This is a genomic window from Sorangium sp. So ce295 (assembly GCF_051527405.1).
Lineage (GTDB): Bacteria > Myxococcota_A > Polyangia > Polyangiales > Polyangiaceae > Sorangium > Sorangium cellulosum_B.
This window is the reverse complement of sequence record NZ_CP150324.1, coordinates 5,955,343-6,013,013: the sequence shown is the minus strand read 5'-3', so window position 1 is coordinate 6,013,013 and position 57,671 is coordinate 5,955,343. Positions and strand designations below refer to the sequence as shown.

Annotated in this window: 44 protein-coding genes and 2 pseudogenes; 20 read left to right on the top strand and 26 right to left on the bottom strand. The window is 70.2% G+C overall.

What is annotated here, in order from left to right; translation table 11 throughout:
• The first annotated feature begins 33 nt into the window (after window positions 1-33).
• Window positions 34-171 (top strand): hypothetical protein, encoded by a 138-nt coding sequence (locus WMF11_RS22665; protein ID WP_437978880.1) that lies wholly within the window; start codon window positions 34-36, stop codon window positions 169-171.
• A gap of 350 nt (window positions 172-521) precedes the next feature.
• On the opposite strand, the gene WMF11_RS22660 is transcribed toward WMF11_RS22665, so the two are convergent.
• Complete coding sequence (locus WMF11_RS22660; RefSeq protein WP_437978879.1) at window positions 522-2,246, bottom strand: hypothetical protein; 1,725 nt, start codon at window positions 2,244-2,246, stop codon at window positions 522-524.
• Window positions 2,247-2,254: 8 nt separating this feature from the next.
• Window positions 2,255-3,115 (bottom strand): RHS repeat-associated core domain-containing protein, encoded by an 861-nt coding sequence (locus WMF11_RS22655; protein WP_437979331.1) that lies wholly within the window; start codon window positions 3,113-3,115, stop codon window positions 2,255-2,257.
• On the opposite strand from WMF11_RS22655, the gene WMF11_RS22650 reads away from it, so the two are divergent.
• Window positions 3,105-3,680 (top strand): hypothetical protein, encoded by a 576-nt coding sequence (locus tag WMF11_RS22650; protein ID WP_437979438.1) that lies wholly within the window; start codon window positions 3,105-3,107, stop codon window positions 3,678-3,680. The genes WMF11_RS22655 and WMF11_RS22650 overlap by 11 nt on opposite strands.
• Window positions 3,599-4,015, top strand: a complete 417-nt coding sequence (locus tag WMF11_RS22645; protein WP_061614382.1) for a nuclear transport factor 2 family protein — start codon at window positions 3,599-3,601, stop codon at window positions 4,013-4,015. The genes WMF11_RS22650 and WMF11_RS22645 overlap by 82 nt, the downstream gene beginning before the upstream one ends.
• A gap of 56 nt (window positions 4,016-4,071) precedes the next feature.
• Here the strand turns inward: WMF11_RS22645 and WMF11_RS22640 are convergent, their stop codons facing one another.
• The 4 genes from WMF11_RS22640 to WMF11_RS22625 form a co-directional block, all read right to left on the bottom strand.
• Window positions 4,072-8,262, bottom strand: a complete 4,191-nt coding sequence (locus WMF11_RS22640; RefSeq protein WP_437910563.1) for an ATP-binding protein — start codon at window positions 8,260-8,262, stop codon at window positions 4,072-4,074.
• A 143-nt stretch (window positions 8,263-8,405) separates the two neighbouring features.
• Window positions 8,406-8,807: a nuclear transport factor 2 family protein gene (locus WMF11_RS22635; RefSeq protein ID WP_437520054.1), complete on the bottom strand. Its 402-nt coding sequence runs from the start codon at window positions 8,805-8,807 to the stop codon at window positions 8,406-8,408.
• 112 nt (window positions 8,808-8,919) lie between these two features.
• Window positions 8,920-14,376, bottom strand: a complete 5,457-nt coding sequence (locus WMF11_RS22630; RefSeq protein ID WP_437978878.1) for an SDR family NAD(P)-dependent oxidoreductase — start codon at window positions 14,374-14,376, stop codon at window positions 8,920-8,922.
• Complete coding sequence (locus WMF11_RS22625; protein ID WP_437978877.1) at window positions 14,363-19,615, bottom strand: amino acid adenylation domain-containing protein; 5,253 nt, start codon at window positions 19,613-19,615, stop codon at window positions 14,363-14,365. The genes WMF11_RS22630 and WMF11_RS22625 overlap by 14 nt, the downstream gene beginning before the upstream one ends.
• Window positions 19,616-20,462: 847 nt before the next feature.
• Between WMF11_RS22625 and WMF11_RS22620 the strand changes: the two genes are divergently transcribed.
• The 6 genes from WMF11_RS22620 (at window position 20,463) to WMF11_RS22595 (ending at window position 25,530) form a co-directional block, all read left to right on the top strand.
• On the top strand, window positions 20,463-21,020 hold the full coding sequence (locus WMF11_RS22620; RefSeq protein ID WP_437978876.1) for a DUF922 domain-containing protein: 558 nt from the start codon (window positions 20,463-20,465) through the stop codon (window positions 21,018-21,020).
• A gap of 170 nt (window positions 21,021-21,190) precedes the next feature.
• On the top strand, window positions 21,191-22,477 hold the full coding sequence (locus tag WMF11_RS22615; RefSeq protein WP_437978875.1) for an RCC1 domain-containing protein: 1,287 nt from the start codon (window positions 21,191-21,193) through the stop codon (window positions 22,475-22,477).
• Window positions 22,478-22,802: 325 nt separating this feature from the next.
• On the top strand, window positions 22,803-23,057 hold the full coding sequence (locus tag WMF11_RS22610) for a transcriptional regulator (protein ID WP_437978874.1): 255 nt from the start codon (window positions 22,803-22,805) through the stop codon (window positions 23,055-23,057).
• The gene (locus WMF11_RS22605) at window positions 23,054-23,602 is read left to right on the top strand and encodes a sigma-70 family RNA polymerase sigma factor (RefSeq protein ID WP_437978873.1); all 549 of its coding nucleotides are present in this window, start codon (window positions 23,054-23,056) and stop codon (window positions 23,600-23,602) included. Before WMF11_RS22610 ends, WMF11_RS22605 begins: the two co-directional genes overlap by 4 nt.
• Before the next feature lie 466 nt (window positions 23,603-24,068).
• A complete protein-coding gene (locus WMF11_RS22600) occupies window positions 24,069-25,376 on the top strand; it encodes a hypothetical protein (RefSeq protein WP_437978872.1) in 1,308 nt (435 codons plus the stop codon).
• Window positions 25,345-25,530, top strand: coding sequence for a hypothetical protein (locus tag WMF11_RS22595; RefSeq protein WP_437978871.1), 186 nt, complete (start codon window positions 25,345-25,347; stop codon window positions 25,528-25,530). The genes WMF11_RS22600 and WMF11_RS22595 overlap by 32 nt, the downstream gene beginning before the upstream one ends.
• Window positions 25,531-25,561: 31 nt before the next feature.
• Here WMF11_RS22595 and WMF11_RS22590 read toward each other — a convergent pair.
• The 5 genes and pseudogenes from WMF11_RS22590 to istA form a co-directional block, all read right to left on the bottom strand.
• A pseudogene (locus tag WMF11_RS22590) lies at window positions 25,562-26,666 on the bottom strand (IS1 family transposase).
• Window positions 26,667-27,024: 358 nt separating this feature from the next.
• Window positions 27,025-27,468 carry an ATP-binding protein gene (locus WMF11_RS22585; protein ID WP_437979330.1) on the bottom strand — a complete coding sequence of 148 codons (444 nt, stop codon included), beginning with the start codon at window positions 27,466-27,468 and terminating at the stop codon, window positions 27,025-27,027.
• 201 nt (window positions 27,469-27,669) lie between these two features.
• Window positions 27,670-29,009 (bottom strand): annotated as a pseudogene (locus tag WMF11_RS22580) (IS3 family transposase); the annotation flags it as partial.
• A gap of 114 nt (window positions 29,010-29,123) precedes the next feature.
• Window positions 29,124-29,564, bottom strand: a complete 441-nt coding sequence (locus WMF11_RS22575) for an ATP-binding protein (RefSeq protein WP_437978870.1) — start codon at window positions 29,562-29,564, stop codon at window positions 29,124-29,126.
• Window positions 29,564-31,150 (bottom strand): IS21 family transposase, encoded by a 1,587-nt coding sequence (istA, locus tag WMF11_RS22570; protein WP_437902024.1) that lies wholly within the window; start codon window positions 31,148-31,150, stop codon window positions 29,564-29,566. The genes WMF11_RS22575 and istA overlap by 1 nt, the downstream gene beginning before the upstream one ends.
• A gap of 558 nt (window positions 31,151-31,708) precedes the next feature.
• Between istA and WMF11_RS22565 the strand changes: the two genes are divergently transcribed.
• Together WMF11_RS22565 and WMF11_RS22560 are read left to right on the top strand one after the other, a co-directional pair.
• The gene (locus tag WMF11_RS22565) at window positions 31,709-31,897 is read left to right on the top strand and encodes a hypothetical protein (protein WP_437978869.1); all 189 of its coding nucleotides are present in this window, start codon (window positions 31,709-31,711) and stop codon (window positions 31,895-31,897) included.
• 39 nt (window positions 31,898-31,936) lie between these two features.
• Window positions 31,937-32,092 (top strand): hypothetical protein, encoded by a 156-nt coding sequence (locus WMF11_RS22560; protein ID WP_437978868.1) that lies wholly within the window; start codon window positions 31,937-31,939, stop codon window positions 32,090-32,092.
• Window positions 32,093-32,118: 26 nt separating this feature from the next.
• On the opposite strand, the gene WMF11_RS22555 is transcribed toward WMF11_RS22560, so the two are convergent.
• Together WMF11_RS22555 and WMF11_RS22550 are read right to left on the bottom strand one after the other, a co-directional pair.
• Complete coding sequence (locus WMF11_RS22555; protein WP_437978867.1) at window positions 32,119-32,856, bottom strand: formylglycine-generating enzyme family protein; 738 nt, start codon at window positions 32,854-32,856, stop codon at window positions 32,119-32,121.
• Window positions 32,857-34,155: 1,299 nt separating this feature from the next.
• Window positions 34,156-35,760, bottom strand: a complete 1,605-nt coding sequence (locus tag WMF11_RS22550; RefSeq protein WP_437978866.1) for a hypothetical protein — start codon at window positions 35,758-35,760, stop codon at window positions 34,156-34,158.
• A gap of 286 nt (window positions 35,761-36,046) precedes the next feature.
• Between WMF11_RS22550 and WMF11_RS22545 the strand changes: the two genes are divergently transcribed.
• Entirely contained in the window at window positions 36,047-36,562 is a 516-nt protein-coding gene (locus WMF11_RS22545; protein ID WP_437978865.1) for a hypothetical protein, read from the top strand.
• Between the two features lie 99 nt (window positions 36,563-36,661).
• On the opposite strand, the gene WMF11_RS22540 is transcribed toward WMF11_RS22545, so the two are convergent.
• From WMF11_RS22540 to WMF11_RS22525, 4 genes are read right to left on the bottom strand one after another with little or no spacing between them, the layout of a single operon-like run.
• Window positions 36,662-37,522, bottom strand: a complete 861-nt coding sequence (locus WMF11_RS22540; protein WP_437978864.1) for a formylglycine-generating enzyme family protein — start codon at window positions 37,520-37,522, stop codon at window positions 36,662-36,664.
• The gene (locus WMF11_RS22535; RefSeq protein ID WP_437978863.1) at window positions 37,522-38,400 is read right to left on the bottom strand and encodes a hypothetical protein; all 879 of its coding nucleotides are present in this window, start codon (window positions 38,398-38,400) and stop codon (window positions 37,522-37,524) included. Before WMF11_RS22535 ends, WMF11_RS22540 begins: the two co-directional genes overlap by 1 nt.
• Before the next feature lie 4 nt (window positions 38,401-38,404).
• Window positions 38,405-40,156: a protein kinase domain-containing protein gene (locus WMF11_RS22530; protein ID WP_437910552.1), complete on the bottom strand. Its 1,752-nt coding sequence runs from the start codon at window positions 40,154-40,156 to the stop codon at window positions 38,405-38,407.
• 59 nt (window positions 40,157-40,215) lie between these two features.
• Window positions 40,216-40,611, bottom strand: a complete 396-nt coding sequence (locus tag WMF11_RS22525; protein ID WP_437910551.1) for a VOC family protein — start codon at window positions 40,609-40,611, stop codon at window positions 40,216-40,218.
• Between the two features lie 371 nt (window positions 40,612-40,982).
• Here WMF11_RS22525 and WMF11_RS22520 point away from each other — a divergent pair, with 371 nt between their 5' ends.
• The 3 genes from WMF11_RS22520 to WMF11_RS22510 all read left to right on the top strand — a co-directional run bounded on the left by WMF11_RS22520 (window position 40,983) and on the right by WMF11_RS22510 (window position 42,979).
• Window positions 40,983-41,516: a hypothetical protein gene (locus WMF11_RS22520; RefSeq protein WP_437910550.1), complete on the top strand. Its 534-nt coding sequence runs from the start codon at window positions 40,983-40,985 to the stop codon at window positions 41,514-41,516.
• Between the two features lie 566 nt (window positions 41,517-42,082).
• A complete protein-coding gene (locus tag WMF11_RS22515; protein ID WP_437910549.1) occupies window positions 42,083-42,409 on the top strand; it encodes a DUF6968 family protein in 327 nt (108 codons plus the stop codon).
• 294 nt (window positions 42,410-42,703) lie between these two features.
• Window positions 42,704-42,979 carry a hypothetical protein gene (locus WMF11_RS22510; protein WP_437910548.1) on the top strand — a complete coding sequence of 92 codons (276 nt, stop codon included), beginning with the start codon at window positions 42,704-42,706 and terminating at the stop codon, window positions 42,977-42,979.
• A 434-nt stretch (window positions 42,980-43,413) separates the two neighbouring features.
• Here the strand turns inward: WMF11_RS22510 and WMF11_RS22505 are convergent, their stop codons facing one another.
• Window positions 43,414-44,661 carry a hypothetical protein gene (locus WMF11_RS22505; protein WP_437978862.1) on the bottom strand — a complete coding sequence of 416 codons (1,248 nt, stop codon included), beginning with the start codon at window positions 44,659-44,661 and terminating at the stop codon, window positions 43,414-43,416.
• A 61-nt stretch (window positions 44,662-44,722) separates the two neighbouring features.
• Between WMF11_RS22505 and WMF11_RS22500 the strand changes: the two genes are divergently transcribed.
• The 3 genes from WMF11_RS22500 (at window position 44,723) to WMF11_RS22490 (ending at window position 47,350) form a co-directional block, all read left to right on the top strand.
• On the top strand, window positions 44,723-44,890 hold the full coding sequence (locus tag WMF11_RS22500) for a hypothetical protein (protein WP_437978861.1): 168 nt from the start codon (window positions 44,723-44,725) through the stop codon (window positions 44,888-44,890).
• 989 nt (window positions 44,891-45,879) lie between these two features.
• Complete coding sequence (locus WMF11_RS22495) at window positions 45,880-46,818, top strand: helix-turn-helix transcriptional regulator (protein WP_437978860.1); 939 nt, start codon at window positions 45,880-45,882, stop codon at window positions 46,816-46,818.
• A gap of 142 nt (window positions 46,819-46,960) precedes the next feature.
• Entirely contained in the window at window positions 46,961-47,350 is a 390-nt protein-coding gene (locus WMF11_RS22490; RefSeq protein ID WP_437554711.1) for a nuclear transport factor 2 family protein, read from the top strand.
• Between the two features lie 133 nt (window positions 47,351-47,483).
• Here WMF11_RS22490 and WMF11_RS22485 read toward each other — a convergent pair whose 3' ends face one another.
• Entirely contained in the window at window positions 47,484-48,422 is a 939-nt protein-coding gene (locus WMF11_RS22485; RefSeq protein WP_437978859.1) for a hypothetical protein, read from the bottom strand.
• Between the two features lie 94 nt (window positions 48,423-48,516).
• Here WMF11_RS22485 and WMF11_RS22480 point away from each other — a divergent pair, with 94 nt between their 5' ends.
• On the top strand, window positions 48,517-49,338 hold the full coding sequence (locus WMF11_RS22480) for a hypothetical protein (RefSeq protein WP_437978858.1): 822 nt from the start codon (window positions 48,517-48,519) through the stop codon (window positions 49,336-49,338).
• A 180-nt stretch (window positions 49,339-49,518) separates the two neighbouring features.
• Here the strand turns inward: WMF11_RS22480 and WMF11_RS22475 are convergent, their stop codons facing one another.
• Window positions 49,519-49,905, bottom strand: coding sequence for a hypothetical protein (locus WMF11_RS22475; protein WP_437910543.1), 387 nt, complete (start codon window positions 49,903-49,905; stop codon window positions 49,519-49,521).
• Between the two features lie 250 nt (window positions 49,906-50,155).
• Between WMF11_RS22475 and WMF11_RS22470 the strand changes: the two genes are divergently transcribed.
• Window positions 50,156-50,476 (top strand): hypothetical protein, encoded by a 321-nt coding sequence (locus WMF11_RS22470; protein WP_437978857.1) that lies wholly within the window; start codon window positions 50,156-50,158, stop codon window positions 50,474-50,476.
• Window positions 50,477-50,686: 210 nt separating this feature from the next.
• On the opposite strand, the gene WMF11_RS22465 is transcribed toward WMF11_RS22470, so the two are convergent.
• The 6 genes from WMF11_RS22465 to WMF11_RS22440 form a co-directional block, all read right to left on the bottom strand.
• On the bottom strand, window positions 50,687-51,562 hold the full coding sequence (locus tag WMF11_RS22465; RefSeq protein ID WP_437978856.1) for a hypothetical protein: 876 nt from the start codon (window positions 51,560-51,562) through the stop codon (window positions 50,687-50,689).
• A 293-nt stretch (window positions 51,563-51,855) separates the two neighbouring features.
• Window positions 51,856-52,800 carry a formylglycine-generating enzyme family protein gene (locus WMF11_RS22460; protein ID WP_437910540.1) on the bottom strand — a complete coding sequence of 315 codons (945 nt, stop codon included), beginning with the start codon at window positions 52,798-52,800 and terminating at the stop codon, window positions 51,856-51,858.
• 6 nt (window positions 52,801-52,806) lie between these two features.
• Window positions 52,807-53,349 carry a hypothetical protein gene (locus tag WMF11_RS22455; protein ID WP_437978855.1) on the bottom strand — a complete coding sequence of 181 codons (543 nt, stop codon included), beginning with the start codon at window positions 53,347-53,349 and terminating at the stop codon, window positions 52,807-52,809.
• 11 nt (window positions 53,350-53,360) lie between these two features.
• Window positions 53,361-55,553, bottom strand: a complete 2,193-nt coding sequence (locus WMF11_RS22450) for a hypothetical protein (protein ID WP_437978854.1) — start codon at window positions 55,551-55,553, stop codon at window positions 53,361-53,363.
• A gap of 37 nt (window positions 55,554-55,590) precedes the next feature.
• Complete coding sequence (locus WMF11_RS22445; protein ID WP_437978853.1) at window positions 55,591-56,208, bottom strand: 50S ribosomal protein L11 methyltransferase; 618 nt, start codon at window positions 56,206-56,208, stop codon at window positions 55,591-55,593.
• Window positions 56,209-56,340: 132 nt separating this feature from the next.
• Window positions 56,341-57,195, bottom strand: coding sequence for a fibrinogen-like YCDxxxxGGGW domain-containing protein (locus WMF11_RS22440; protein ID WP_437554695.1), 855 nt, complete (start codon window positions 57,193-57,195; stop codon window positions 56,341-56,343).
• Window positions 57,196-57,671: the final 476 nt, after the last annotated feature.

The window sequence follows — 57,671 nt, the reverse complement described above, 5'->3', positions numbered from 1 at the left end:
GGCGGTAGGCCTCACCTCCGAGCGCGAGCGCGCTTGCGCTTCCGGAACCGCCGGCAGGCCGAGCAGCCGACCGATCGCCTCGTGCACGACCCGAGCGGCCACGTCATCCCCGAGGGCGACGGCGCGGTTCAGGGTGCTGGCAAGCTCGGCAACCAAGGCGGCCCGGGGTGATGGCTTGGCCGGCGCAAGTTCCCGAAGCTTGAGGCTCGCCGGCTGGGCCCGCGTTGGGCCCACGCCTTCCGAGGGGGGGCGATCCGTCGTCACGCCTCCCCGAAACCCCAGGGGATCCGACGGATCGCACCGGTTCGCCCCCGCGGAATCGTCCCGCCAGAAAAAACGGTCGATGACGAGCGGTCGCTGGAAACAGTAGCGATGTTCATAGTCTCCGCCTGTCTCCCCGTCGAGGGCAGCTCCGATGTGGCCCAACGGGGCGCCCTCCGCCGCCGCGTCGTCAACGGGGCGGCGTTCATTCCACAGTCTGCGGCGGCAGGAACAGGATGCGCCACCGTGCCGGCGCTCGATCAGCGCGTGGCCTCGCTCCGCTCGATGCTCAGCTCAGGGTGGTTCGCCTGGATCCATGCGAGCGCCTGCTCGATCACCGCAGGTTCGTCCGCGTAGAGGATACAGGGGGACACGCAGAACTCGAGGTAGGCGGGCGTCGACCAGATCACCAGGTCGTCGCTCGTCCAGAACGACTGCGTCTGGTCGCTGAGCTCGGGTGCGCGCGGGACGCCGAGAGCCCGCGCCAGCGCCTCGCCCACGTCCTCGGAGAGGCTCGCGCGATGGCGGGCCGGCCACTCCGGGATCACGTCCGGAGCCTCGTGCCCCAGGGCGAACCGCTCCAGGAAGATGCGCCACGAATCGGCGAAGACGAAGCGCTCCACCACCCCGTCGTCGGCGAGGATCGCGCCGTCGGCGGCCATGAAGTACAGGCCCCTGGAGAAGGCGCCGATCGGCACCAACCCGTTGCGGGGCAGGACGCCGCCCTCGATCTCGAGCGCGGGGCCCAGCCAGGTGTGCTCTCCGTGGTCGCGGGAGACACAGAGGCCGCCCGCGTGCTGCTCGAACGCGAACAGTGGTTCGCTGGCCGCGACGCCGTGAGGTGCGAGCAGCTCCTCGAGGCGGGCGCGCGAGGCGGCGCGCTGCGGATCCCGGAGTACCCCCCGCGCGCGCAGGGCGTTTACCGCGCGGTCGGTGAGCACGCCCCGGAACCCCTCGGCAGCGAGCATCCATCGCGTGTGCGCGAGCCGGTCGCCCACCGGCGGGAGCTCGCGGCGCTCGAGCACACGCCCGCCGAAGTCGCGCTCCTGGACGAGGGAGACGCCTGACGCGGTGCGCTCGATGCGCAGCGCTCCCCGCTCCTCGGGCCGGTCCAGGCCGACGGGCACGAGCCCGCGGCTCGCCGGCGCGGGGGCTTCGCCCGGATCGCGAAGAGCCACGGTGATCTCGTCGCAGGCGATCGCCGCGACCGCCGGCGAGCCCGCGAGCGCTTCGACTGCCCGGGCGAGCCGCTCGACCGATCTGGCGAAGACGAGCGTCCGGTCCGGAGCGGCGCCCGAGGGGTGCCCGTCGAGGATGACAAAATCCTCGGCGTCCCAGACCGTGTGGTAGGCATCGCTCGCCACCGCCACAGGCCGGGCGCCGAGCGCCTCCGCGAGCCGGGCGCCAGCGCGCGGGCGGGCTTCGAGGCGCAGGTGGTGGAGGCCGCGCTGCGCGATGTCGAGGAAGCGCGCGAGCTTCTCGACCAGGATCACGGGGGACGTTGCGTAGGGCACCAGTGCGTTCCCTATCGAGAAATCTCGCACCGAGACGGTGCCGTCCTCAGCTACCAGCACATCGACCATTCTCCGTGAACGTTCCGCGCGGTCATGTGAGATATGTAGGTACGGGTCAAGCCCCGCGAACGCCGCGAAGGGGGCGCTGATCCCGATGGGCCAAAAGCCATCTCGGACCAGAACCCTCGTTATGTTGCGTTCCAGCAGCGCACCTGGACCCAGGAGGATCTCCCACCAGTCAGACGAGGGGGGACCGAACGACCCGCCGATGGCGAGTTCCAGCGGGTCTCGCGCACGGTCCGAGCCGGCAAAACCGCCGATCGCCGCCTCGGCGGCGAACAGAGCCTCATGGTCGGAAAACCCATGGAGACGCAGCAGCTTTTCCAGCCGATCGCGGCCGGCACGATGCGCCTCGCTACGGGTAATACCGCGACTGGCGAGCGTTTCGATGGCAAACCGGGAGATCTCCATGATGGTCCTCAGCGCGGCATTTGCACCCGCAGGCTGGCCGCATTACGCGGGTTCATGAGGCTCCGCGCACTCCTCGTCGGGGCGCGCCGGTCCATGGCCTCCTGCCAGCCCGTGTTAGGCTCCTCGATCCCCGGGAGCGTACGGCGGGCGAGATTGACCAGGTCGTCCGATGGTGCGCCCTGGTTGGCCTGGTTCTGAAGGTTGCGGATGAGCACGCCGCAGTTCGGGCAAGCCTTGCGCGGCCCGCCCCCCTCCTGGATCGAACTGATCTCTTCGAATTCTCCGAGCGCGTTGCGGAGGTGCTGGTTGTTGGGGTCGCTGCCCGAACCGCAGGTTCCGCGCGGCAAGTTGTTCCGTCGCTCGTAGTCATAGAGGTGCTCGCTCAGCGCCGCCGGTTCGGAGCAGTTTGCCGGGGGGCGCGTCGCCTGGGGGAATTGCCAGTTCGTCGAGCCGTTCGCGGCCTGAACCGGCACCTGCGGCGCCATGTTGTTCCAGACTGTCGGGTGGATGTCCACCGGGTTGTCGGGATCGCGCAGCCCCATGCTCACTCCGCTCGCGTTCGGCAGCGGCGTGCGGCTGCCGTCCGGGTTGATCTGGGAGCGCCGGATGGTCGTGGTCATCGGCTGCAGGCCGTCGAGGTCCACCGTGTTGAGCGGCGAGTTGTCGGCGAAGCCGTAACGGCGGACGATCTCGACGGGATCCGGGCTGATGTAGCGGCCAATGTCGGGGTCGTAATAGCGATGTCTGTTGTAACAAAGGCCGGTCTCCTCGTCCGCGTACTGGCCAGGAAACCGCAGCGGCGTGAAGGCCTCTCCCTGCACCGCGCCGGACGCGCGCGCCCGCGCGCTGTACTGGCCCATGGTGGCCATGGGCGCGGGCGCCTTCCTGGTGATGAGCCTCCTCATGGTGCCGACGCCGCTCCAGATGTGCGGCGTCGAGCAGCGCTCGGTCCAGCAGGCGAGCTGGGTGATCCAGGTGCACCGCCTGAGCATGTACCTGCCCTCGCTCTCGGTCGGCGCCCTCCTGAAGCGGATGTCGATTGCGCAGCTGCAGGGCGTGGGGCTGCTGTTCCTGCTCGTGGGGTTTCTGGTCAGCTGGGTTCCGGGGTTCGAGCGGGTACCTGGTCGGCTGGCGCTGGTCGGGGTCGTGTGGTGTTACGTGTTCGTGACCGCGACGACCCTTGTCGCGCGCAGCCGCCCGGGCTCCGAGCGCTTTCGCGCGCAGCGCGTCGCGCGTCGCCTCCGGGGTGCTGTATGCTCGGCCGAGATCAGGCTCGGATCGGTACGGGAGCAGCGGAGCGCATGGAGTCCTCGGAGAGAAAGCCGGCAAGTCCAGAAGATTCGGTTCGCCAGATGCTCGTCGAGTTCGCGCGCGCCTTCGAGCGAGGCGACGTGGACGCGTTATGCGACATGTTCGTACGTGACGATGCCCTGATCTTCTACGGCACACACGACAAGCTGCACTTCACGCGCTGGGCCGAGATCGAGGCCTCGTTCCGGCGGCAGAGCGAGATCCTGAAGGACCTCGTGTGCAGGATCACCGGCGATGTCCAGGTGCGTCTGCTGGCCGGGGGAGCGGCCGCCTGCGCCGGGACGGCCGGCTTCGGTATCCACGCCACCATGGGCGGCGTGCGCTTCGACCTGCCCGCGCTCCGGCTGACCTGCACGGTGGAGCGCCACGGGGATCACTGGCGGTTCGTGCAGCTCCACCTCTCCGTGTCGGACAGGCCGTTCCTCGACAGCGTGGGCCACGTGCTCGAGAGCGCCTGAGAGCGCCTGAACGCCGCGCCGCCACACCACGCCGGTGCGGCGGCGCGGCCCGCGCCTCACGTGGGGACGTCGCTCGACTCCGCCAGATCCCGGAGCGCCCTCTCGCTCCGGCGCAGCGCCTCCTCGGTCCGCTGGACCTTCAGCGCCTCCTGCTCCAGCTCGCCGCGGAGCACGGTGTTCTGCAGCGACAGCGCGGCCAGGAACTCGAGGAGCGGCAGCCGGCGCAGGATGAACGCGCCGTGGACCAGCCGGTTCTCCAGGTAGAGGAGGCCGCCCACCTCGCCGGGGTTCTTCATGAGCGGCATGCACAGCACCGACTTCGGCCGCTCGCGCACGAGGTACTCGTCCCCGGCGAAGGCGCCGCTCGCCCCGACGTCGCTGAGCACCACCCGCTCCCGCGTCCGCTCGACATAGTTGACGATCGACGCCGGGACGCGGGTCGCGAGCGGCGCCGTGCTCCGCTCGTACACGCGGATGCTGATGCCGTCGCGGTCCACCACGGCCTCGGCGGCGAGCCGCAGGCCGTCCCCGGTGAGCAGGAGACAGCACCGCTCCGCCCCCTCGTGCTCGACGACGAGCCGCATGAGCGACTCCATCATCTCCTTCGGCGTCATGTCGCTCGAGAGCGACCGCGAGACCTTCACCGCGGTCTGCGCGTCGATGGCCTCCGCCGCCATCGTCATGACGCCGCGGCTCGTCGCGCGGCGCTGCTCCTGGTTCAGGACGAGCGCATGCCGCTGCTCGAGCTGCCTCACCTTCTCGCTCGCGCCCCAGCGCGAGTACGACGCCACCGCCTCCCGCAGGTAGAGCCCCGGCAGGCCGCTGTAGCCGCGATCCAGGTAGAACCGGGCGGCGAGCTCGCTCGCGAGCGCCTCCTGGTGGATGAACCGGGACTCGCGGAAGGCCACGATCGCCTTGTCGTAGAGCGCCGCGGCCTCGTCGTGCCTGCCGTCGACGCGCGCGCGCTCCGCCGCTACGAGCGCGTGTTTGCCGGCGAAGTTGTCGGGGCAACTCTCGGCCCAGACGCGCAGCTGCTCCTCGTGGCCGGCGAGCGACCGCCGGAGCCTGGCCTGCTCCTCGGCCGGGGCCCCGAAGAAGCGGGCCGCCCGGGCGAGGGCACAGTAATAGTGGCACTCGGCCGCGAACAGCGACCCGCTACCCCCCGCGATGTTGCGCTCCGACGCCTCCGCGGCAAGGGCCGCCCCCTCGTCGTTGCACGCAAGGAGGTGCTGCGCGGTCTTCATGATATAAAAGACGAGCCGCACGCTCGGGAAGCTCTCCTTCTCGAGGCGGGCCTCGAACGCCTGCTCGTCGAAGTCGTCCCCGCTCATCGTGCCGAGGTGGCGCGTGGCGCCCCTCAGCGCCTGGACCAGGCGCAGCATGCTCGTCACGGCGTCCACGGCGAACGTGATCTTCGCCTTCGTCGCGTAGTCGAGCGCGCTCACCGCGACCTTGTACGTCTCCTCGATCGGGTCGCCCCGCACGAGCACGTTCAAGGTGAGCTGGATGTTGCTGAAGCTCCCCCACGTCAGGTTCCCGACCTCGTTCGCGGCCTGGATGCTCGCGAGCTGGCAGGCGATCCCGGTGTCGATGTGGCGCGTCCAGACCGAGATCAGGCAGCCATAGAGGTTGGCCACCTCGGGCTTGTAGACGAGCGCGTTCATCTTCTCGGTCAGCTCGTATCCCACCCTGCCGATCCGGTCGCCGTCCTGGTACGCGTTGAGCCTCACGCACAGCGCCTTGCCGAGGCTCGTGTACCCGATGCCGGTCGACTCCGCGTTGCCGTGGAGCAGGCTGAGCCGGACCATCTGACAGACCAGGAGGTCGTTGAGGTTCGGATCGGTGTAGAACGACGAGGCGTACATCACCGCCATCACGCCCATCGCCGCGACCATCGGCGGCGCCGTCATCCTCGGCTGGCCCAGGATCTCGTCGGCCGTGCGATCGCGCAGCGCGTCGCGCAGCGCCGTGATCTCCGCGGTCACCTCCTCGTCGGCCGGCTGCCTCCGGAGCTTGATGCCGAGCAGCGCGAGGCACTCCAGCCCGACGCCGATGCACGCGTCGTGCTCCGACCGGGCCATGTGGTTCTGCATCAGGACGCGGTAGGCGGCCGCCTTGTCGAGCTGCGTGCGCGCGCGCTCGAGGAGCACCGAGCAGAGGCCGACGGACCGATCGAACTCCCCGTTCACGCTCGCGCTCTCGGCGAGATCGAGGTGCAGCGCGAAGGCGAGCAGATCGTCGGCTCCCGCCCAGTCGTCCTCCCCGATCAGCGCGCAGCCCGCGGCGAAGTAGGCCACCGCGGAGCCGTGGGCGCCGGACGCCCTCGCTTTCCTGCCGGCGCGGAGGTTCAGCTCGGCCGTCCTGCGCCGCTCGCCCGGATCGGTGATGAGGGAGGCGCCGATGTTCAGCTGGTTCGTGATCTCGAACAGCCGGTCCTCCAGCGCCTCCTCCGGCGTCTGGACGAGCAGCAGGCGCCCGATGCGCAGGTGCGTCGAGGCGTGGTTGCCCTCGCGGATGAGCAGGTACGCGGCCTGCTGCACGCGGTCGTGGAGGAACTTGTACGTGCCGCCCCGGCGCGCCACGAGCCCCTCGCGGATGGCCGGGGTGATGGCGGCGTGCGTCGCCTGCGTGGACTCGCCGTACATGGCCGAGAGGACCTCGGCGTCGAAGCGGGCGCCGAGGCAGGCGGCGAGGGAAAGGACCCGCTGCGTCTCGCCGTCGAGCCGCCTGAGGCGAGTCAGCACCAGATCGACGACGTTGTCAGTCAGGTTCTGCGCGGCGATGGCCTCGATGTTCCAGCACCAGACGGCGCTCACGGGGTCGACCCAGACCAGCTTCTGGCGATAGAGCTCCGTCAGGAACTGGCCCACGAAGAACGGGTTGCCGCCCGTCCTCTGGACGAGGAGCCTGGTGAGCTGAGCCCCCTGCTCGTCCTCGCAGCGGAAGGTGTCCATGACGAGCTCGAGGACGTTCTCGTGCGGGAGCGGGTCGAGGCTGAGCGTCGAGACGCGCGCGCCCGTGGCGTGGATCTGCCGGAGCACCTCCATGAGCGGGTGCGACGGGCTCACCTCGTTGTCGCGGTACGCCCCGATCACGAGCAGGTGCCGCTTCTCGGGCACCGCGACGATGTCGCGGATGAGCCTCAGGCTGGCGGGATCCGCCCACTGCAGGTCGTCCACGAACAGCACGAGCGGGTGCCGCTTGCGCGCGACCACGCCGAGGAACGCATGGAACACGCGGACGAAGCGGCTGCGCGCCTCGTTCGGCGCGAGCGGCGGCACCGGCGGCTGCTCGCCGAGGATCAGCGAGAGCTGCGGGATGATGTCGATGATGACCCGCCCCTCCTCGCCGAGCGCGTCGCTCAACCGGTGCTTCCACCCCGCGAGCGACTGCGGGCTCTCCGTCAGGATCTGCCGGACGAGCTCCCCGAACGCCTGGGCGATCGTGCGGTAGGGGATGTCGCGCTGGAGCTGATCGAACTTCCCGGAGATGAACGCCCCGCGCTCGCGGACGATGGGCGCCTGCACCTCCTTCACGAGCGAGGTCTTCCCGACGCCCGAGTACCCGGCGACGAGCACGAGCTCGGCCGTGCCCGTGGCGACCACACGCTCGAACGCCTCGAGCAGGATCGCGCGCTCGCGCCTCCTGCCGTAAATCTTCGTCGGGAGCTGCAGCCGGTCCGGGATGTCGGCCGTCCCGAGCGGGAACGAGTCGATCATCCCGAGCTCCTCCAGCTCGGTCTGGCACATGAGGAGATCCGACCAGAGCCCGCGGGCGGTCTGATAACGCTCCTCCGGAGACTTCGCGAGGAGCCTCATCACGATCTCGGAGACGATCCGGGGCACGTCATGCACCAGCTCCGCGAGCGGCACAGGGGCCCTCGCGATGTGGGCGTGCGCCCACGCGGGCGCGTCCTCGGCGTCGAGCGGCAGCTTGCCGGAGAGCAGCTCGTACAGCGTGACGCCGAGCGAGTAGAGATCGGCGCGCTCGTCGATCGGCCAGTCGACGCGGCCCGTCCGCTCCGGCGCGATGTAGGGCAGCGACTCCGGGTTGATCTTCGTCTCGTCGGAGAGGCCGAGATCGCCGCGCACCACGGCCAGCCCACCGTCGAGCGACACCTCCCCGCTCTCCGGGTGCACGGAGAGGTTCGCGGGGCGGATGTCCAGGTGAAGGGTGCCTGACTTATGAAATTTCGATAGCGCCGATGCGATCTGCACCGCGTATGCGAGGAACGGACGAAGATCCATGGGAGCCCTGGAGATCGTCGACAGGACGATCCTGAGTTGACGGTACTAGAAGCAAGATCCCTGTCAATCTTTCCTCCGGCCTCGCCGGCCCGACGCCGGCCGCCGGAGCGCCTCGACATCGACCCGCTCCGCGCGGACGTCGATCACGACGCGTCAGGGATCCTCGTCGTGTGGAGCACGAGCGCTCTCCACTCACCGCCCTGGAGCTCCCAGACCGCGGTGAAGGCGATGGTGTTATCGAACTTGACACCACCCTTGATCTCGGCGCGTGAGCGGTAGACTCCGGTCACGATAGCGACGTCTCCGCCGGCGATACGCACGTCGCACTGCCGGAGCTCCTGCGTGTACGTCAACATGCTGTCGACGAGCTTCAGGTACTCGTCCTTACCGCGTTGCACTCCGCTGTAATCGACGTACCTCCAGCCCTCGGCCAGGTGGCGGTCGAGGAAGCCGTAGTCCTTGACGGCCCCCCCCACCGCCTTCGTCCACGCCTTGAGGAGCGCGACGTGCTCGTCTCTCGCCTGCTCCGCGGTGATCTTCGACATTCTCCACCTCCGCCGCGCGCCCTGGCCGTGCTCGGTCCCGCGCGACCGCGCGGGGGCGTCGCCGTCGCCGCTCCACACCCATGCTAGAGAGACCGGCGGCCGGCCGTCAACATCAGCCCTGATGTCCAGCGGCCTCGAGCGCGGCGCGCAGATGATCGGCCATGATCTGCACGTTCGGCGGCAAATTCATGGTGATGTGATTGCCAGGGACCTCGTGGACAGTGAGCTGGCCCTGGATCAAATCGCGCCATCCTTGAGCCGGGTTGCTCACGGTCATCGCGTCGCGCTCGCTCGCCTGGAAGTAGAGCACGTCACCCGGGTAGGGGCGGGGGGCGTAGCGTAGCATCGCCTGCAGGTTGGCGGTGACGATCGTGCGGAACGTGGCGAGCTCCTGGAGCGCCAGCTTCGGGAACATCCGGGAGACACCCTTCTTGCGCTGGAGCACGTGGAGCAGCTGCTCGTCCGGGGAGAGGTGCCGGATCTCCTCCGCGGGGACGGGGAGACCCGCATCGCCGCTGATCAGGTAGGCGAGGCGCTCGGGGGTGTCGAGATCCTCGGGGAACACCGCCGTGGGCGCGGGCGTGTCGATCATCATGAGAAGCGCGACGCGCTCGCCCCCGGAGATGAGCTGGTGCGCCATCTCGAAGGCGACGACCCCGCCGAAGGACGACCCGCCGAGCACGTAGGGGCCCTCCGGCTGGATGTGCCGCCGTACCGCCTCGAGGTAGCGCGCGGCCATCTCCTCGACGCGGGTCAAGGGCGGCGCCTTGCCCTCGATGCCCTGCGCCTGCAGCCCGTACACGGGCTGCGCCGGGTCCAGGCAGGTGGCGAGATCGTGGTAGAAGTAAACGTGCCCTCCGACCGGGTGCATCAGGAAGAGCGGCCGCCCGGTGCCGGGCTTGATCCGCACGAGCGACGCGGGCAAGAGGCGCGCGGGAGAGCGCCTCGACAGCGAGGTGGATGAGGGCGAGTCGGACTGCGCGATGAGCTCGGCCAGGGCCGCCACGGTCGGCGCGTTGAGCAGGCTGTGGCCGGGGAGATCCATGTTCACGACGCTGCGCAGCCGGGAGATGAGCTGGACGGCGAGCAGCGAGTCGCCGCCGAGCGCGAAGAAGTCGTCGTGGACGCCGATCCGCTCGATGCCGAACAGCTTCTCCCAGGTCTCGGCGACGGCGCGCTCCAGCGGATCGCGCGGCGCCACGTAGGCCGTGCCGAGGTCGGGCCGCGGGTGGACCGACCTCGGGATGCCCTCGGAGTCGGCTTCCCGCGACGCCGGCGCGCTCGAGCTCGGCGCGCTCGAGCTGGCCGAGGCGCGCTGCCTCGCCTGCGCTTCCCGCTTCAGGACGAGGACGTGGGGCGTGGGGCTCGTGAGGATGCGCATCCAGGCGTCGAGCGCCTCGTCGCGCGAGAGACCCTCCTCCGCCGAGGCCGCGCCGCCCTCGCCCGACTCGGCCGCAGGTTCGAGCTCCTTGCCGCGCGAGGCGTCCTGCCGCTGCCACGGGTCCCACTCGATCGCGATCGTGAGCGGGCCGTCACCGGCGGCCCGCCGCTGCGCGAAGGCGCCGAGGAAGGCGGTCGCGGCGCACTGGCCCGCGAGGCCCGGCCCGCGGGAGCCCGTGGTCCGCGCGGCGCACAGCGCGACGAAATCGGGCCGGAGCCCCCGGAGCGCCTCGTCGAGGACGAGCGCGCCGTCGACCTTCGGCGCGAGGAGCGCCTCGCCCTCCTCGCGCGTCATGCGCTGGAGGGGCACGGCGCGGCGGGCGCCCGCCGCGTGGATCACGCCGTCGATCCGCCCGAAGCGCTGGAGCGCCTCGGCCACCGCGCGCTGCATGTCGTCGAGCCGCGAGACGTCGGCCGTCACGAGGAGCACCTCGGCGCCCAGCCGCTCCATCTCGAGCACCGCGCCGATCTTGCGGCGTAACGCGTCGGAGGCGCCCGCGCCGGCGAGGTCGCCCCAGGCCTCCCGGGGCGGGAGCGCCGTCCGGCCCGTGAGCACGAGCTTCGCGCGCGCGACCTTCGCGAGGTGCTCCGCCATGGCGGAGCCGACGACCCCGAGCCCGCCGGCGATCAGGTAGACGCCGCCCTCCCGCAGGCGCGGCGGCAGGCCCTCGGCGCGGTCCATGCGCGCGGGCTCGAAGATCCGGACCCAGCGCTCCCCGCTCCGGTAGGCGATGACGGGCTCGGTCTGCTCCAGCGTGACCTCGGCGAGGAGCTGGTCGATGAGCCTCGCCTCCTGGAGCGTCCGCGGCTCCGGCAGGTCGATGTCGACGCTGATGCACGAGATGTTCGGGTACGCCCTGGGGATGGCCTCGCACGGGCCGAGCAGCGTGGCCTTCTCGGGGCAGAGCACCGCCGGGTCGGTCACCTTCTGCATGTGGCTCGTCACGACCCCGAGCCGCACGTCGTCGCGGAGCCCCGCGTCGCTGATGCCCTGGGCCAGCGCGACGAGGCTGGCGAACCCGAGCCGCTGGGCGTCCGCGAGGCGGGCGGCGTCGAGCGGCGCGCGCGCGGGCTTCGTCACGCCCCACAGGAACATGATGCGCGAGGGGGAGACGCCCGCGGCGCGGAGCGCGCGGAAGAGGGACGCGTGGTCCTCGCGGCTTGCGGGGGCGACGGTGAACTCGCCCTCGCCCGTCGCGGCGAAGCCCTCGCCCGGCCGCACGGTGATGACCTTGTAGCCGTCCCGGCGGAGCCGCATCTCCATGCGGGCGCCCAGCCCGTAGCTGTCGGCGAAGACGACGCAGCACTGGGCCCTCGGCGGCCGGGCCGACGCCTTCATCGACCCCGACAGCACCGAGCGCTTCCAGGCCTGGAGGTGGATCAGGCCGGCCGGCTCCGGCGCGCTGCGCGCCGGCCGGCGCGCGGCGGTCGTGGCGGCGGGCGCGGGCGGGTCGATCCAGTACCGCTTCCGCTCGAACGGGTAGGTCGGCAGGGACACGCGCCGGCGGGGCTCGTGGGTGTAGAAGCCCGACCAGTCGAGGCGGACGCCGGAGAGCCAGAGCTGGCCCAGCGTCTCCAGCAGGAACCCGATGTCGGACTGGCGGTGGTGGACGTGCCGGATCGACGAGAGCATCACCCGGCGGGCGCCCCGCGCGGGGTGATGTTTGGCCAGAGTCGCGAGCACCCGGCCCGGGCCGACCTCGAGCAGGGCGCGGGTCGGATCGGCGAGCACCTCGCCGAGCCCCGCCATGAAGCGCACCGGCTCGCGCACGTGCCTCGCCCAGTACGCGGGGTCCTGCGCGTCGGCCGCGGACAGCCAGGTGCCGGTGACGTTCGACGCGATCGGGATCTTCGGGGCGCTCGGGCGCGCGCGGGCCACGATCGCGGTGAACGCGGCGAGCATCGGCTCCATCATCCGGGAGTGGAACGCGTGCGAGGTCTGGAGTCGGGTGCACTCCAGCTCGCGCTCGGCGAAGAGCCGGTCGGAGAGCGCCTCGATCGCGTCCTCGGGCCCGGCCACGACGCAGGCGGACGGCCCGTTGACGGCCGCGAGCGAGAGCGCGCCGCCGCCCTCGTCGAGCAGCTGCTGCACCTCGGCCTCGGGCAGCGGGACCGCGAGCATCGCGCCCGGCGGCATCTCCTGCATCAGCTTGCCCCGCCGGGCGACGATCCGGAGCGCGTCCTCCAGCGAGAAGACGCCCGCGAGGCAGGCCGCGACGTACTCGCCGAGGCTGTGGCCGATCATCGCCGCGGGCCGGATGCCCCACTCCATCCAGAGCGTGGCCAGCGCGTACTCGATCACGAAAAGCGCGGGCTGGGCGAAGCGCGTCTGCTTGAGCATCTCCGCCGCCGCCGCCTCCCGGCCCGGGGGCGGGTAGATCACCTCGCGGAGATCGAGCCCGAGCTCCGGCTGGAGCATGGCCGCGCAGAGATCGACGCCGGCGCAGAACGTGGGCTCCAGCTCGTACAGCTCGCGCGCCATGCCGGTGTACTGCGTGCCCTGCCCCGGGAACATGAAGACGACCGGGCGGTCGACGGCCTCCTCGACGTGCGCGAGGACCCGCCGCTCCCCGAGCGTCGACAGGAGGCTCACCGCCTCCTCCGCGTCGTTGCAGACGAGCATGCGCCGGTGCGGGAACGTCTTGCGGCCGACCTGGAGCGTGAACGTGACGTCGGGCAGGCTGACGTCCGGGTGCGCCTTGAGATACCCGACGAGGTTCTCGGTGATCGTGTCGAGCGCGGTCCTCGTGCGGGCGGAGAGCAGGAGGAGCTGCCAGGACCGCCCGCCGGGCGCCGCCGCCGCGTGGGGCGCCTCCTCGAGGATGGCGTGGGCGTTGGTGCCGCCGATGCCGAACGAGCTCACGCCGGCGCGGCGGGGCCCGTCGCCGGGATCCCAGTCCGCGAGCGCCGCGTTGACGTAGAAGGGGCTGTTCGCGAAGTCGATCTCGGGGTTCGGCGTGTTGAAGTGCAAGGTGGGCGGGAGCTGCCGGTGGCGGAGCGCCTGGACGACCTTGAGCAGGCCGGTGATGCCGGACGCGACGTCGAGGTGTCCGACGTTCGGCTTGGCCGAGCCGAGCGCGCACCAGCCCTTGCGCTGGCTGCGGGAGCGGGCGTGGAACGCCCTGGTCAGGGCCGCGACCTCGATGGGATCCCCGAGGCGCGTGCCCGTGCCGTGGGCCTCCACGTACGAGATCGTCTCCGGATCCGTGTTCGCCATCGCCAGCGCCTGCGCGATGGCCTGAACCTGCCCCTCCACGCCCGGCGCGGTGAACCCGATCTTGGCCGATCCGTCGTTGTTGACGGCCGAGCCCCGGATCACCGCCTCGATGTGATCGCCGCTGTCGAGGGCGTCCTCGAGCCTGCGCAGCACGACAACGCCCGCGCCGTTCCCGGCGACCGTCCCCTGCGCCTCGGCGTCGAACGTGCGGCAGCGCCCGTCGGGCGAGAGGATCATGCCGTGCCGGTAGAGGTAACCCGACCGCGTGGGGACGTTGATCGCCACGCCGCCGGCCAGCGCGATGTCGCACTGGTACGTGAGCAGCGCCTGACAGGCCATGTGGACGGCGACGAGCGAGGTCGAACAGGCGCTCTGCACCGCGACGCTCGGCCCCCGGAGGTTCAGCTTGTAGGACGTCCGCGTGGCCAGGAAGTCCTTGTCGTTGGCGATGTACATCTGGTAGTCCATCGCCTTCCTGAGCTCGTGATTCGGGTAAAGGTTGCTCAGGAAATACGTGTCGTGGCCGCTCGCGCCCGCGTAGACGCCGATGGTGCCTTTGAACGCCTCGGGGTTGTAGCCGGCGTGCTCCAGCGCCTCCCAGACGCACTCCAGGAAGAAGCGGTGCTGGGGGTCCAGGATCTCGGCCTCTCTCGGGGTCATCCCGAAGAAGGCGGCGTCGAACCACTCCACGTCTTCGAGCACGGCCCGCGCGCGGACGTAGCTCGGGTCCGAGGCCACCTCCGGGGGCACGCCCGCCGCGGCGAGGTCCTGATCCGAGAGCGCGACGATCGACTCGACTCCATCGCGCAGGTTCTGCCAGAAGGCGTCGACGCTCCTCGCGCCCGGGAAGCGGCCCGCCATCCCGATGATCGCGATCTGGTCCTCGGGGACGGGTTGATCAAGCGGATCCATTCTGTCTGCTCTTGGCTGCTTGCTTCTTTCGTTTCAGGATCTCTCGCTGCTTCAGCGCCCGCGCGTCGGCCGCCGAGAGCTCGCTCCCACGGCCGCTGCTGCTCGCGAGGAACGCGGCGAGGTCGGTGACCGTCGGGCGCGCGAAGATGTCGACGAGGGAGAGATCGCTCCCGAACGACTCCCGGACGCGCTCGTGGAGGCGTACCAGGAGCAGCGAGTGGCCGCCCAGATCGAAGAAGTTGTCGTGCACGCTCACGCGCTCGATGCCGAGGACGTCCTGCCATATCGCGATGAGCCGCTCCTCGAGCGAGCTCCGCGGCGCCACCATCGGCGCGCTCTCGGGGCGGAGCTCGCCGGGGGCCGGCAGGGCGCGGCGGTCCACCTCGCCGTTGCCCGCGAGGGGCAGCGCGTCGAGCAGCACGATGGCCGAAGGGTGCATGTAATCGGGCAGCCGCCGCTGCGCGTGATCGCGGATCGTGCGCTCGAGCCCGCCCGTCGGATCCGCCGTGAATGGGCGCGCGCGTGCCCCGGCTTGCCTGGGCGGCGCCGCGGCCCTGCTGCCGTGAGGGACGACGTACGCCACGAGGCGCCGGTCGCCCGAGCGCGCCGGCTGCGCCACCACGACCGCCTCGCGCACGCCCGGGTGCTCCCCGAGGACCACCTCGATCTCGCCGAGCTCGATCTGGTAACCGCGGACCTTGACCTGCTGATCCATGCGGCCGAGGAACTCGAGCTGCCCATCTGGCATCAGGCGGACGCGATCGCCGGTACGGTACAGCCGCCCTTCCGGCCCGCCGCCGATGGGATCGGGGATGAACCGCTCCGCGGTCAGCTCCGGCAGATCGAGGTAGCCGCGCGCGAGGCCCTCTCCGCCGATGCACAGCTCCCCGGGGACGCCGGCCGGGACCTCGTTGAGCTCCTGGTCGAGCACGTGCACCCTCGTCCCGGAGATCGGGCGCCCGATGGGCACCGCGTGGCCGACCGGGCGTTCCACCGTGGCGCAGCAGGCGAACGTCGCGGCCTCCGTGGGTCCGTAGCCGCTGATCATCCGGCACCCCGGGAGCTCGGCGAGGACCCGATTGACGTGCTGCGGGGACAGGACATCCCCCCCGGCGACGATCTGGCGCAGGCCGCGCAGCGCCGTGATCCGCTCGTCCACGAGGAGGTGGAAGACGCCGGCGGTGAGCCACACCGTGGTCACCCCGTGCTGGCGGATAACGCGATCCAGGTCGTCGAGCGACGCGGGCACGGGGGGCATGACGACCAGCCGTCCTCCGTTGAGGAGCGCGCCCCAGATCTCGAACTGCGATGTGTCGAACGAGATCGACGCGAGCTGCAGGAAGACCTCGTCCGGCGCGAAGCTCGCGTAGGTCGTGCCCTTGACGAGCCGGGCCACGCCCCGGTGGGGCACGGCCACGCCCTTGGGCCGGCCGGTGGAGCCGGACGTGTACATGACGTAGGCGAGCTGGTCCGGCGTCGCCGGCGCCGACGGGTTGTCGTCGCGCGCCCGGCCGATCTCCTCGCGGTCCGCGTCCAGGCAGAGGACGCGCGCGCGGCACCCCGGCAGCGCCTCGCCGACGCGGGCCTGGGTCAGCATCACGCGGGCGCGAGCCTGCTCCATCATGAACGCGAGGCGATCGGTGGGGTAGGTCGGATCCAGGGGCACGAAGGCGAGGCCCGCCTTCAGCACGCCGAGGAGCGCGACGAGCATCTCGATCGACCGGTACATGCACACGGCCACGCGGTCTTCGGGCGCGAGGGCTTCGGGCGCGAGGGCTTCGGGCGCGAGGGCTTCGGGCGCGAGGGCCCCCTCGTCGGGGCAGGGCGCGGCCCCGGACCCCGGCGCCTCGCGGACGCGGAGGCCGAGCAGGGTGTGCGCGAGCTGGTTGGCCCGCCGGTTCAGCTCGCGGTAGGTGAGCGACGTGACGTTCCCCGCGCCGTCGTCGAAGACGACCGCGACGGCCTCGGGAGAACGCTCGACCTGGGCCTCGAAGAGGCGGTGAATGCACACGTCCGACCCGGGGCCGGCCGGGGCGGTGCCCCACGCGCGGAGCGCGCTCCGCTCCTCGGGCGTGAGGAGCGGGAGCGCCGAGAGGGGCAGGTCGACGTCGCGCGACGCGCCATCGAGCAGGGTCTCGTAGTGGCCCGCCATCCGCTCGATGGTGCGCGCGTCGAACAGCGCGGCGCTGTACTCGATGCGCCCGATGATGCCGTCCTCGCGCTCGTCGAGCTCCAGCGTGAGATCGAACTTGGACGCGCCCGTATCCACGTCGAGCTGACCCAGGGTCCAGCCCGGATCGATCGCCGGCACGGGCGGCTCCAGGATGAAGGCGACCTGGAACAGCGGGTTCTGGCCGGGGACCCGCTTCGACTGGAGCGCCTCCACGACGCTGGCGAACGGCACGTCCTGGTGCGAGAGCGCGGCCTGGCTCACCGCCCGCACGCGCCCGAGCAGCTGCCGGAACGTGGGGTCTCCGCGCAGGTCGGTGCGCAGCACGAGCGTGTTCAGGAAGAAGCCGAGGAGGTCCTCGGTCTCCGGCGGATGGCGGCACGACGCGGACGTGCCCACGACGATCTCGTCCTGCCGCGCGTACCGGCAGAGCATCGCCTTGAAGGCCGAGAGCAGGACCACGAAGAGCGTGACGCCCTGCTCCCGGGCCAGCGCCTTCAGCCGGAGGGTGAGCTCCCTGGACAGGGCGACGCAGTGGCGCGCCCCCGCGAGGTTCGGGGCGGCCGGACGTGGCCTGTCGGTCGGCAGCTCCAGGGTGGGGAGGTCGGCGAGCTGCCGTCTCCAGTAGTCGAGCTGCGGCTGGTGGGCGCCGCTCAGCTGCTGTTCCCGCTGCCAGCCCGCGTAATCGGCGTAGTGGATCGCGCGCTCGGGCAGCGGCGACGGCCTGCCCGCGGCGAACGCCTGGTAGAGCGCGTGGAGCTCCCTCGGGAGCACATCGAAGATGGAGACTCCATCCATCAGGATGTGGTGCACCACGACGAACAGCACGTGTTCGGCCTCGTCGAGCCGGACCAGCGTGGCCCGGAGCAGCGGGCCGCGGGCGAGATCGAACGGGCGCCGGGCCTCGTCGGTGGCGAGCGCGACGGCGCGCTCCCACCGCGTTTCGGCCGACAGCGCCGGCAGCGCCGTCAGGTCGACGACGGGCAGGTCGAGCGGCGCCGGGGGCTGGATCTGCTGCACGGGCTCGCCGCGGACGACGGCGACGACGCTCCGGAGGATCTCGTGGCGCCTGAGGAGCTCGTCGAGGGCGCGCCCCAGGGCCGGGACGTCGAGGGGCCCGCGGAGGCGCAGGGAGAACGGCTCGTTGTAGAACAGCGCGCCCGGGTGGAGCGCGGCATGGAGCCAGATCTGCCGCTGCCCGTGCGAGAGGGGGATGGGCCGGTCCCGCGGCGCAGGCGGGATGGCCGCGGCGGCCGGGCGCTGCTTCGGCCGGGGGAGCGACGCCACGAGGTCGGCCAGCGCGGCGACCGTGGGGGCGTCGCACAGGCTCTGCAGGGAGAGATCGACGCCGAGCGCGCGGCGCAGGCGGGACAGCACCCGCGCGGCGAGCAGCGAGTGCGCCCCGAGGTCGAAGACGTCGTCGTGGACGCCGATGCGCTCGATCCCGAGCGCATCGGCCCACGCCGCGGCGATCGCCGCCTCGATCTGGTTGCGCGGCGCGAGGGGCTCGCCATCGCCGCGATCGGGCCGGGCGGCGTCCGGCGGCGGCAGGGCCGCGCGGTCCACCTTCCCGCTGGGGCCGAGCGGCAGCGCGTCGAGCCGCACGAACGTCGACGGGATCATGACCTCGGGGAGGCTCTCGCGGAGGAAGCTGCGCAGCGCGGGCACGACGGCCCGGGGGGCGGCCGGGGGCGCGTCCGGCGCGTCCGGGCGCGCGACGACGTAGGCGACGAGGCGGCCCTCGCTGGCGACGGCCACCGCCGCGCGGACGGCGGGGTGGCGCCCAAGCGCGGCCTCGACCTCGCCGAGCTCGACGCGGTGGCCGCGGATCTTCACCTGCTGGTCGACGCGCCCGAGGAAGGCGAGATCGCCGCCGGGCAGGCGGCGCACCACGTCGCCCGTCCGGTAGAGCCGGGCCTCCGGGAGGGCGCTGAACGGATCGGGGACGAACCGGGCCGCCGTGAGCTCGGGCTGACCCAGGTAACCCCGGGCCAGGCCGGGCCCGCCGAGGTAGAGCTCGCCGGACTCGCCGTCCGGGACCGGACGCATGGCGGCGTCGAGCACGAAGCAGCGCGTGTTCCTGATCGGTCGGCCGATGGAGAGCGGCTCGCCGGGGTCCCGATCCGGGTCGAGCCCGTCGGCCATCGTGGCGCATACGGTGGACTCGGTGGGACCGTAGGCGTTGATGAACGTGCGCCCCTCTGCCCAGCGCGCGGCGAGGTCGGCCGGGCAGGATTCGCCGGCGACGATGAGGGTCCGGAGCGCGGGCAGCGAGCGCTCGGCGCCTTCGGGGAAGGCGGCGAGCGCGGAGGGGGGGAAGGTCGCGATCGCCACCTCCTCCGCGCGCATCCGATCGAGGAGCGCGCGCCCGGGGATCATCTCGAACTTCGTCCCCATCACCAGGGTGCCTCCCCGGGCGAGCGTCATCGCAATCTCCCAGACCGACGCGTCGAAGCTGAGGGACGCGAACTGGAGCACGCGGCAGCCCGGCCCCACGTCGAACCGCTCGGCCAGGGCGCGGGCGAGGTTGGTGAGGCCCCGGTGGACGAGCTGGGCGCCCTTGGGCCTGCCCGTCGAGCCCGACGTGTAGATGACGTAGGCGAGGTCGTCGGGACCCGTGGTGTCCGGCGGGTCCTCGTCGCTGAAGCCCGCGGTCACGCCGCGATCGCCGTCGAGGAGGACCACGCGCGCCGCGTGGCGCGGCAGCGACGGGAGCAGCCGCGCCTGGGTGAGCAGGACGGGCGCCTTGGCGTCCTCGAGCATGAAGGCGACCCTCTCCCGCGGGTACGAGGGGTCGACGGGGACATAGGCGCCGCCGGCCTTGAGCACCGCGAGCAGCCCGACGAGCGCCTCCAGGGAGCGTTCGGCGCAGAGCGCGACGAGGACGTCGCGGCCGACGCCCAGGCTCCTCAGGTGGTGCGCGAGCTGGTTCGCGCGGCGATTCAGCTCCTGATAGGTGAGCCGGTCAGGGCCGAAGGATGCGGCCACGACGCCGGGCGTGCGCCCGGCCTGGAGCTCGAACGAGCGGTGAATGCTGGCGTCCTCGGAGCTGAAGTCGTGATAGGTCATGTCGTGTGTGGTGGTAGGAGTCTCTTCAGGGGCAGAACATCAGCCGCCGTGTGCGAGCCCGAGCAGCGACGCGAGGGCGTCACGCATCTCGTTCAGAACCGTCCCAGGAGCACCGGAGTGAGCTCCAGGGCGGCAGCCGGTGACACGGGCGCGCCCCCGACGTTTCAGGGGCGCGGTCGGCACGGATACCATGCTGCATCACGCTGGTACTCACGCTTCGATGGGCGAGTCCATCGACGCCGTGGCAGGGTGACGGTCCACAATTCAAGGCTATTCGCAGCGCAGCCGATTACACACAACCGCGGAATGAAAATCAAGCGGGACGTACGGCTTTTTTCGGCGTGGAGGGGCATGTGGTCGCGGCGCTGCGTCATGAGGCGATCGCTCCCGGCCGGCAGTCCTGTCCCGCGCCCGCGTGGCCCGCGACGACCGCGCCGGGCTCGCACACCGCGACGGAGCCCGCCGCGAACGAGGCGTCGGGAGCACTCGTAATCAGGTGGTGATCGACGATGTCCCGATTGCCGATCGTACGGGTTTCATGAATCGAACATCGCCGATCTTCAGAGGTCGCCGAGAGGGGCTGTCGAGCGTCCGCCCCGGCCCCGACCGCGCCGAGACATCCCTCGCGCGGAGCCCTGCCGCGGGGCGCTACGAGGGCGGACGAAGACGCCGCTGAGGTCCCACTGGCTCCGTCGTGAGACGGAACCGTGAAGGCGAGCGCGAGCGAAGCCGACGCGGGGCGGTGGGACGTCGGAGCGCGTTATAGTAGCGACGAATCGGGGGAACCGAGCCATGGGACCCCGTGGAGCGAGGGGCGCGCAGGGACACGGAGCCGTAAGAGGGAAAGATGGAAGAGACATCGGGCTTGGTACCCATCTCGACGCGACTCAAACGGATAGCAGGGCTGGCGCGGCAACTCCGCGAACGGCCGCTCACGACGCTTGCTCATCACGAGGGGTCGTACAAGCCGGCCACCTTCGACTTCCTCGGCTTCACCATCCACTGGGGCAAGAGCCTCGCGGGCAAGTGGGCAGTGAAGACGCGAACGGCATCGGATCGCTTCCAACGGGCATTGAAGGGTATCTCGCAGTGCTGCAAGGCCCATCGCCATGAACCACTCCTGCCCCGCTGGCGCCCGCCGCCCAACGCCGCGCCGGCGCTGGTGGCCACCTGGGAGGCGGAGCTCCGCGCCCTGGTGGCCCACGAGGAGGGGCACAGGGACCTGGCGATCGCGGCGGGAGCGGCGGTGGCGGAGGCGCTGGAGACAACGCCTCCGGCGGCGTCGGCCGAGGCGCTCGACGAGGCCATGATGACGCGGGCAGAGGCGGCCCTGGCGGCGGCGCGGGAGCGGGAGCGGGCCTACGACCAGGCGACCGCGCACGGAGCGCGCAGGCCGGCGGCGTGAGCGTTGGAGGAGCTCATTTCCGCTCCGCCCTCTCCTCGCTTTGCCGCACGACTCCCGTGCAGGCCCTTCTGCGGCGAGCGCCCATCCGTCCCCGGAACTGGCGAGGTCGCCGTTGGAACTATTTTGCGGTGCCACCAAAACGGCGAGCGGCTCGAAGCGTATCGGGGAGCATGAACCTTCGCACCCTCGGACTCCTGACCACCTCAATCGGCATCATCACCCTCGGCTGCAACGGCACGGACGTCACCGGCACGGACGTCACTGGCACGGACGTCACCGGCACGAACGTCGGCGGCTCCGCCCCCACCACCTCCTCGACGAACAGCACCGCCTCCGGCAGCACCGGCGTCCCGACGGTTTGCACCGGGGCCGCCTGCCCGGCCATCATCCAGCTCATCGGTGGCCATGGCTACGAGTGCGCGGTGCTCGGCGACGCCACCGTCGACTGCTGGGGAGCGAACGACGGCGGGCGCCTCGGCGACGGCACCACGACATCCCGAGACACGCCAGTCGCGGTCAAGGGCCTGCCCCCGGCGGCGGCGGCGGCCGTCGGGCTCGGGCACGCCTGCGCGCTGCTCGACGACACCACCGTGCGCTGCTGGGGGCTCAACAGCAACGGACAGCTCGGCAACGGCACGATGACTGCCAGTCTCGCGCCGGTGGCGGTGACCGGGCTATCTGGGGTGAATCAGATCGGCGCGGGCGTGTACCACTCGTGCGCACGGCTCGGTGACACCGGCAGGGTGCTGTGCTGGGGCCGGGGCGGCTACCTCGGTGACGGAACGATCAGCGGCAGCTCGACGCCCCGGGAGGTGCCCGGGATCTCGGCGGCGACGTGGCTCGCCGTGGGCGGGGGCGAGTCTTTCGGCACGAACCTGGCCGCCTCCTGCGCCATCCTTCAGGACGGGAGCGCGCGGTGCTGGGGGGACAACGGCCAGGGTCAGCTCGGCGATGGCACCAATGCGGTCAGGCGGTCGCCGGTGACGGTCATGGGCCTCTCGGGGGCCATCGAGATCACCGTGGGTGGGGCGCACGCCTGCGCGCTGCTGAACGATGGTACCGCCCGCTGCTGGGGCGCGAACGGCAACGGGCAGCTCGGCGACGGCACCCGCATCGAGCGGCTGACGCCGGTGCCGGTGATGGGCCTGTCCACCGTCGCCCACCTGAGCGCCGGAGAGCGTCACACCTGCGCGGAGCTCCTCGACGGCACGGTGATGTGCTGGGGAGAGGACTCCTCCGGAGAGCTGGGGCGCGGCGCGACCTCGCTCATGCCGAGCCCCACGCCGGCCCTCGTCTCCGGGCTCGTCGGGGTGAGCGCGCTCGGGGCGAGCAGCCAGAGCACCTGCGCCTACAGCGCTGACCGGGTGACGCGCTGCTGGGGCAACAACCAGTACGGCCAGCTCGGGATCGGCGCCGACACCACGAGCCGTCCCGTGCCTACGGCGGTGGCCTGGTAGCCTGTCGGGGGAGCGCCCCGGAGAGGGAGAGCGTCATGGCCTCCCTCCTCCGGCGGACGGGTGATGGCCCAGATACCACCTCTCCTCACGCATAGTGGCCCAGACCCAACAATGTAGTGGCCCAGATATCGATATCTGTTGTGACCTCGTGATCGGTCCGTAGGCTTCCGAGGGAAGTAGTGCGGGGCGCGACGCTTGCCGGCGTCCGCCCCGCGTGGCCGACACCTCACAGCGCGAGGTACCGACAGTGAAGCTTTACATCGTACCGCCAGACGGCGGCAAGGGCGGAGCTCCATCCGCTCGCCGCGGTCCCCGATCCACGTCCTTGACCGATGCGGAGGCGATGCGTCTCCGCGCCGCACTGCGCCACATGCGCGGGCTGTTCGGCAGCTGGCCCTGCCTCGCCGCCGCGATGGGCGTCCCGAAAACGACCCTGACCAACTTCGTGTACGGCGCGACCCGATCGACGCACGGGCTCGCGCTGAAGGCTGCGCGTGCCGCCGGAACCACCGTCGAACGCTTGCTCGGTCGGCCCGTGGCGGCCGACCGCTGCCCCACGTGCGGCCGAGGTGCCCCATGAACCCGTGGGGCCCGTACGACGGCCCCGCTCGCGTCCTGAGCATCGCCGAGATCGCCGCGCAGGAGCCGCACATTCGCAGCGCCCTGCGTGGCCTCGGTGTACGCACCGTCGATCTCGACGACGTGTGCCAGGACGTCGTGCTCGGGGCATGGATCAGCGCGCAGGCCGGGCGCTACAGACCCGACCCTGCGCGCGAACCTCTGGACGCGCTGAAGCGCTGGCTCTTCGGCGTGTGCCGGTTCCACTGCACGCACTACCACGCGCGCGCCTTCCGACGCCGAGAGGTGTCCGTCGCTGACCCCTGGACCGCCACGGGGGAGGAGCGCGTCGACCCATGGCACGTCGGAGAGCGCATCGACGCCGCCAAGGCGCTCATGGCGATCGCCGCGATGCCGGTCTGGGCCCGCGAAGTGCTCGTCCTGGCAGCGCTCGGGCACGGGCAGACCGAGATCGCCAGCATCCTGGGCATCCCGCTCGGCACCGCGGGCAGTCGCCTTCGGCTCGCGCGGGCCCGCCTCGCCCGGAAGCTCCGACGGCGGCGTTGAGCGAGCAGGCGCCCGCCCGCCCGGCGCGGCACTGCGCGAGATCCAGCGATGGCGCGTCGGCCGGTCGATCTGCGCGCCGCCCGCCGTCCGCGCCATCGCAGCCCGGCACTCTAACGACGCGCTTGCGGCTTCCTATTAAGCGCCGGTTGGATTACCGCTTCGTAGAACAGGGAACCCCTGGCGAGCACCGCTCGCCGCCAGATCAGTCTGTCGTCCGGCTCGAGTGTAATCCAAACACCTACATACCACTGTGAACTATCGTTCACAAAAGCTCCTTCCGCACTGTCCCCGCTCAATCCGTTTCTGGATTTCCGCGAAGACGGAACATGCAGCTCGAACGACCTCGCGCGCGTTGACATCCGATGGCTGTGTATGACAATACATCACATCAAGGAATATCGGTTCAGATCCTCGCCATAGGCGCGGCCGTCGCCGCGAACTAGCCATGACAGCTGAAGTCGCCATCATGAACAAGGAAGCTGTCGCGTTAGCTGCCGACAGCGCCGTAACCGTTCGCAGCACTGGGGGACACAAGATCTTCACATCTGCGAACAAAGTGTTCGCACTCTCAAAGTACGAGCCAGTCGGCATCATGGTGTTCGGCCTCGCTGAATTCATGGGCACACCATGGGAAACTATCATAAAGGTATTCCGTGACGATCTGGGTCATCGACGATTCGATACGGTCCGAGATTATGCAACGGAATTCTTCCGGTTCCTCTCAACTGATGCGCAGTTGTCGGCAGACAGGATGCAGCGGGACTACGTGCGAGATGACCTGTCCCACTTCTTTCACGAGGTGCGCGAGTTCTATCGCGAGCGGATCAAGGAAATATTTTCGCTTGAGGGCGAGCTCGAGGAGTCGCGTGTCTTAACTGTGTTCGGTGAAGCTCTCGATAGCGTAAAAGTCGGCATCGACAGCGATGAAATGATAGATGGCTACACGAAGGCAGATGTTGCCAGGCTAAGGCGCCTCTATCTTGCCGAAGTGGTTGAGGCGACGCAGCATTGTTTTCGATTGCTGAAGTTGACTCCTGCGCTCAAGCGACGCATGTCATCGCTGGCGGCGCATCATCTTGTGCGGTGGTCCGAGGAGCTCGCTCCGCACGCGTCTGGCGTCGTGATAGCAGGATTCGGCGGCAGTGAGCGATTCCCGTCGCTTTCTACTGCAATGGTTGATGGTGTCGCTGGTAGCATTCTTCGGCGCAGTAAGACAAAGAGCATTAGCGCAGGCGTCGACTGTCCCGCGGTATTGTCGCCCTTCGCTCAGCGAGAGATGGTATATAGCTTCATGGAGGGCGTGGATCGTGACTACCAGGCTGCCATTGAGCGTGACATATTAAGGCTGCTGAAAGAATATCCGATAACCGTCTTAGACCAGGTCCCAGGGCTCGCTGCCGATGTCAGAGCTAATATCGAATCGAAGCTAGGGACAATCGCGACTCAAACGTACCGTGGCGCATTGGAGAAATTCCGAAAGTTCCGTCAGGAGCGATTCTGGGAGCCGATAATCCAGGTGGTTAAGATGCTTCCCAAGGATGAGCTTGCTTCGATGGCGGAAACGCTGGTTGCGCTCACGTCTTTTCGTCGTAAAATTTCGATGGAGGCAGAGACGGTTGGCGGCCCGATCGACGTTGCAGTCATCTCCAAGGGGGACGGATTAATCTGGATCAAGAGAAAACACTACTTTCAGCCACAGCTAAACCACCACTTCTTCTCTAACTATTACAAAGGTTCCTCCTATGAAAAAGAAGCCAACGGCGAGCAAGCGTGAGCGGGTGTTCCACTCCATGGAGGAATTTGAGCGGGCATACTTCCCACACGTCGGTCGGAAACGAGAAGAATCCAAGAAGGAGATTCCAGAAACCGGCTTTGCTCAGCAATTTTTAGAGAGAGTGAAGAAGGAGTTGGAACGCCAGTCTACCTAAGTTGCATCAGTTATGTCCGCGCAATGGCGGCTCATCCTCCAGACGAGCCTGGCGGCCTTTGCTCGTTACCAGGACCAGGCAAACGTTCGAACAGGCTCAGCTGCACCATCCTGCGCGGCCCAGGTGCTGGCGGCGGCTCGGGCTCGGGCCCTTCGGGCGGTGGCTGCGGGGAGGAGGGAGCCGACCCGCCCGAGACGAGGCGGAGCCATCCACGGCCGCCGGGGAGCTCGCGAGCGGGCGTAGGCGCTTCGCCGGGGCGCGGCTGTAGCTTGAGCGGCAGCGCGACGGGTGGCGCGGTCTCCTCCTCGGCAAGGGCCGCGGCGACGAGCTCGGCGAGGGTCCACGGGCGCTCTGTGAGGCCCGCCGCAACGGCCGGCGTGGTACCGAGCGTGCCGTGCACGCGGGTCCAGTTGTACGCGGCGATCCCCAAGCCGATCGCGGCGCGATGCCCGCGCAAGGTCTTCGAGAACGCCAGGCACAAGCGCCGTGTCCGTCCGACCGTGTGGCGCGTCTGGAGATTAAAGCGTTCCACGTACGACGTCGACATGAGCTCTTCATTGGGTACACCGAAGACTGGTGTCTTGGTGACGAAGACTTCTCGACTAGGCTCGTAGCGGTGATCGGGTGATCGCTGCGGTCCGCCGCGGTAGTTTTTTGACGCATTGGGCGTAGTCGGCGGATCCGCGGAAGCTCGCGATCATCGCCTCGATGTAGGGCTGCCAGCCGTCGCTCGTGATGTGCGGAACGACCGTGAGACGCCCGCGTAGGTCCTTGACGAGCGTCTCTGTATTCTCGCCGTCGCGCTTTCCTACGTGGAATGAGATCGCGAGTTTGGTATTGGCGTCCAGCGCGACGTAGAGGTAGGCGTCGCCGTGCTCGGCGGCGTCCTTCTCGGTCACGCGGGCCTGCTTCTTCTGGACGAAGCTCCACATCTCGTCCATCTGGATCACGTGCGCCGCCAAGCCGCGCACCTTCCTGCTGTGAAGCCGAATGCAGCCCTCTCCGAGGCGGAGGGCGAAGTCCAGCACGGTCCCCCGCGCCACCTCGACCATGCGGGCGGTGGCGCGCAGGGAGTTGCCCTCTACGAGAGCGGACGCGATGCGGACGCGCGTCTCCAGCGGAAGCGGAGCGGGCATGACGGGCCTTGCCTGCCACGTCGCAGGGTCATGGGGCCACCCCTTTGCAGGGTCATGGGGCCAGGGGGAGACGACGTGATCGGCCTCGACCATGCCCGAGACCGCGAAGCGTGTCGAGGTCCCCGGAGCCGGGCGCGAAGCGACCGGCGACGTCCCTCTTTTTTGCAGGGTGATGGGGCCACCCGGGCCCTCTGGCAGGTCCGGCGTAGGGGCCGCGACGCTCAGGAGCAGGAACGTTTACCCCGCCCCCGGCGCCCCTCGCGGCCACGTTGACGACGGTGGGCGAGGCGCGCCGAGTGGAGCGAGGGGGGGCAGCGGCGCGGCCCCGGGATCGACGTCCTCACCGGGGCCGCAGCGGTCATCGCCGCTTGTTGCGTGGATGGGTGGGCGGCTTGCTGCGCGCGGGCACCGGCGCGGCCGTGTTGCTCTCGTCGAGCTTCGGCTTGAGCCGTGGCCTGTACGACTCGCCCTCGATGATGAAGTCGAACGCCGCGTTCTTGAACCGATCGACGGCGCTCTGCGCGAGCAGCACGTCGTCGAACATCGCGAGCCACTCGGCCGTGTCGCGATTGCTCGTGACGATCATCGACGCGTGGCCCGTGCGTTCGAGGAAGAGCTGGTAGACGTCGCGGCTCTCTTCCTTGCTCATCACCTCGAGCGCGAAGTCGTCGAGGATGAGCAGGTCGACAGTCGTGAGCGCGACCATCTCGGCGTCGCGTGAGTTGTCGAGCCTGCTCTGGCGCAGTCTGCGCAGCATCGCGTCGGCGCGCAGGAAGCGCACGCTGTAGCCGTGCCGGAGAATGCCAACGGGTTTGAGACAGTCCGGACGAGAATCCTATGAGGGGATCGCGCTGAGGGGCGCGTTCCGGCTCTGGGCCCCAACCGGTCGAGATCGGGGCGGCCGCGGCACGGCGGTGGGTGCAGCGACGGGCTCGGACGCCGCGCTGGTCGTGCCCGTGTGCGGCGGCGCCGCGTCCTCGCATGCGGCGGCGTCGACGGACAGCGGATTGATGGCTACCGAAGCGGGCGGCCTGCGTACGACGGGCGGACCGTTCGGGAAGCGTTCGGGATGCGCGGCGTAGGCCGTGTCGAGGGCGACCTGGCGCCGAGCCGCGATATCTTCGACGCGGCCATAGAATACATCAGCAGGTGTGAAGAGCGCAAGGCCAGAATGCTGATGAATGTCGTTATACCAGCTGAAGAACTCCTGGCACCACGCTCGTGCATGAGCCAACGAGGCAAAGCGTTCCGGATAGTCGGGCTGGTATTTGAGCGTCTTGAACTGCGACTCGGAGAAGGCGTTGTCATCGCTGACGTGAGGCCGGCTGAAGCTACGAACAACGCCGAGCGAGCCGAGGAGCTGAGCAAGCCCCTCCGACCTCATCGCGGAGCCGCGGTCGGCGTGCACCGTGAGCGAGCCGGGCTCGACGCCGTGGCGGGTGACGGTCTCTGCGAACAGGTGCTCGGCGAGCTCTGCGCTCTCCCGCTCGGCGAGCAGCCAGCCGACGGTCATGCGACTGAACAGGTCGAGGACGACGTACAGGCAGTAGAAGACCCCGGGCAGCGGCCCGCGCAGCTTCGTTATATCCCACGTCCAGATCTGGTTGGGGGCCGTGGCGGTGAGCGTCGGCTTGGCATGCTTCATCGGCCCACGCTGCGCGCGGCGCTCGCCGCTCTCGCCGGACGCCGCGAGCAGGCGGTACATCGTGCGGATGGAGGCGAGGTAGACGCCGCGCGACAGCAGCGTCGCGTAGACCTCCGGTGGTGGCTGGTCGACGAACTCGTCGCTGTGCAGCACGTCGAGCACGGCTTGCCGCTCGGTGTCGCTGAGCCCGCGTGGGCTCGGAGCGGGCCTGGTCAGCGCGGGCGGCTTCGCGGGCAGGGTCTGCCGGTAGAGCGTGGCGCGGCTGACGCCGAGTGCCGCACACGCCTGGGCGATGGGGACGTGCGGGTCATCGAGCTCCTCGATGACGTCCATCAGCGCTCTTCGTCGTTCGTGAGGTTGATGCCCAGAATGGCAGAAACTTTTTTTTGGAGATCAATGAGCTTCTCAGCGAGTGCGAGCTTCTCCTCGAGGCGCGCTGAGCGCTTCTCGAGCTCGGCGATGCGCCGATCCTTCGCGTCCTGCTTCGGCTTGCGGCCGGGCTTTCGCCCCGCGAGAGCCTCGCTGCCATGGAGTGCGAGCTGCTTGCGCCACGCCGTCAGGAGGGAGCTGTAGATGCCCTCGCGACGCAACAGTGCCTCGATGTCCCCGCGCTGGGTGCACGCGGCTGCCTCGCGAACGATGCGCAGCTTCTCCGCCGCCGAGAACTTCCGCCTCTTGCCCGGCTTCGGCATGGCCTCGACGGCGACGCCACTCGGGCGGGGAGCAGCGCCCTGCGCCGCTGGGGCGGGGGTAGGATCGACGGATCGGAGATGGGAAGGCTTCGGCACGGGTCAGGTCCATTCTCCGCCCTCTCACCACAGATTTCCAGGGGCAGCCTGTCTCACCCGACGTTGGCACAGAGGGTGCTGGCACGCGAGGTGTCCGAGTGCGTTCGCGAGGAAGGTCTTGCCCACGCCGACCGAGCCGAGGATGACGATGTGCTTGTGCTCTTCGAGGAAGCGCAGGCTCGTGAACCCACCGAGCAGACGCTTGTCGAAGCTGACCTTCGCGGCCTTGTCCCAGAGCTCCAGGCGCATGCCGGGATCGAGCCCGGCGTCGCGTACGCGGCTCTCCGTCGCGCTCGCCTCGCGGCGCCCGATCTCGTCGGTGAGCAGCATGAGCAACATCTCCTCGTGCCCCATCGACTGCTTCTCGGCCAGCAGCAGCCGCTCACGCAGCGTCGCAGCGATGCGGCCGAGGCGCAGGCGCTTGAGCGCCGTGACGAGCGCGGGGTCGACTTCGCTGAAGCTCATCACGCCTCCTCCTTCGTCGCGGCAGCCGCCAGCGTGCGTGTCGCGAAGTGCTCCGTGCTGCGCGCGAACCGCGGCGTGGGGAGCGCAACGACCTTGCGCTCATCCGCGAGCGGCGACGCGGGCGTCTTCGCCGTCTCGAGCATGCGCGTCACGCGCTGTACGTCGACGACATCGAACGCGAGCGCGCTCTGGCAGATCGCCTCGACGCGCCCGCTGCCGAACTTGTTGCACAGCCGCAGCAGCGCATAGACCAGCCGCATGCGCGTCCAGGGGAGCGGCACATCAAGCAGCCGCTCGGCGTAGATGCCGACGTGCACGCCGCACTTCTTCGCGCTCGTGATGAGCGAAGCCACGTCGCGCACCGCGGCGACGTCCTTGCCCACGGGGTAGTCGCTCGCATCGGTGGAGCGCTTGCCCGGCGCGACGCGCACGTGCACCTTCACGAGCTCCGTGCCCGCGTAGATCCTGACCGACGCGCGGTCGGCGCGGACGCGCACCGTGCTTCCAACGTAGCGCGTGGGCACGCTGTAGAGCGACCGCAGGACCTGCACGTGATGGTCGGGGTGCACCTTCGCGTCAGTCCAGTGCGGCACGTCGAACGGCGCTGCCGGCGCCGGCTTCATGGTGCCCTTCTCGCGTGATTCGAACACCTCGCGCGGCACCTCGCGTGTCGTGCCGTGGACTCGCGCTCCAGCGACGTCACGGCACCACCGCTCAGCGGACGCGCGCGCCTCGTCGAGGCTCGAGAACGACTCGCCGTCGAACCAGCTCTCGCGCACGTACGCGACCTGGTTCTCGACACGCGCCTTGTCTTTGGGCGACCTGACGCGCGCAGGATCCACGAACAGCCCGCGTGTCTGCGTGTAGTCGAGGAACGCCGGCACGAGCACGGGGGCGAGCTCGTCGGCGCGCAGCACGATGGCCTTCATGTTGTCCGGGAGGATCACGCGCGTCATCGCGCCGAAGAACCACCACGCCGCATCCAGGCCCGCGCATACCGCCGCAGTGGTCTGCTCGAACGACGGCCACACGAACTGGTAGCGGCTGTATGCGAGCGTCACCACGAGCGCCCACAGATTGCGAGCTCGCTGCGTCGCTGGGTCGAACAGCCTACCCATCAGGCCGAAGTCGATCTGCGCGACCTCGCCAGGCTCGGTGTCCGCGACGCGAACCGTCGGCGTCTTCTTGCGCCACGCGAGCTCCTCCATGGCAAAGCGCCGGAGTGTGTCGTAGCTCGCGCTGACGCCGTGGTCGCGCTTGAGCAGCAGGTGGATCTTCGTCAGCTTCAACGGCCGAGGTTGGGCGAGCCAGGCCTCGATGCGTGCGCGATACGCGCCGATCTCTTTCCACTCCTCGCTTGCGTCGGGCACCGGGCGCGCCTGCACACGCTGGGCGATCGCGTGGATCTCCTCGTCCGTCGGCTCGCGATCGCGCGACAGTGGCAACATCGCTGCGGCCTCGAAGTACCTGCCGACCGTCTTGCGATCGACGCCGGTCTCGCGCGCCACGTGACGCGCGCTCTGCCCCGCCGCACGACGGCGGAGCATTTCCTTGATGTCAACCATGATCAGCTCTCGGTAGGGCATCGGTCTCCTTCCGACGGCGACCCGCGCCGTCCTCGGAAGGAGCCCGTCTCAGATCCCGACCGCGGCGTCCCGAGCTGGCCCCATGAGGCTGCAAAAAACCTCGGAAGCTGGCCCCATGACCCTGCAAAAAACCGGGTCACGCCCCCGCGCGGGTGGCCCCATCCTCCTGCGTTTGGGGTGGCCCCATGACCCTGCAAAAAACCTCGGAAGCTGGCCCCATGAGGCTGCAAACTGGCATTGCCTCTCTCCCCGGGCCGGCCCATGATGCGGCTGCGACGCGCGCTCTGTGGGCCACCACAGGGTGTTTCGCAGCCCCGCTCTCAGGTGCGAACTGAGGGCGGGGCGCTTTGCTAAGTACCCTGGAAAGATAGCAACGAAACGCCTTGTTTCCCGGCGTTTCTGCGCCGCTAGGACACGGGTTGTCCTAGCCCGCATGCGCGTTTACAGCCTGTTTGACGGCGTTTTCTCGCAGTCGGTCGCGAGCGGCAACGGACAACGCGGCGCCTACGGCGCGCGCGCCGCGTCGAAGTGTGCTATGGGTGGGATATGAGGGTACCGATGACTAGGTGGGAGTATCTGTATGGCGGAGCGGCAGACCTGGGAAAGCATCTTGGCGTCGATAAGACTATGGACGCGGTGCTCAAGGCGGCCGGCCTAGCCGGGTGGGAACTGGTCCAGGTGAAAGAGTTCGGTGATGGCAGCTGGCACTGCTTCTTCAAGCGGCCATTGCAGGAACCATGGCCATGAGGCAGTGGCAGGCCAGCCGTCAAGGCTGCTGTGGGCCGGTTGGTCAAAATTGACCATTACCCGGCGGCGCACATCGAGCACCTCGACCGGATGAAGGCGGACGGGTGGGACGTGGAGGACGAGCGGACGCGCAGTGTATGGCTTCAGGAGAGTATCGGCAGCCAGATGCGGCGCGATCCGCTTCAGCAGGACTGAACACAGCGGGTCGAGACGGCGCGTTGCTATGGCGTCCTCGCGCACCGGGCCCCGGCGAAGTGATAGCGGCGCGACGGGCTGCCGTAGCCGCGAGCGGACGAGAGAAGATACGATGCATCGTAATCGAAGCTCCCGCCCCTGAGCGCCCGGTTCGAGACGGAGGTTGTGTTGGCGCAGTTGTCGCAAGAGGTGGCGTAGCCTGCGTACCAATCCAGAACCCACTCCCACATGTTCCCGGCCAGGTCCGCTTGCCTCCACCTCCCGTCTCCAGCCGACGATCGCGAGCCGACCGGCTGGATGTCCCTGAACGCGCACGAGCCGGATGCAGACCCGTCCCCGGTGCAGTCGTACACCGCATGACTCCTATCGAGGATGGCGTCGCTGGCCGAGTCCGACCAAGGATACGGGCGCTGTTCGCCGCCACCCGCTGCCGCATAGTTCCACTCCGCCTCCGTTGCCAGACGGCCCCCATCCCACGCGCAGAACGCGAACGCAACGTACCAGTTCAGGCAGTTCATCGGCAGATGCTCGTGGTCACCCGCTTCATCCGTCCACGTCTGGTAGGTCCCGTTGCACTTCACGGCTACCGTCAATTCCGGCGCGCCAGCAGGCAGCTGGCTCGCCCAGTCCGCATTCCACCCGCTCCCATCGAGCAGCGGGTGCGCCCCTGCTCCCGCCGCGGGCTTGCTTTCGGGATACGCCTCCACGAACTTCCGGAACCGACCCACCGTCACCTCGAACCGATCCAGCAGGAACCCACTCACCGTTGCTGGATACGCTGGATCGTTGCCCCGGTTGAACGTGCCGCCGGGCACAGCCTCCGCGGTCGCGCAGCAGTTCTCATCCCCACCAGGCCCGCACATCTCGGCCAATCCGACACAACTCGGCCGTGTCACGCATGCCCCTCGGCTGCACACGGGCGCTGCGGCAGGACACGGCTCCACGTCCTCCCACGCCCCGCGCTCATCGCACCGCTTTGGCCGGTTCGACGAGCAGCGCACGTCCTCCGGGCCGCACTCACCGGCGCACGTCCCGCCGACGCAGGTCTGCCCGATGCACGCTTCGCCACTCTCCCACCGCCCATCGACACAGCGCTGCGGCGTGTTCTCCGAGCACTTTCGCTCGTCGGCAGAGCACTCGGCGTCGCCTCCGCCACCTCCGGTTTCCGCAGCGCCACCTGTTCCGATGCCGCCGCCGCCAAGGGCGCCCGTGCCACCGCTGCCCTGCGCGGAAGCGCCGCCTCCGCCACCAGCCCCGGTCCCGTCTCCGCCGTTTCCTCCTGTGCTGCCGACGGCTGCACCGCCAGCGCCTGTGCCATGAAAATCGCGATCCGTGGGCGCACAGCCAGCAAGCGCTGCGACGAGGCCGAGCTGCAGTCTCAGTGCGTTGGCGCAGAGGAGGGGGAGAGCCCCGGGGGCGAGCGAGTGCGACATGGGGCCACATGGTAAGGTAGAGGCCGCTTGCAAGTAAAATTTGTGACAAATCTCACTGGCGATGACGGCGTGGGCGCTTCGGTTGACTGTGCTCCGGGACACATGTCCGCGTCGAGTGGCCCAAACGCCGGTGTCGAGTGGCCCAGATGCGAGATCTGCGAGGCTATTCGGGCCACCACCGGCGGACGAAGACGCCGCGAACCGTGACCGGTTTTCGATCCGCTTCGACAGCGGCCGGCGCCGCTCGAAGCCATGGCGGGCTCGATCTCACGGATCTCACCGCATCCGGCGAGGGTGATGGCAGGGGCAAGGATCAGCAGAGCAGAAGCGATGTTGCGCATGGCGTGACCTCCGCCGAACAGGTTACGTTCCGGCCGCGGAGCCACTTCTTAATCTTCCCTTAAAGCGATTCGCGCGCTCCCTCCCGCGGCCGGAGGAGAGGAGGCGGAGGGGGCGGATGACGCTCGGGGAGAGCCGCCCGTTTCAGGGACTTCGGTGGTAGGCGTGACGTCACGAAAGTGCTTGAAAGTCGCGGCCGGGGATTGCGACGGGGCCGCCATCGATTCGCCTCCTGTGCCGCTTGAACCCAACTCGTCCTCCAGCGTGATTTTCGCCCAGCCGCGCGTTCGTCTAGAATCCCTTCTTCCGGAGGACGAACTGTCCGCCATCCGTCGGCGGAGCGTAGCTCTTTCCCGAAAAATCGAGGGCCGTTTCCCACGCCCCGCTGACCCAAACGCCGCCTTTCGTATCGACGGCGACGTGCGTCAGGCCGTTCGGGTTGCCGGTCGCGAACTCGACGCTCTCGCCCTTCGCTCCGTCTGCCGCGAAGCGCGTGAGGCGCCCTCCTTTTGCATCTTCTTCCGTGCCGAGCCAGCCGAAGCGACCGGCCACGTAGCTTTGACCATCGCCGCCGAGGGCCAGCGCGTTGCCGTAATAGTCTGGTCCGCCGAGCCGGCTCGCCCAATGCACTGTCTCACCGTCCTCGAAATCATAGAGGACCGACTCCGATCTTTCCTCGTCGAAGGTGTCCGTATGATCGAGGAAGGTCGATGTCGACGTTTGTGAGGCGAGGAGGAGGAGGCGCCCAGAGGCGGTCGACTTCAGGTCCTTCACATAGTCGAAGCTCGCCCCGCCAAAGCGGAGCGCGCGCAGAGGATCGCCGCTCTCCGGGTCGAGCCAGGCGAGCCAGCCGTTGTAAACAGCTGGATCGTCCTGCCCTCCAGCCTTCTTGAGCTCTGTCTCTCCGATCGTGAGTGTTCCAGTAAACGCGCCGCCGGCGAGGATCTCGCCGTCACGATTGAAAGTGAGGGCAATCGTGTATCCCTGGCGGATGTCGTGCTCGAACGTCGTGCTCCAGATCGCTTCGAGGGTCGACCCGGAGAACTTCATGATCTGAGGTTTTTGTACGGATGCGTCGTCGTTGTACACGCCGAGGCCAACGACGAGGTCGCCGTCCGCGTCGACCGCGATCGCGCTCAGAGGAGAGCTGCCTTCGAGAGTGACGCCGGCCGCAAGGGCGATCGAAAAATCGGGGTTCACCTTGACCAGATAAAACCCGTCCTCGACGGCCGTGAGAGTGAGCTCGCCGAAGGTCATGTTCATGTAGAGCTGACCGACGAGGAAGATCGAGCCTTCCGCGTCGATCGCCATCAACTCTGGCTCAGCGGCTCCGGGCAGCGCGAGCGCGTGGAGGACTTCTCCGGTCGCCGAGTACTCCGCAAGAAAGGGTTCGCCGATCGACTCGGGGAGGAGCTCGGCGGGAGCTCGAGCTCCGACCGTGATGACCGAGCCGTTCTTGGTCGCTGCGAGCGGTTGACCGAGGCCAAAGGCGTTGCGCCGCGGGAAGCTCAGAAGGAATTCCTCGCCGGCCCCATCGGGGTCGGGCTGCGCTCCGCCGCTCCCGGTCGCGCCGCCGCTTGCCGCGCCACCCGCGCCAGCTCCGCCATTCGCTCCACCCGACGCCGTTCCACCGGCGCCCGCGCCCCCGGCTGACGCATCTCCGCCGGACGCGCTCTCCGCGCTCGCCGCCAGTCCGACCGTCGTCCCGCACGCGAGGAGAACGAGGGGCAACGCGAGAGCGATGAAGCGGCGTATTTGCGCCATCGGCATCTGACCAAGGCCGCCTTTGGCACACTCTGACACGCGTCCAAGGTCGCGATCTCCTCGGCCGAGGCCGAGGACCAGAGCGATTTCAGAGTTTTTCCGGAGATTTCGAAGAGGCGAGGAGTGGGGCATCGTCCCCCGTCGGAGCACACTTCGTGCCGCTTTGATTCCTCATCCTCGAGTGACGAATGGGAGTCTTCCTGCAGAGGAAATTTTTCGGTCACCTCCGGGGTTCCCCCCCCTACGTCAGGGAAGATGTCGCCGAGGGAGCACGCGCAGCGAGATCTCGCAAGCTCCCCAGCTCGCCTTCAACAGGTGGATATCGCTCTCCCCTGCGTCCCTTGCGTCCCTCGCGCTCTTGCGGTGTCCTTCCATGGATCACGTCGTTGATGGCGGGGGATCGCATCGGAGGACGAGCATGGAGAGCTTTTCGCGGTGGACGATGGGCGTGTGTGGGCTCGGGCTGGTCGTGGCCCTGACGGGAGCCGCCGGCTGCCTCGGCACGGCCGATGGGGAGGACGCATCGCTGGCCGAGCCGAGCACGGCGGGGGCGCAAGCGCTGACCGGGTGGCAGTGCGCGGCGTGCGTCAGCGGTGAAACCACGCACTCCGTGTCGCTGAGCCAGGGCAGCGCGCTCGGCTGCGCGAACGGTGAGGCCTACCGCTGCGAGCTCATCCCCTGGGCCACGCGGGCGTCCTTCGCGCATTGCGGCGCCTCCGTCGCCTGTCCGCCCGGCTGGTACGTGAGCGGCTCGCAGAGCGGGCCGAGCTACTGCGCCGGGATCTACGATCGGATCTCGTGCGGTGCGGTGCCGTATCCGAGCGGGTCTTACGCGACGTGCGACCCGATCTGCTACCCTGGCTTCACCGAGACGGCGGTGAATGCCGGCGTGCCGAGCTGTGATTACCAGGACAAGCGCACCTGCGTGAAGTGAGCGGCGGCGCCACCTCCCGTCGCGAGCCAGATCCCTCCGGCGAGCGCGCACGGGCCTCGGGGACGGCATCGGTCTCGCCCGTCGTCAACGGCCTCCGCGCTACCCGCTGCAGCAGCGGAACCCGATCGTATGATCGGTGTCGGCGCGCTCGCGCTCGTCCCGCGCGTCGCACCGGAGCTCGTCGAGCGTTCCCTCGCTGTCGAACGCCCCGCCCCGGGTCCTGCAGAGGTCTCCGGAGCCGACGTCGTCGGAGCACGCGTCTTCCCACTCGCGGACGTTTCCGCTCATGTGCTGCAGGCCGAGATAGCCGCCCTCGCACGCCAGGCTGGTGTCGTCGCCGACCGGCACCGTCTCGGTGCTGTCACCGTTGCAGTGGAGAGCGTCGAACTCGCCGGTGGAGTGAGCGAGCGCGCCGTGCTTGCTGCACGCGTCGAACCACTCGCCCTGCGCCATGTCACCGCGGAACGGCAGCGGGCCGCCGTGGCGCTCGCCGCAGAGGCGCTTGCCCTGGCTCTTGCAGAAGGCGAGCGCGTCGCACCAGTCGACGCAGGTGGCGGGGTGCTCGTCCTCCTTGCGGCGCATCGTGCACACGAGGGGCGCGTCGGGCCCGGCGTCGTCGAAATCGAAGGTGCTGTTGAACGAGCAGAACGGCGCCTGCGCCGCGACGTCCGGCTGCGTGGCGAGGAAGGCGCGGTAGGCGACGTTCGACACCTCCGTCCGATCGATGCAGAACGAGCTCTCGATCGTCACCATGCCGGCGGGGCACTGGCAGACCCCCTCGGTGCACGCGGCCGTCGTGCAGTCGGCGCTGGCGTCGCAGGGCTGGCCGTACAGGCACGAGGCGTTGCCGGCCCCGGGCTCGCAGGTGAGGCCGTGCAGCGGGCGCAGGAGCGAGCACGCCGAGAGGAGCGCCGCCGCGAGGGCGGCGGCGGCGCCGCGGGCGCGGCCCGACGCGCGCATCAGAAGGCCCCCGCGACGCCCGCGGCGTTGCCGGCGATGAACGGCCAGAGCGCCGTCGCGCCGGCCTTCGGGGGCTGCGCCGCGGTCGGCCGGGTCATGTAGAGCCACGCAGCGGCCCCCAGGGCGACGACGCCCACGCCGAGGCCGATGTCAGCAACCGCGTGCTGGACCCGGATGGCGCGCACCTCGCCCTCCGCGCAGCGCGGGGCGCACGTGGCGCGCAGGTCGGCCTCGGCGTTCAGCGAGAGGGCGCCGGCGACGGCGAACACCGCGAGCCCAGCGACGCCGACGGCGCCGGAGGCCCACACGAGCCCCGGGACCGAGGGCTCCGCGGGCGGCGCGGCGCGCGGGGCGACCGGGCGAGGCGAGGGGGGCGCGCCGGCCGAAGGTGCGCCGAGGGTCACGGTGAGCAGGCGGTTCTTCTCGCCCTCGCGGATCAGCACGCGCTCCTCGACGGCGGGGCCCGTCGCGGGCTCGAAGCGGAAGGTGTGCGGGCCCGGGTCGACCGGCAGCGCCTTGCCGTCGAGCGCCGCGGCGAGGGGGCGCCCGTCCACGAGCACGCGCACGTCGAGGCGCTCTCGCCCGTGCGCGTCCTTCGCGGCGACGACCACGGAGGGCAGGCTCTGCTCGACCGCGGCGAGCCACGGCCCGCAGTCGGCGACGGCGGCCGCCGGGCACGTCGGCTGCGAGCAGACGACCAGCGCGGCGCGCGCCTCGATCAGCCGGCCGTCGTGGCGGAGGCCCTGCGCGCGCTCGTAGGCGTCTGCGCACGCCTGCTTGTCGGGCGCGGCGTCGGCGCGGGCGCCGGTGAGCGAGAGCGCCGCGGCGGCGGCGAGGGAGAGCGCGAGCCGGGCGCGGGCGGGACACGGAGGGTTCATCGGTTCACAGGCACTCAGGCTTGAGCCGGCGTATGCCGGCCTTGTCCACGGTATAGGGCGGGGAGCAGCGCTGGGCGTCAGCGCGGGTCGCGCGTGCCGCGGGGGCAGGCGCGCGCGCGCCGGCTGCAGGGCGCGCCGGGCGCTGTGCGGGCGCTGGCGCGACGGCGCTCGCCGGGTCGGCCGCGGGGGCGCTCGCCGGGTCAGGCGCGGCGGTGCTCGATGGGGCAGCCGCGGCGGTGCTCGATGGGGCAGCCGCGGCGGTGCTCGAGGGGTCAGGCGCGGCGCTCGTCGGGGCAGTCGCGGCGGTGCTCGATGGGCTCGCTGCGACGGCGCTCGCCGCGCTCGCCGTCGAGGCGCCGGCCGGCTGCGCCGCGGGCGCCGCGTGGACCGCGCGCGCGGCGTCCTCCGGGCCGGGAGGGGCGCGGCGCCACGACTGCGTCGCGAGCGCGGCCGCGCCGCCGAGGAGCAGCGCGCCGAGCAGCGCGAGCAGCGGGCGCGCGCGCTTCCTCGCCGTGGGGGGCGGACCATCGGGCCGCGCGCCGTCGGTCGCAGGCAGTCCCAGCGAGATCCCGCTGGACGTCACCGATCCGGGCGTGGGCTCGGCCGCCGGCGTCCCCTGATCGAGGGCCCTCGACGGGATCGAGGGCGCGGTCTCTGCCAGCCCGCGCGCCGGGCCGCCCGGCGGCGTGGGCTCGCCTTCGTCTTTTGCCCCGTCGCCGGGCGCGCCCGACCCACCCCGCGCGGTCGCCCCCGAGCTGGCCGTCGCCGGGCCGCCCGGGATCCCCGCCGACGCGCTCTCGATGGCGGCGACGCGCGCCGCCCGCCGCGCGAGCGCGTCGCCGGCGAGCGCCTCCACCCACTCGCCCACGGCGCGCGGCGACGCGAGCGGGACGGCGTCCTCGATGGCGACCGCGAGCTCGCGGGCGGTCGGGTAGCGGCCCTCCGGGTTCCGCTCGAGGGCACGGAGGACGATGGCGTCGAGCGCAGGCGGCACGTGCGCCGCGAGCGAGCTAGGGGGCAGGATCGGCTCCTCGAGCACGGCCCGGATGAGGTCGCCCTCGTCGCCGCCGTCGAAGAGCCGGCGGCCTGCGAGCGCCTCCCAGAGGACCGCGCCCGCCGCGAACACGTCGGTCCGCCGGGTCACGTCGGCGCAGAGGAGCTGCTCGGGCGCCATGTACGCGAGCTTGCCCTTGATCTGCCCGCCGCGGGTGGTGCTGAGCCGCCCGCGCGCCTTGGCGATGCCGAAGTCGAGCAGCCGCGCCGTCCCGTCGACGCCGACGAGCACGTTCTCGGGCGAGACGTCCCGGTGCACGATGCCGAGCGGCTCGCCCGACTCGCTGCGCGCCTCGTGGGCCGCGTGCAGGCCGTGGAGCGCGCCGCACGCGATGCTCGCGACGATGGGCACCGGCGCCGGCGCGCCGCCCGCGCGCGCCGCCCGGAGCAGCCGCGCCAGCGACTCGCCCCGCACGTACTCCATGACCAGGAACGCCTCGTCCTCGGCGACGAGGAGGTCGACCATGGCGACGACGTTGGGGTGCTGGATGCGCGCGACGATGCGGGCCTCGTCGCGCAGGCTCTCGGCGATCTCGGGCGCCTCGGCGAGCGCGGGGTGCAGCCGCTTGATGGCCACGGTGCGCGAGAAGCCCGCGTCGCCGACGAGCCGGCCGAGGTGCACGGACGCCATCCCGCCGGACGCGATCGGGCTGTACAGCAGATACCGCCCGATGGGCTTGGGCTGCGACGGCTCCGGCGACATGCCGGTGGGATGATACACGAGCGCGCCCGGCGCCGCCTGGGAGGCGCCGGCAGTGTGCCTCAGCTCGGGAGGGGCGTGCTCGGTTCGACGAAGCAGAGGCGGTAGCCGTCGGGGTCGGTGACGACGATCTCCCGTGTGTGCCACGGCTGGTCGCGCGGCCCGTCGACGGCGGCGCCGGCCGCCGCGGCGCGCGCGGCGATGGTCTCGATGCCGCGGTCGCCGGCGGCGCTGAAGCAGACGATGACGCCGAGGCCGCGCTGCCCGGCGAGCGAGACCCCCGGCGGCGTCGCGACGAGGAAGAGATCGGCGTATCGTGCCCAGCGCAGGTGGATGAACACCGGGTCCTGGTGGACGCGGGTGAAGCCGAGGAGCTCGTAGAACGAGGCGGAGCGCTCCGCGTCGGCGACGAGGAGCTTGACGTAGGCGGGCATCACGTAGGGGTCGTCGCCGGGCATGGTCGCTGGGCGCGAAGGTGCGCTGCGCCGCGCCGGAAGGCAAGGCGCGAGCGCCGGACGGGGCAGCGGCCGCCCGCGAGCCCGGCGGTCCGCTGGGCAGCGCGAGAGATCGAGAGAGCGGAACGGGTTCTGGGATGGAAGGTCAATTCTCTCCGCTGCTCGCGCGCATGTTCGCTGACAAGACGCTCTCTCTCGAAGCGGTGCTCTCTTACCGCGGAACCGTGTGCGCACGGGCGAATGCCCGGAACGGAGCGACTCATGTCCTTTCGGATGCGCTCGCCGAGTTTCTATTTGACGCCCAGAGCACACTCGGAAGAATAACGAGTGCATCCGCACCGTGTGTCGCCGCCGCTCGGCGAGGAGCCTGCACCATGTCGATGCGCTTCCACGGCAAGCTTGGCCTTTTCTGCGCTTGTTCCCTCGTCGTCGCTCCCGCGCCGGCGCTGGCGCTCGAGTTCAGCGGCGGCGTGAGCGTCGGTGGGATCCAGGTCGGGACCGAGCCCGAGCTCGCCGTGAGCCCCTTCATCGGGTGGCTGTGGCGCAGGACGGGCGACTTCAGGATCGAAGTCCACAACGTGCTCAGCGTCGTCCCAGGGGCAGGCGTCGGGGTCTACGATCGGACGGCGGTCACCTTCGGGTACACCACGAAGACCGGCAACGTCAGCCTCGGGCCGTCGCTGTCGATCTACATGATGCAGGTGTGCGGCGCCGTGATCTGCGATCGCGTGATGGGGGTCGCTCCGGGCGGCCGCGCTCAGTCCGACTGGTACTTCGCCGGGCGCCTGGGGGCGTCGACGAGCGTCAACGTGGACTGGGCCGGCGGGAGCAGCCGTGTCCTTCCCGGCGGCATGGTCCTGATGGTCACGGCTGGGCCTATCTGGAGGTTCGGGGGAGAGTCGAAATGAAGAGGCGGATCGTTCTTCTGGTGCTCGGTCTCACGGGGTGCAACTTCGACATGGGAGAGTGCTACGTCCGGGGTCATGGAACGGAGGGGGCCGGCGGGGGCATCATCACCCCTACCGGCGGGGTCGGAGGCTTCGGGTATGTTCCGCTGGAGCCGCAGAATCACACCGGCTACGACGAGGACCCGTGCAGCGGCGGCTCACAGCTCGCCGAGTGCACGGTGACGTGGAAGGCTGGCTCGACTCAGTGCAAGAACTGGGGAGAGGCCGGTGCCTGCACCTCGCTCTACCAGGGCCAGCATGCGAGCCTGGACGAAGCCAAGGAGCGATGTGAGTATGCCAACGGGGTCCACCTCGGCTCGGGCGCGCAGTCATGCGGCCCGTGCCGATGGGTGACGAACTCAAGCTCGATTAGTAGCTCTTGTCGGCAGCATTGCGTCGATGTAGCGGAGGCGTGCGAAGCGGACTGTCGCAAGCTTCCTGAGAGCGACAAGCCAGCTCGTCGGAGGTGCTGGGAAAAGTGTAATAACGAATATGCTGAGTGCATCAAAAAGTGCAAGGACTAAACAATGAGTTCTACTGCGGCCATCAGGGCGCTGGTGCGCACCCTCGAAATGACGCTGCCCGGTTCGAGCGACGTCCATGCCATCGTTGTTCGCATCGGGCTTCCAGAGCCCGATCCCCTTCCGGGAGGAGACTTCCGAGTGCTACTTGAGATCAGTGGGTTCGAGGAGCCGTACTCTCGCCACTTTTATGGTGTCGATGAACTCCAGGCATTTCTCGCGGCATGCTGGATCGTACCGCCGATCCTCACCACGCTTGCTCCCGCCGGGGCGAGATTAAGATGGCTTGGCGAAGACGACCTCGGGTTCGGGACTTCTTCTGCTACCCCCTGAACGAGCGCCGAGCTTTGCAAGGCGAAACTTGAGCGAGTGGACGCGCTCGTGGACACCCGCGCTCAGCGCCGCGCTCTCGGGGCGGTGCTTGAGCTCGGTCAGATGGCCGGCGAGGTGTTCAGCGTCGCCGGGATGAGTCCCGCGAGCACGAGACCGGGGCGAGGTCACCGTCCGCTTGGTCGAGCACGCCGCGGGTGGCAACCGCGGGATTGAGCGAAATGCTGGCGAGCATGTAGCGCGCCGGCGTCGCGCTACATGGTGCCGAGTCAGTCGCTGCCTCAAGGACTGCGAAAGATGAATATATTAGAGATCGTCTCCACCTTCACGCCGTCCGATGGAAGCGCGCCACGGACCATAACGATCCGCATTGGCGATCTACGCGAGGACCCCGACGGACTCTGGTCTGTGTCCGTGGACGTGCTCGGCTTTAAGACCGATGATCACGTACGTCTCAAGGGCGCTGACTGGCTGAACACCATCGAGAGTGCGGCTGGGTTTATTCGGCAGCTCGCTGGAGGCAAGGTCAGGGATGACGGCGGCACCATGACCCCGCTCCTCCTTCCGCCTTGACGTCTGCGCCGCGAGAGTCCGAGCTCGCTTCGCGCGGCCTTCGGTGTCGAGGCGCCCCTGGACCGCAGCGGCCGTGCCAGAGTCCGCTTGCCCCTTCCTGCAGGCGTCTGGATGTCCTGGTCCGCGTTGGCGCTCCCTCGGCCCAGCTGGAGAACTCGCGACAGCAGGCCTCAATCCGTCGCACAGGGCGAGCCCGCTCAAGCGACCGCCGCCGCCGCCCTGGCCCGGCGTGCCCCAGGTGCCGTCGGCTGCTGCACGACGACGTCGTCCATGGCGTAGAAGCGCTCGTTGGTCTTTGGCTCCACCGCTCGCGATCCTCGGCGCAGATCTCGAGGAGTTGCTCGACATCGTACGTCGCAGCGCCATCGTCGCCCTTGGCGGCTGGCGCACCCGATCAGCTTGAAAGCCCGAGGGCTTTCTCATGAAGGCACAGATCAGGGCGAGAGCTTCAGAAGGAAGACATCTCGCATCTGGGCGGAGATCGGGCCGTCTCCGAGATCGACCGTGCCCTCGAATCCGCCGAGAACGAAGACGTTGCCCCCGGGGTCTGTGTCGATATCCCATCCGAACTGCGCTCCGGCGCCGCTGAAGTATCGGCTCCAGAGCGCGTCCCCGCGGGGGTCGAGCTTGGCGACGAAAGCCTCTTCCACCGCGCCGTCGCCGCTGCCGATAGGCCCGTTGCCGAAGTCGATCGTGCCGTCGAAGCAGCCCGTCAGCACGGTGCTGCCCTGATCGTCCACCGCGAGCTGGTGATGGACCACGCTCATGCCGTCGCCGAATTGCCTGCTCCAGATGTGCTGTCCATCGGGATCGAGCTTCGCGACGGCGATACCAGAGCTCGCGGTGAGAGCGCCTCCGCCGAAGTCCACCGTGCCGTCGAGCGCCGCGAGGACGTGCAGATCCCCCTTCTCATCCGTATCGATGTCGAGGCCGGTCTGATTGAGCGCACCGCCGAAACGCTTGCTCCAGCGCGGGGTGCCGTCGGGGTCGAGCTTCGCCACGAAGATGTCTCGGTCCCCCGCGCTGACGAGGGGGCCACCGCCGAGATCAATGGTTCCGCCGAAATCGCCCATGACGAGCACATTGCCCTGCCTGTCCAGTGCGACGCCCCTGCAGGCCTGGTAGTCGTGATCTCCGAAGAGCTTCCCCCAGAGCACCTCGCCGGCGGGATTGAGCTTCAGAACGAAGGCATCGACGCCGCCGGCGCTCACGATCGGCTCGTCGCCGATGGGAATGGATCCCCTCGCGCCGCCGGTGACGACCGCGTTCCCGGCTCGGTCGACCGCGATGTGGGGCGCGAGCTGAACGGCATCGTTACCGAAGCGCCTCGCCCAGAGGAGGCGGCCATCGGGGTCAACCTTCGCGACCAGGATATCCTGGCCCTCCGTCGCGCCTGCCATGGGACCCGCACCGAGGTCGATGGTGCCACGGGCCAGGCCTGCGGCGAGCAGATTGCCCTGCGCGTCGGCGGCGAGGGTCGAGTACTTTGCGATGCCGCTCGCCGTGTTCGGCAAGGCGACGTTCCAGAGGCAGGTACCCGACGCGTCGAGCTTGGCGACGAAGGCGCCGAGTTCCAGGGCGTCGAGGGGCCCTGACGCTGCGCTCAAGGGGCCGCAGCCGAGATCGGTCGATTCGTAGATCTCGGCCGACAAGAAGACGTTCCCTTTTGAATCTGCCGCCACGGCGCGGGGACTCTCCGCTCCGGAACCCGCGATCGTCTTGCTCCAGGGTAGATCGTCCGGCGTGGCTGTTCCTCCGGTGCCCGTGGTCGTTCCCGCGCCTCCGGTGCCCGTGGTCGTTCCTGCGCCTCCGGTGCCGGTGGTCGTTCCTGCGCCTCCGGTGCCCGTGGCCGTCTCCGCGCCTCCGGTGCTGGTCGCGCTGCCGTCGCCGCCTGTTCCTCCGCTGCGCTGATCCGGAATGACGACCGAGGAGCATGCCGCGAGGCATGCTGCGGCGAGCAGCGCAGCACCGCGTCCGGGCGATCCGCCGTTCTGAAAAGCCACCCATCGAGTGCTGTTCATCCAATGCCTCCGTTGTGAATCCGTGTCGATCGCCCGAACGCTCGACGGCAACATCAGCATGACCGTAGCGCACGCGCCACCGTCGCGACGTAGGCCCTGCGCCTCGGACCGACCGCGGTAACAGCGTCCCGGCGCGCATCACCTTCGCCCGGAGGTGGTACTACCGCCACCCAGGCGACACGGGGTGGCCGACGTCGGTCGCGCCCATCACCCGCGCCGATCTGCCGGCGACACTTCAGGTCGGCATGATCGCCAACACGGGCGTGCGGTCCCCCGACTACGTCTCCATCTTCGATCGCATCACCTTCGAGCCGGTCGGCGCGGGTTGCGATAGCTGACATGACGTGGCCGGCGCGCCTCCACGGTCGTTCGGCCCGCGAACCTTCCCGTGACCGAGGCTGCTTGTCACTCGGAGCGGGGACCCATGAGGATAGGCCCCGGCGGAGCGGGATGGCACGATTACGCGGATTTGCGCGGGTTTCGAGGGGGGCAAGGCAGATGTCTACTCGCCGACAGTCCGCGCCAGGTGCTCTTCGCGACCCTGACGCAGACCATCACCGCCGCCCACGCGGCGGGCAACCTCACGACCGCGCAGATCGCCGCTCGCACCCTCTCGGAGCTCCTGAGCGCCCCGCCGGCGATGCCGCGGGCAGCGCCTGTCGTCGACCTCGCTAGCACCAACGAGGAGGCAGCCTTCACTCCACAGCCTGCGGGCGCGCCGAAGGCGATATCGCGCTCTGGCGGCGAGAGATCGCCCAGGAGGGGGAGGTTAGCGCGCGCGCCCTTCGCCCTCGCGGGCGCACGACCGTGGCGGCCCGCGCGCGCAGGTGCCACACTCGCGCGCGGCCGGCCACACGCCTGTCGCTGCGTCCACACGCCGTGTCGCAGAACGTCAGCCTGCAGCTGCTCCACCTCGCGCTCGCGCAGCGCGTCCGCGCGCGCGACGCGCACGTCGCGCGCGCGCCCGACCCCGCCCTGCAGGCCCTCAGCCCCGCGGCGCCGCTGCGGGCGCTCGTCGCGGAGCGCGCACGCGTCGGTGGGCTCGGCGCCGTCTTCGCGCTGGGCGACGGGCTCGACGCGCTGACCTTCTCGCCGACGCTCTACCTGCTCGAGAGCGCCGCGAGCGTGGCGCAGCTCGCGCATCGCTGGAGCGCGCTCGAGCGCGCTTGGGGCGTGCGCCACCAGACGCGGTTCGCGCTCGACGGCGCCGGCGCGCTGCAGCTCGCGGCGCAGCCGTACGCCGGCGCTCTCGCCCCCGCGAGCCAGACCGTGATGATCACCGGGGTGCTCGCCGCGTTGCTGCGCCGGATGGGCCACGGCGAGCTCGTCGTCGCGGCGCGCGCCGCGCGCGGACCGTGGCGCGAGCTCGCCTGCGACGCCCATTGGCTCGGGCCCGCGTCGCTTGCCGAGCCGCCGGTCGCGCTCCGCCTCGCGTGGTCGCGCCGGACCGCGCCGGCGCCGTCCGCGCGCCAGACGTTGCACCCGCCGAGCGCCGCGGACGACCCGGTCGCCGCCACCCTCGCGGCGATCGCGCGCGAGCTGCACGCGCCGTGGACACCGCAGGGCCTCGCGCACGCCACGCGCCAGTCGGTCCGCACGCTGCAGCGCCGGCTCGCGGCACACGGCACCACTGCCTCGGCGCTCGCGCGCCGCGTGCGCATGCGCGACGCCACCGTCGCGATCGCCGGCTCGCTTCGGCCGCTCACCGAGATCGCGCACGCGTACGGGTTCAGCGACGCGGCCCACCTGGCGCGCGAGTTCCGCGCCGCGTCGGGCATGCCGCCGAGCGCGTACCGCGCGGTCGCGCGCACGCGCTAGCACGCGCCCACGGCGCGGTGCGCGCGCGATGCGGCCGACGATTGGCGCGCAGATTCAAGCCCGCCGCGCGCCCCGCTGCGAGGGTGAGCACGCACCGGCGAGCGACCATGCTCCCCGGTGCAGAAAGGCACGCCCCCTCCGTATGAACCCCGAACGCAACAAGCGGATGCTGCTCGAGCTGTACGACGCCGTGGTCGGCAGGCACTGGGACGCCGTCCGCGCGCTGTTGACCGCCGACTTCGTCGACCACAACCCCGACGCGCGCGCCGCGCCCGGGATGAACGGCTGCGAGGCCTTCATCGCCTATTTCCGCGACGGCGAGACGCCGCTTCACGGCGCGCAGGTCGAGATCCAGCGCATGATCGCCGACGCCGAGTACGCCGTGGTGCACTACAAGCTCGTGAACCCGCGGCGGCCGCGCGGCGTCGCGGTGGTCGACATCTTCCGCGTCGCCGACGGGCGCTTCTGCGAGCACTGGGACGTGCTGCAGGACATCCCGGCCGACGCGCCGAACCCCCGCGCCATGTTCTGAGCGCGCCGCCGCGCACCCACCGCGACGCGCGCCTACCCCTCGCCGAGTTGACAGCCGGTCACCCATCGGCGCACGACACGCCACGCCGTGCGCAGCGCGCTGGGGCGGGGTATTGCCGGGGCGCCCAAAGCAATCACTCGGCGGCCACCCACGCGCCGTCGCGAAAGGTCAAGGGCGGGCTCTGAACAAGACCGTCGGGGCTGCTTGAAAGGCGCGTGCCCTCCGCTGCCAGCGCTTCGCGCCAGTCCGGGTCCTCGTCGTCGATACAGCACAGCTGATCGTTGAAGAGTTGCACGATGGGATTTCCGCGGGCGCGTCGCGTGAGCTCGAGGCCGAGCCACGGTAGCAACAAGAGCGAGGATGCGGAGAGCTGCGGGCCTGTCAGGTCGCGCAGCGACGGGCTCGTCGACCGCCGCATCTCGGTGTCCTCGACGGCGATGGCGACGCTGCGCCAGATCCGGAGGGCTTCCTCGTATTTCTCGCGAGGAAAGCTGAAGCGCAGGTCTCCTTCCTCGCGATCGCGCAAGACGCCATAGAGCTCGGGCGCGACGTGCACCGCGGTGTGCTGCTCGGGGAGCAGACTGCGATGCACGACTTCGGGTGGCCATACCTCCGGCGCGGTCGACGCGCGCCACGGGGATCCAGCGATCCATTGGGCTTTCTCCAGTGGCCTGGCGAAGCGCCGCGTAGACGTGACGCCGAGGCTCACGGTCCGCGAACTGACGAGGCAGGGGCCGCTCGTGGTGCGCTGCTCCGTCAAGCGCACCTCCAAGCCAAACCAAACTTCACCCGGGAGCTCGAGCACGGTGAATTCGCGCGGCTCGACGGCAAAAGTCCGTCCCTCGAACTGCGCGTCCCCGCCAAGCCCTGCTGTGAGCGCGAACGGATACGCCGACCACGCGGCGCCGTCCAACGTCTCCAGCGTCGCGGGGCCGACCCGCAAGTCGAAACGTCCACCGGCTTCGACCACCCGCACGGGACCGCGCGCGCGCAAGGCGTGGATCCCGACGCCCAGGATGAGCTCCGTGCCCACGATGTCGACCAAGCGCGCCGGCTTCAAGAATTCGAACATGGTCCAGCCTGGTACCACAGTTGTCCGCGTAGCATTGCCGTCGCAGCGCGCCGCCTCGGCCCGCTGCGTTCGAAAAGGGGAACATGCTATGCACATGCAACTAGCTCGCGCTTGTTTTCGGCTGCTGTCGGTCGCTTCGGTCGTCGCCCTCCTGGGGTGCAGCGTCGAGGTCGAGGGCCCGGATCTGGGCAACGGCGACGTCGCCGGGGGCGAGGACGATGCGATCGGCACCGCCGAGCAGGCGTTTGCCGCGTTCGGGTACAGCAGCGCCACCGCGACGTCGGGCAACGCCTTCCAGAACCTCGGCACCTGGAGCGGGAACGCGGCCTACATCATGGGCGTGACCGGAAACCTCCGGGACGGTGGCAACGTCGCGATGTACAGCTGGCTCGGCACGGCGCGCGTGTTCGCGCACGCCGACTCGGGTGTGTCAGTTCGTGCCTACGGCGGGCTCGCCAACCCCGGCAGCATGATCACGCAAGTCGGTTACTCCAACAACAGCTACACCACGACCAACCCCAGGGTGTACCTCGCGTCCACCAGCAACAACCGACGCTGCTTCCTGACGCAGGTCATCAACTACGAGGGCGGCGACAACTTCGCCAGCGCGTCGGACTACATCGGCGTGGAGAAAGACGGCAACTCTTGGTACCTCCACGGGCAGGGGAAGGTCGCCGGCTACGCGAGCTGCGTACAGGTGACGGACTACCTCGGCGAGGCTTACCACGGCATCCAGGCAGGGTCTGTGAACCTCGGCCCCGCGGTGACCGGCAAGACGTGCTGGCTCAAGGGGATCGGCGGCATTCTCCGCGGCGGCGTCTCCACCGGCGTGGTCGTCCAGTACGACGCCACCCAGTCCAGGTGGGAGATGAACGTCTCCACGAACACGCAGGGCTTCGTGGAGTGCAGCATCTGATCGGCCGAGGCCCGGCGCCGGCGATCCTCTCGAGGACCGTCGCGCGCTCGGCTTCGTTGGCCGCTCGCGCTCAGGCGGTCGCCTCCTTGCGCTTCCGCGCCGGGAGCGCACGGCCGCCACGAGGATTCTGAATTTCAAATGGATGCCACCCCCGCCGGGCGACGGCGGAGCTCCTCTGAATCAGTGGTCCGTCGACGCGAAGATGCGCAGCCCTTGCGGCGTGCGCAGCAGGTTGTAGCTCTCGCGCCAGGTCGATAGCACGCCGCCTGACGCGTCCAGCAGGTCCCACGACACGGTGGCGAGCAGCGCCTCGTCCCCCATCGTGACCACCTGGAGCCCGCGGTGGCGGCAGGCCGTGCAGCCGTCGCCGCGGTACTGGTCGACGATGCGCTGGAAGTAGGCCCCGACGGCCTCCGCGCTCGTCAGCAGGTCGTGCAGGCCGGCGGCGTGCATCGCGAGGTACGGCACGTGGTAGCGGCGGGCGATCAGCGGCCCGTCGAAGTGCGCGAACGCGGCGACGAAGTCGTCGAAGAAGGCGGTGGCTTCAGCGTGGTGGACGTCGGTCATCGGCAGGGCTCCGGGGCGGGCAACCCGCCATCGTGGCGGGCGCGGCGGACGACGACACTGCGGCCGCCATGGATACCACACGCCCGACCGCCCGCTCCTCGACTGCGGCCTGCGGTCACGACCGCGGTCACGACCCGACGCCTCGCGCGTTGGGGCGAATGGACAGGAGGTACCGATGGACGAGCCCTGTGGATGCGATCTGGCGAACAACGCGGTGGTTCCCGAGCGGCTGGCGGAGCTGTTCCGACACGTGGCCGACAACCTGGAAGCCCACGCGCGCTGGGTGGGCAGCGCAACGCCCGAGGCCCGCCTCGAACACGACGCGATGCGCCGGGTGGCCGCCGGCTACCGCGAGATCGGCGAGGCGGCGGGCCGCGCCGCGGAGACGATGCGGGCTGCGGGCGATTTGCCCGCCGCCCCCCACGACCTCGCGCGCTTCGACCGCGGCGCCTTCGAGGCGTGGATGCGCCGCAAGATCGAGCTTCAGCGCGGTTTTGCGGCGCTGCTGCTCGAGCACGCCGAAGCCTCCGAGCGCGTCCTGCGCTCCATGGCGGTCGACGATCGCGGGTGACGGCCGCGCGCTGCGTCAGACCATCAGCGCATCGAGCTGCCAGCAGCGCTCGCGTGGGGCGCGCTGGCAGCAGATTTCGAGGCATTTGAATGCGGATCGTCGATCGACGCGTCCCGCACGCCATGTGGCTCCGCGACCGACCACGCCGGCAGGTTCATCTGTCCGGCGTCAACGTGGCTTGCAGCCCAGGGCAGGTCCCACCCGCTCACCTCACAGCTCGTTACCGATGACGCAGGCCGGGCCACTTATGTTCGGCACCGTATCGTACGCGTCGACGAGCGAGTAGCTGGGGCTCCCGCCCGAAAACGTCTCGCGCTCGAAGAGCGAGTAGAAGACACGCTTCTGCAATGAGAATTTGGAGACGGGTCTCTCCCAGAACAAGGCCGTCCCGTAGCTGCCGTTCGAGTCGAGGAGGACAGGAGCCGCATTCGTCCAGGTAGGAGTGGCCGCCGCGGCGCCTGCCCAGATCCCCGTACGATAGTAGGTGGGACCGTAGATGCCGCCGTTGCCTCCAAGCGAGAAATCAGAATACACGATTCGCAGGATCGGATCGCAGCCCTTCATCGTCGTTGCGACGTCGATGACCGAGAGCCGCGGTACGATCTGCTCGCTCTGCCAGGTGTTCGTGAGGTCATTGGCGTTTGCGTGGTGGAGTTCCGTGCTTTCCCCGGACCAGCTTTTTTGCTGGCTGGTCACGAGGTAGAAATCACCTGTGGTCTCGCTTGCCACGAGGGACAGCCAGTACGTCTGCGACCAAGTGGACGCATTGGGGCCATAGCTCTGGCCGACGGTGGGCCAATATCCCGTCGCAGGCTTCTGGGCGACCACCCACCCGGCGCCTCCGTTGACACAATTGCTGTCGTCTTGATAGTAGGCGATACGAAACACCGCGCCGGTCCCCCCCGCGGCGCTGTCCGAGACTGCGATCGACGGGTATTCGCTTGGGTACGCGCAGGATATCGTGGGTTTGATGGACTCGGCCGTGGCCGTGGCCAGCGGAGCGGTCTGGTTGGCAGGGAAAGATAGGTACTTCACCGAATCCGCAGAAGCCCACGCCATATGCATTGTCGTCGTGAGCCGCGGCACGGATCAGATCCTGCGCTACGATGGCACGACGGGGGCCTTCCTTGACGCGTTCGCCTCGGGGCAGGGGCTCTCGGAGCCGTTCGGCATGGTGAAGGGCGGCGACGGCCTCGTCTATGTGACCAACGTCGGGACCAACGACGTGAGCCGCTTCGAGTTGGCGACCGGCGCCTTCGTCGACACGTTCGTCGCATCGGGCAGCGGCGGGCTGAACGGGCCGACGTTTCTCACGCGTCCGGTGTCAGGGACGGCATTCCCAGCCGATCCGGTCTGGCGCTCGGCCGGCGCGGCGCAGCTTACTTCGTCGCCTGGGCCGCCGGCTCGACGACGCAGCGGATGCCGAGGAACCCGCAGCGGTACGTCGCCTCGAAGCCGCCCGGCCGCGCGGTCCTGACGAGCGGCGCGATGCCGTCGCGCCAGCTGCCGCCGCGGGCGATGCGCATCTTGCCTTTGCCGTCGTTGGCGTTGGTCGTCCACTCGAAGACGTTGCCCGCCAGGTCCTGGATGCCCTGCGGGCTCGCGCCGGCCGGGAAGCTCCCCACGTCGCACGCGGTTTTGCGCGCGGTGCCGCCGCCGGACCAGCAGAGCTGATCCTTCGGCGCCTCCTCGCCCCACGGATACGGCCGCGCCTCCTCGCCGCCGCGGGCCGCCCACTCCCACTCGTCGTCGCGCGGCAACCGCTTGCCCTGCGCCGCGCAGTAGGCCTGTGCCTGCGAGAAGTCGACGCAGACCATCGGCTGCTTCTCCTTGCCGGCCACGCCGTAGGTCGACGCCTCCTTGGCGCAATTGGCCAACGTATCCGTGCACTTGCCATCCTTGACACACGCCGCGAAGGCCTCCGCGGTGACCTCGGTCCTGTCGACGCAGAGGTCATCCACGGTGGCCTTCACCTTGAGCGGGCCCATCACGAAGCTGCCGCCCGGGACCCGGGCCATGCCGTCGGGACAGCCGTTCGATGGCTTCGCCGCCTCGGCGGGCGCGGCGGTCGGCTCGGCGCCCGCCTGCCCGGCGCCCGCCTGCGCCGAGGCCACCGCCGGGTCGGGCTGGGGCGGCGCCGGGGCGAGCGCCGTCCCAGCAGTCGAGGCGGGGTTCGTGGCGGTGGGCTGCGCGGCGGGCGCCTGATCGGCGGGCGGGCCGCCGGGAGTCGCGGGGGCGGCGCCGCACGCGGCGACGAGGACGCCGCTCGCAGCGGCAAGGAGGAACAGCGAGGAGATGGCGCGGAGCGTGGTGTGGGATCGCATGGTGTCTCAGGAGGCGGTCACGGTCGGCGCCGGCTCGTCTTCCAGCCATTGCTCCTGGATGACGATCGCCGGCAACAAGGTGAACGGCCCGTCGTAGCCCGGGCCGAACGTCAGGATCTGGATCACCCGCCGATCGCCGCGGCGGATCGGGAACATCACCTCGCCCCCGCGCGGGAGCTCGCTGCCGCCGCGGGGCGGATCGATCCAGAAGGCCACGCCCTCGGTCTTTCCGCCGAGCAGCGAGATGGCCGAGACGGTGAGCTCCGGGCAGCGGATGCGCAGCCACTCCCTAGTCCTGTACGCGCGGCAGCCTGCGGCCGCGGGGCCGACGCGGGAGAGGCGGACGCGGGGCGCCGCCTTCCACTCGGCGGCCGTGGGCTGCTTGGACGGCTCGGGCGGGAAGGGCGCGGCGTCGAGGGGCAGCTCGTCGCTGGCGTCGGCCGTCGCGCTCGCCGCGGCCCTGGGCGCGCCGCCTGGCTGCGCGCCAGGCGCCCCGGACGCCGCGGCCAGGACGGAGGCCACGCCGGCGCCCATCAAGGCGAGCAGCACGGAGCGCGGCCTCATAACGTCTCCAGGAACGCCACGAGCGCCGCCCTGTCCTCGGGCGACAGGTGGCTTGTCTTGCCCATCCAGTCGGCGTTCTGCTCGATGAGCTCCGCCAGCGTGCCGGCGCGCCCGTCGTGAAGGTAGGGCGGCCGGCCTCCGACGAAGCGCAGCGACGGCGTCTTGTACTCGGGGCGCGGATCCTCGTCGTAGCCCGGCGGCGGCGGTCGCTTCGGCATCGGGTACGCCGTGCGATCGGTGTAATCGCTCGTGGGGACGTGGCAGCGGGAGCACTTCGCCTCGTCGCTGTGGAAGATCTCCCGGCCGCGCTTCTCGCGCTCGTCCGGCGCCCTCTCGGCGCGCGGCGGCGTGACGAGGCCCCGGCGGAGGAACATCGCGAGATAGGTCGCCCGCGCCGCGAGGCTGGCCGGCGTATGGTCGATCGGCAGCCCGCCCCAGCGGTGCAGCCCCATGCCCGTCTGCAGCCTGCCGACGAGGTCCTCGCTCTCGCCGTGCCAGCCGTACGGCCCGGCCGCGCCCACGTTGCCGGCGAGCATCGGGGTGCGCCGAGGAACTCCTCGCTTCCTGGCGACCTCGGGGATGTTCTCCGGCCGCCCGACGAAGTTCGCGTGCTCGCCGTCGGCCGTGCTGAAGGTGGCCTCGCGCCAGACGTAGCCGTCGTCGCGCCCGTCGGGGTGGCATCCCGCGCAGCCGAGGTTGCCGCTCACCGTGGCGTCGAGCGCGTTGTAGAAGAGCCGGCGGCCCTTCGCGACCTCCGGCCCGAGCGGATCGTCGGCGAGGTGCACGAGCGCCGACGGCCCTTCCGCCACGCCCGCGGCGGCGGACGCCGGCGCGGGGCTGGCCGAGCCCGCCGGGCCGGCCGCTCCCACGGGCGCGACGGTCGGGCCCGCCGCCGCGTCGTGCAGCCGGAGCGCCGCCACGTCGCCGGTCGAGCGGCAGAAGACCCACGCCGTCGCCTCGTCCGCGGAGAGCGCGAGGCCGGTCGGCGCGCCGCACGTGCCGGCCACGCGGATGTGCGGATCGTAGCGGCCGCCGACCGGGTAGCTCCTTACGATCGCGAGCGTCGGATCCACCGCTGTCGCGTCCACCTCGAGCACGAGATCGTCGCCCTCGCCCGCGACGAGCAGCGTGCGCGCGCGCTTGCGGTACGCCATGGCGCGCGGCTGGGTGACGGGCGTGACGCCCGCGCCGGGCAGGGTGATCACGCTCTCCGGGGTGATCACCTGCTCCGCGAACGCCGACCGGAGCACCGGCAGGTTGCCGTGGTGCGGCGGGGCGAGCGGCTCGTCCCGGCCGGTGATCAGCACGTCCACCGTCGCGGCGCCGAACCACGCGGCGTGGCCCATGGCGCCGAGCGCGTGCCGCGCCGCGAACAGGCGCCGCCCGTCCTCGGAGAGCGAGAGCGCATACCCCAGCGACGCGGCGAGCCGCTCGCCCGACGGCGCGCGCAGCGGCGAGGCGGGCAGGGCGACGCGCCGGACCTTCGGCGCCCCGCCGAGATCGTCGATCCTCGTGAGATCGGCGCCGACGAGGTGGCTCACGTACGCGGCGCTGCCGTCGGGCAGCACCGCCACGCCCCGCGGCTCGCGCGCCACGTCGACGGTCCACCGCGTCTGCCCGGCCTCGAGGTCGACGGCCGAGACCTTGTGGGTCCACGCCGAGGTCACGATCGCGGTCTTCTCGTCGGGCGTGACCGCGATGCCCCACGCGTCGGCGGGCAGCGGCACGCGGCCCACCTCGACGAGGCCGGCCGCGGGATCCGGCCGGAAGATCAGCAGCAGCCCCGGGTCGCGGACGGTGGCGAGCACGCGCGCGTCGTGCTCGCCGCGCCCGCCGAGCGCGAGCACCTGCGCGGGCCTGCCTGGCGCGGGGACCCCTGCGCCGGGCCGGGCGGGGTCGAGCGGCAGCGGCACGACGCGCACGACGCCGTGGTCCTCGTCGGCCACATAGAGCGCGTCCTCGCGCGCGGCGCGGGACAGGGCGCCGCCCTCGCGGACCGGCGCGCGCAGCGGCGCGGCCGTGGACGGGGGCAGGGGAGCGGTCGGAGCGCCCGCGCCGCTGGCCGAGGAGCTCGCGCTGCCGGCCGGGCCAGGCCCCGCGTCCGTGCCGGCCGTGGGGCCGCGGGAGCAGGCGCTCGCGGCGAGCGCGAGGAGCGCGGCGAGGTGGCGTGTCGCGGGGAGGGTCGCCAAGGGGTCGCCGGATGTTCGCGCGCCCTCGCGCCCCGGGTCAACGGCCGGTCGCGGCTCCGGCCTCGGCGCGCGGCTCGGCGTCGCGCCACACGAGCGCGCGCCACGCGCCCCGCTCGAAGATCTCCGGTCGACGGTCGGCGAGGAGCGGCGCATAACGCGCCACGATCTCCGGAACGTCGGTGGACACGAGCCCCGAGAGGATCAACGTCCCGCGGGGAGCCAGGCGCGCCACGATCCGAGGGGCGAGCGCCGTGAGGACGTCCCGAAGGATGTTGGCCACGACGATGTCGAACGTCCCGTCCGGCCACGTCGCCGAGAAGCTCACGCGCGCTTCCACCGCGCTCCGCCGAGCGTTGTCCGCCGCGACCGCGTTCGCGGCGGCGTCGATGTCGACGCCGATCGCCTCGCCGCCGAGCTTCGCGGCGCCGATCGAGAGGATCCCCGTCCCGCTCCCCACGTCGAAGAGGCGAAAGCCGCTGCGTGGCGCGAACGACGCGAGCGCCTGGAGGCACATCCGCGTGCTCTCGTGCCGGCCGTCGCCGAACGCGTGGCTCGGGCCGAGGACGATGGTGCGGTCGTCGACCTCCGCGCCCCGCGGATCGGTGAGCACGCGAAAGCGAGGCGGCACGTCAACGAGGGTCGAACGGTCGCTCATGCGTCGTCGAAGTCTGCCACCGCGGCAGCCCGGGTGTCATCCGCGCGATGGCCCTCGGGGGCGCCGGGCGGCCGGGGTTCGCGATGCGCCGGCCCGGCCCAGCGGCGAGCGATCTGGCCCGGGCGGGCGCGATCACCAGCGGGTCCAGCGGGAGATCCGCTGCAAGCGCGTATACCCGCTCCCGTCGTCGGAGAGCCCGTATGCCGTCGCGTCGGGAGTGCTCATGTGCGGGCCCCAGCCCTCGTCCTCGATCGGCTCATCGTCGTCCGCGCCGAGGTTGTAGACGAAGCAGTGCCCGTAGTGCTGCGTGACGCCCGCATAGGCGCCCGCGCAATTGCCGTCGTCCTTGGTGTCTGCGTCGAAATCCGGCGACGACCACCCCGTGGCGAATTGCCACGAAAAGAGGTGCTCATCCCCGCTGACCCGTATCGGCGTGAGGAGGTGCATGTCCCCGGTGTCGATGCCCTCGGCGGTCGCCCGCATCACCTCGGCGACGGTCCCCGCGATGTCCTCGATCTCGTCGCGGTATTCCCGGCCGGCGATGTACAGCGACGGCTGGTAAAGGTTGTCGCCGAGCGACGGCGTCCCCTTGGTGGCGAGCCGATCGGCATACAGGATCTTCCAGAACGGGAGCGTCGCGCCGTCCGCTGACCCGACGCTGTTGTAGACGAGCGCCCAGCGATCGCCGTCCACAGGCTCACCGCAGTAGACCTCGGCCTGCTCCTCTGGGCCGGGCCCGTCGGGATCGAGCGCGTAGACGCCGCTCGGGGCGCTCTCGGGGACGGCGCCGCACCGGTCGTAGACGCACCCTTCGCTCGCCTCTTCGGCGCAGTCTTGCCCGCCGGCGCCCCCGCCACCCCCACCCCCACCGCCGGCGCCCCCGCCCGCCTCCAGGTGGTAGGGCCCATCGAGCCCGGCGAGGGACGTACACCCGCACGCCAGGAGGCACGCCGCCGCCCCCACCCACGTCGCGGACCCGCTCGTCATCGTCGCTCCCATGACCTGCTGCCTGCCGAATCACACCCGCCGGATCGGCGTGGCGCTCCTCCTGCGCCGCGCGGACGCTACAGCCTCACCCCAGGCCTGGCAAGCAACCGGTCCGTTCGCGAAGCTCCCCGACCGCTCGCTCGAGCGCGCCGCTGCCCCGCAGTCATTGAGACGGAAGACGAAGGCGGCGTGGCGAACGCAACGAACATGACGGAACGGACGTAACGAACGCAACGCGCGTGACGAACGCAACGCGCGTGACGAACGCAACGAGCGTGACGCGCGTGACGAACGTGAAGTGAATGAAGAAAAAATATCCTACAGAAACTTCATAGAAACAGGCGCCCATGCATCGTCCTTGGCAAATCCTGGGCCCGTGTATGGCTGAGGCCATCCAGGGCGCACACCCGCGGCGAGAGCGCGCTCACCCCGCCGATCTCGCCGCGGAGCTGGCCTGGCTCATTCTCGAACGAACA

What these genes read in the sequence shown, in the direction of transcription:
- WMF11_RS22550 (WP_437978866.1), bottom strand. Translation starts at nt 35,760, where the DNA reads ATGCCCCACTCCTCGCCTCTTCGAAATCTCCGGAAAAACTCTGAAATC.
- WMF11_RS22445 (WP_437978853.1), bottom strand. Translation starts at nt 56,208, where the DNA reads ATGAGCGACCGTTCGACCCTCGTTGACGTGCCGCCTCGCTTTCGCGTG.
- WMF11_RS22625 (WP_437978877.1), bottom strand. Translation starts at nt 19,615, where the DNA reads ATGACCTATCACGACTTCAGCTCCGAGGACGCCAGCATTCACCGCTCG.
- WMF11_RS22520 (WP_437910550.1), top strand. Translation starts at nt 40,983, where the DNA reads ATGTCGATGCGCTTCCACGGCAAGCTTGGCCTTTTCTGCGCTTGTTCC.
- WMF11_RS22630 (WP_437978878.1), bottom strand. Translation starts at nt 14,376, where the DNA reads ATGGATCCGCTTGATCAACCCGTCCCCGAGGACCAGATCGCGATCATC.
- WMF11_RS22600 (WP_437978872.1), top strand. Translation starts at nt 24,069, where the DNA reads ATGAACAAGGAAGCTGTCGCGTTAGCTGCCGACAGCGCCGTAACCGTT.
- WMF11_RS22565 (WP_437978869.1), top strand. Translation starts at nt 31,709, where the DNA reads ATGACTAGGTGGGAGTATCTGTATGGCGGAGCGGCAGACCTGGGAAAG.
- WMF11_RS22490 (WP_437554711.1), top strand. Translation starts at nt 46,961, where the DNA reads ATGAACCCCGAACGCAACAAGCGGATGCTGCTCGAGCTGTACGACGCC.
- WMF11_RS22460 (WP_437910540.1), bottom strand. Translation starts at nt 52,800, where the DNA reads ATGCGATCCCACACCACGCTCCGCGCCATCTCCTCGCTGTTCCTCCTT.
- WMF11_RS22650 (WP_437979438.1), top strand. Translation starts at nt 3,105, where the DNA reads ATGGTGGCCATGGGCGCGGGCGCCTTCCTGGTGATGAGCCTCCTCATG.
- WMF11_RS22510 (WP_437910548.1), top strand. Translation starts at nt 42,704, where the DNA reads ATGAATATATTAGAGATCGTCTCCACCTTCACGCCGTCCGATGGAAGC.
- WMF11_RS22525 (WP_437910551.1), bottom strand. Translation starts at nt 40,611, where the DNA reads ATGCCCGGCGACGACCCCTACGTGATGCCCGCCTACGTCAAGCTCCTC.
- WMF11_RS22535 (WP_437978863.1), bottom strand. Translation starts at nt 38,400, where the DNA reads ATGAACCCTCCGTGTCCCGCCCGCGCCCGGCTCGCGCTCTCCCTCGCC.
- WMF11_RS22515 (WP_437910549.1), top strand. Translation starts at nt 42,083, where the DNA reads ATGAGTTCTACTGCGGCCATCAGGGCGCTGGTGCGCACCCTCGAAATG.
- WMF11_RS22605 (WP_437978873.1), top strand. Translation starts at nt 23,054, where the DNA reads ATGAACCCGTGGGGCCCGTACGACGGCCCCGCTCGCGTCCTGAGCATC.
- WMF11_RS22640 (WP_437910563.1), bottom strand. Translation starts at nt 8,262, where the DNA reads ATGGATCTTCGTCCGTTCCTCGCATACGCGGTGCAGATCGCATCGGCG.
- WMF11_RS22595 (WP_437978871.1), top strand. Translation starts at nt 25,345, where the DNA reads ATGAAAAAGAAGCCAACGGCGAGCAAGCGTGAGCGGGTGTTCCACTCC.
- WMF11_RS22635 (WP_437520054.1), bottom strand. Translation starts at nt 8,807, where the DNA reads ATGTCGAAGATCACCGCGGAGCAGGCGAGAGACGAGCACGTCGCGCTC.
- WMF11_RS22480 (WP_437978858.1), top strand. Translation starts at nt 48,517, where the DNA reads ATGCAACTAGCTCGCGCTTGTTTTCGGCTGCTGTCGGTCGCTTCGGTC.
- WMF11_RS22575 (WP_437978870.1), bottom strand. Translation starts at nt 29,564, where the DNA reads ATGAGCTTCAGCGAAGTCGACCCCGCGCTCGTCACGGCGCTCAAGCGC.
- WMF11_RS22530 (WP_437910552.1), bottom strand. Translation starts at nt 40,156, where the DNA reads ATGTCGCCGGAGCCGTCGCAGCCCAAGCCCATCGGGCGGTATCTGCTG.
- istA (WP_437902024.1), bottom strand. Translation starts at nt 31,150, where the DNA reads ATGCCCTACCGAGAGCTGATCATGGTTGACATCAAGGAAATGCTCCGC.
- WMF11_RS22475 (WP_437910543.1), bottom strand. Translation starts at nt 49,905, where the DNA reads ATGACCGACGTCCACCACGCTGAAGCCACCGCCTTCTTCGACGACTTC.
- WMF11_RS22540 (WP_437978864.1), bottom strand. Translation starts at nt 37,522, where the DNA reads ATGCGCGCGTCGGGCCGCGCCCGCGGCGCCGCCGCCGCCCTCGCGGCG.
- WMF11_RS22545 (WP_437978865.1), top strand. Translation starts at nt 36,047, where the DNA reads ATGGAGAGCTTTTCGCGGTGGACGATGGGCGTGTGTGGGCTCGGGCTG.
- WMF11_RS22660 (WP_437978879.1), bottom strand. Translation starts at nt 2,246, where the DNA reads ATGGAGATCTCCCGGTTTGCCATCGAAACGCTCGCCAGTCGCGGTATT.
- WMF11_RS22485 (WP_437978859.1), bottom strand. Translation starts at nt 48,422, where the DNA reads ATGTTCGAATTCTTGAAGCCGGCGCGCTTGGTCGACATCGTGGGCACG.
- WMF11_RS22645 (WP_061614382.1), top strand. Translation starts at nt 3,599, where the DNA reads ATGCTCGTCGAGTTCGCGCGCGCCTTCGAGCGAGGCGACGTGGACGCG.
- WMF11_RS22620 (WP_437978876.1), top strand. Translation starts at nt 20,463, where the DNA reads ATGGAAGAGACATCGGGCTTGGTACCCATCTCGACGCGACTCAAACGG.
- WMF11_RS22440 (WP_437554695.1), bottom strand. Translation starts at nt 57,195, where the DNA reads ATGACGAGCGGGTCCGCGACGTGGGTGGGGGCGGCGGCGTGCCTCCTG.
- WMF11_RS22615 (WP_437978875.1), top strand. Translation starts at nt 21,191, where the DNA reads ATGAACCTTCGCACCCTCGGACTCCTGACCACCTCAATCGGCATCATC.
- WMF11_RS22655 (WP_437979331.1), bottom strand. Translation starts at nt 3,115, where the DNA reads ATGGCCACCATGGGCCAGTACAGCGCGCGGGCGCGCGCGTCCGGCGCG.